The 55918-nt window shown below is 68.0% G+C and carries 57 protein-coding genes and 1 tRNA gene (2 of these 58 cut by a window edge); 38 read left to right on the plus strand and 20 right to left on the minus strand.

The features are described from left to right. Positions 1 to 51, minus strand: the 5' end (the start) of a protein-coding gene (locus ACWDOP_RS22790; RefSeq protein WP_456346684.1) for a CoA transferase subunit A. It extends 825 nt beyond the left edge of the window; only the first 51 of its 876 coding nucleotides appear in the window; its start codon is at positions 49 to 51; its stop codon lies off the left edge, out of view. A 5-nt stretch (positions 52 to 56) separates the two neighbouring features. After that, complete coding sequence (locus ACWDOP_RS22795; RefSeq protein WP_354989506.1) at positions 57 to 821, minus strand: enoyl-CoA hydratase family protein; 765 nt, start codon at positions 819 to 821, stop codon at positions 57 to 59. Positions 822 to 888: 67 nt separating this feature from the next. Between ACWDOP_RS22795 and ACWDOP_RS22800 the strand changes: the two genes are divergently transcribed. From ACWDOP_RS22800 to ACWDOP_RS22820, 5 genes are all read left to right on the plus strand, one after another. Next, on the plus strand, positions 889 to 1683 hold the full coding sequence (locus ACWDOP_RS22800; RefSeq protein WP_456346685.1) for an SDR family oxidoreductase: 795 nt from the start codon (positions 889 to 891) through the stop codon (positions 1681 to 1683). A gap of 42 nt (positions 1684 to 1725) precedes the next feature. Next, positions 1726 to 2637 (plus strand): SDR family oxidoreductase, encoded by a 912-nt coding sequence (locus ACWDOP_RS22805; RefSeq protein WP_456346686.1) that lies wholly within the window; start codon positions 1726 to 1728, stop codon positions 2635 to 2637. A gap of 597 nt (positions 2638 to 3234) precedes the next feature. Beyond that, positions 3235 to 4539, plus strand: coding sequence for a hypothetical protein (locus tag ACWDOP_RS22810; protein ID WP_456346687.1), 1305 nt, complete (start codon positions 3235 to 3237; stop codon positions 4537 to 4539). A 10-nt stretch (positions 4540 to 4549) separates the two neighbouring features. Further along, positions 4550 to 5062, plus strand: a complete 513-nt coding sequence (locus ACWDOP_RS22815; RefSeq protein ID WP_454208164.1) for an ImmA/IrrE family metallo-endopeptidase — start codon at positions 4550 to 4552, stop codon at positions 5060 to 5062. 73 nt (positions 5063 to 5135) lie between these two features. Next, a complete protein-coding gene (locus ACWDOP_RS22820) occupies positions 5136 to 6158 on the plus strand; it encodes a hypothetical protein (protein WP_456346688.1) in 1023 nt (340 codons plus the stop codon). A gap of 609 nt (positions 6159 to 6767) precedes the next feature. On the opposite strand, the gene ACWDOP_RS22825 is transcribed toward ACWDOP_RS22820, so the two are convergent. Both ACWDOP_RS22825 and ACWDOP_RS22830 read right to left on the minus strand, forming a co-directional pair. Beyond that, the gene (locus tag ACWDOP_RS22825) at positions 6768 to 7184 is read right to left on the minus strand and encodes a helix-turn-helix domain-containing protein (RefSeq protein ID WP_011207048.1); all 417 of its coding nucleotides are present in this window, start codon (positions 7182 to 7184) and stop codon (positions 6768 to 6770) included. 360 nt (positions 7185 to 7544) lie between these two features. Further along, positions 7545 to 8711: a steroid 3-ketoacyl-CoA thiolase gene (locus ACWDOP_RS22830; protein WP_456346689.1), complete on the minus strand. Its 1167-nt coding sequence runs from the start codon at positions 8709 to 8711 to the stop codon at positions 7545 to 7547. A 136-nt stretch (positions 8712 to 8847) separates the two neighbouring features. On the opposite strand from ACWDOP_RS22830, the gene ACWDOP_RS22835 reads away from it, so the two are divergent. Beyond that, positions 8848 to 10119, plus strand: coding sequence for a cytochrome P450 (locus tag ACWDOP_RS22835; RefSeq protein WP_456346690.1), 1272 nt, complete (start codon positions 8848 to 8850; stop codon positions 10117 to 10119). A 141-nt stretch (positions 10120 to 10260) separates the two neighbouring features. On the opposite strand, the gene ACWDOP_RS22840 is transcribed toward ACWDOP_RS22835, so the two are convergent. Genes ACWDOP_RS22840 through ACWDOP_RS22855 form a run of 4 tightly spaced genes read right to left on the minus strand, consistent with a single transcriptional unit; the run spans position 10261 to position 13888 of the window. After that, positions 10261 to 10677, minus strand: coding sequence for a nuclear transport factor 2 family protein (locus ACWDOP_RS22840; RefSeq protein ID WP_454208168.1), 417 nt, complete (start codon positions 10675 to 10677; stop codon positions 10261 to 10263). Beyond that, complete coding sequence (locus ACWDOP_RS22845; RefSeq protein ID WP_454208169.1) at positions 10674 to 11840, minus strand: thiolase domain-containing protein; 1167 nt, start codon at positions 11838 to 11840, stop codon at positions 10674 to 10676. Before ACWDOP_RS22845 ends, ACWDOP_RS22840 begins: the two co-directional genes overlap by 4 nt. Continuing rightward, entirely contained in the window at positions 11837 to 12910 is a 1074-nt protein-coding gene (locus tag ACWDOP_RS22850) for a thiolase domain-containing protein (RefSeq protein ID WP_456346691.1), read from the minus strand. The genes ACWDOP_RS22845 and ACWDOP_RS22850 overlap by 4 nt, the downstream gene beginning before the upstream one ends. Positions 12911 to 12922: 12 nt before the next feature. Beyond that, positions 12923 to 13888 carry a Zn-ribbon domain-containing OB-fold protein gene (locus tag ACWDOP_RS22855; RefSeq protein WP_456346692.1) on the minus strand — a complete coding sequence of 322 codons (966 nt, stop codon included), beginning with the start codon at positions 13886 to 13888 and terminating at the stop codon, positions 12923 to 12925. A 62-nt stretch (positions 13889 to 13950) separates the two neighbouring features. On the opposite strand from ACWDOP_RS22855, the gene ACWDOP_RS22860 reads away from it, so the two are divergent. The 3 genes from ACWDOP_RS22860 to ACWDOP_RS22870 all read left to right on the plus strand — a co-directional run bounded on the left by ACWDOP_RS22860 (position 13951) and on the right by ACWDOP_RS22870 (position 18020). Then, a complete protein-coding gene (locus ACWDOP_RS22860; RefSeq protein WP_454208172.1) occupies positions 13951 to 14988 on the plus strand; it encodes an LLM class F420-dependent oxidoreductase in 1038 nt (345 codons plus the stop codon). 196 nt (positions 14989 to 15184) lie between these two features. Beyond that, positions 15185 to 16831 (plus strand): acyl-CoA synthetase, encoded by a 1647-nt coding sequence (locus ACWDOP_RS22865; RefSeq protein WP_456346693.1) that lies wholly within the window; start codon positions 15185 to 15187, stop codon positions 16829 to 16831. Positions 16832 to 17018: 187 nt separating this feature from the next. After that, the gene (locus ACWDOP_RS22870; protein ID WP_456346694.1) at positions 17019 to 18020 is read left to right on the plus strand and encodes a sigma-70 family RNA polymerase sigma factor; all 1002 of its coding nucleotides are present in this window, start codon (positions 17019 to 17021) and stop codon (positions 18018 to 18020) included. A gap of 112 nt (positions 18021 to 18132) precedes the next feature. Here the strand turns inward: ACWDOP_RS22870 and ACWDOP_RS22875 are convergent, their stop codons facing one another. Beyond that, positions 18133 to 18552 carry a VOC family protein gene (locus ACWDOP_RS22875; protein WP_454208176.1) on the minus strand — a complete coding sequence of 140 codons (420 nt, stop codon included), beginning with the start codon at positions 18550 to 18552 and terminating at the stop codon, positions 18133 to 18135. Between the two features lie 173 nt (positions 18553 to 18725). On the opposite strand from ACWDOP_RS22875, the gene ACWDOP_RS22880 reads away from it, so the two are divergent. Next, on the plus strand, positions 18726 to 19922 hold the full coding sequence (locus tag ACWDOP_RS22880; protein ID WP_456346695.1) for a glycosyltransferase: 1197 nt from the start codon (positions 18726 to 18728) through the stop codon (positions 19920 to 19922). Positions 19923 to 19973: 51 nt separating this feature from the next. Further along, positions 19974 to 20669: a maleylpyruvate isomerase family mycothiol-dependent enzyme gene (locus tag ACWDOP_RS22885; RefSeq protein ID WP_456346696.1), complete on the plus strand. Its 696-nt coding sequence runs from the start codon at positions 19974 to 19976 to the stop codon at positions 20667 to 20669. Between the two features lie 164 nt (positions 20670 to 20833). Here ACWDOP_RS22885 and ACWDOP_RS22890 read toward each other — a convergent pair whose 3' ends face one another. Both ACWDOP_RS22890 and ACWDOP_RS22895 read right to left on the minus strand, forming a co-directional pair. Continuing rightward, on the minus strand, positions 20834 to 21961 hold the full coding sequence (locus ACWDOP_RS22890; protein WP_454208179.1) for an acyl-CoA dehydrogenase family protein: 1128 nt from the start codon (positions 21959 to 21961) through the stop codon (positions 20834 to 20836). Between the two features lie 21 nt (positions 21962 to 21982). Continuing rightward, positions 21983 to 23170 (minus strand): acyl-CoA dehydrogenase family protein, encoded by a 1188-nt coding sequence (locus ACWDOP_RS22895; protein ID WP_456346697.1) that lies wholly within the window; start codon positions 23168 to 23170, stop codon positions 21983 to 21985. A gap of 153 nt (positions 23171 to 23323) precedes the next feature. Between ACWDOP_RS22895 and ACWDOP_RS22900 the strand changes: the two genes are divergently transcribed. From ACWDOP_RS22900 to ACWDOP_RS22955, 12 genes are all read left to right on the plus strand, one after another. Beyond that, the gene (locus ACWDOP_RS22900) at positions 23324 to 23512 is read left to right on the plus strand and encodes a ferredoxin (RefSeq protein WP_456346698.1); all 189 of its coding nucleotides are present in this window, start codon (positions 23324 to 23326) and stop codon (positions 23510 to 23512) included. 44 nt (positions 23513 to 23556) lie between these two features. Then, positions 23557 to 24459: a 3-oxoacyl-ACP reductase gene (locus ACWDOP_RS22905; protein WP_454208181.1), complete on the plus strand. Its 903-nt coding sequence runs from the start codon at positions 23557 to 23559 to the stop codon at positions 24457 to 24459. Between the two features lie 311 nt (positions 24460 to 24770). Further along, positions 24771 to 25535, plus strand: coding sequence for an MlaE family ABC transporter permease (locus ACWDOP_RS22910; protein ID WP_454208182.1), 765 nt, complete (start codon positions 24771 to 24773; stop codon positions 25533 to 25535). A 4-nt stretch (positions 25536 to 25539) separates the two neighbouring features. Next, complete coding sequence (locus tag ACWDOP_RS22915; RefSeq protein ID WP_454208184.1) at positions 25540 to 26391, plus strand: MlaE family ABC transporter permease; 852 nt, start codon at positions 25540 to 25542, stop codon at positions 26389 to 26391. Positions 26392 to 26517: 126 nt separating this feature from the next. Then, positions 26518 to 27642: an MCE family protein gene (locus tag ACWDOP_RS22920; protein ID WP_456346699.1), complete on the plus strand. Its 1125-nt coding sequence runs from the start codon at positions 26518 to 26520 to the stop codon at positions 27640 to 27642. After that, on the plus strand, positions 27639 to 28670 hold the full coding sequence (locus tag ACWDOP_RS22925; protein ID WP_456346700.1) for an MCE family protein: 1032 nt from the start codon (positions 27639 to 27641) through the stop codon (positions 28668 to 28670). Before ACWDOP_RS22920 ends, ACWDOP_RS22925 begins: the two co-directional genes overlap by 4 nt. 2 nt (positions 28671 to 28672) lie before the next feature. After that, the gene (locus tag ACWDOP_RS22930; RefSeq protein WP_456346701.1) at positions 28673 to 29731 is read left to right on the plus strand and encodes an MCE family protein; all 1059 of its coding nucleotides are present in this window, start codon (positions 28673 to 28675) and stop codon (positions 29729 to 29731) included. Beyond that, positions 29728 to 30987, plus strand: a complete 1260-nt coding sequence (locus ACWDOP_RS22935) for an MCE family protein (protein WP_454208191.1) — start codon at positions 29728 to 29730, stop codon at positions 30985 to 30987. Before ACWDOP_RS22930 ends, ACWDOP_RS22935 begins: the two co-directional genes overlap by 4 nt. After that, positions 30987 to 32201, plus strand: a complete 1215-nt coding sequence (locus ACWDOP_RS22940) for an MCE family protein (RefSeq protein ID WP_456346702.1) — start codon at positions 30987 to 30989, stop codon at positions 32199 to 32201. The genes ACWDOP_RS22935 and ACWDOP_RS22940 overlap by 1 nt, the downstream gene beginning before the upstream one ends. Beyond that, entirely contained in the window at positions 32198 to 33637 is a 1440-nt protein-coding gene (locus tag ACWDOP_RS22945; RefSeq protein WP_456346703.1) for an MCE family protein, read from the plus strand. The genes ACWDOP_RS22940 and ACWDOP_RS22945 overlap by 4 nt, the downstream gene beginning before the upstream one ends. A 41-nt stretch (positions 33638 to 33678) precedes the next feature. Then, the gene (locus tag ACWDOP_RS22950; protein ID WP_456346704.1) at positions 33679 to 34497 is read left to right on the plus strand and encodes a hypothetical protein; all 819 of its coding nucleotides are present in this window, start codon (positions 33679 to 33681) and stop codon (positions 34495 to 34497) included. Continuing rightward, positions 34494 to 34985 carry a h domain protein gene (locus ACWDOP_RS22955; RefSeq protein ID WP_456346705.1) on the plus strand — a complete coding sequence of 164 codons (492 nt, stop codon included), beginning with the start codon at positions 34494 to 34496 and terminating at the stop codon, positions 34983 to 34985. Before ACWDOP_RS22950 ends, ACWDOP_RS22955 begins: the two co-directional genes overlap by 4 nt. Positions 34986 to 35100: 115 nt before the next feature. On the opposite strand, the gene ACWDOP_RS22960 is transcribed toward ACWDOP_RS22955, so the two are convergent. Next, positions 35101 to 36588: an alpha,alpha-trehalose-phosphate synthase (UDP-forming) gene (locus tag ACWDOP_RS22960; RefSeq protein ID WP_456346706.1), complete on the minus strand. Its 1488-nt coding sequence runs from the start codon at positions 36586 to 36588 to the stop codon at positions 35101 to 35103. A gap of 4 nt (positions 36589 to 36592) precedes the next feature. Next, positions 36593 to 36763, minus strand: a complete 171-nt coding sequence (locus ACWDOP_RS22965; protein WP_454205908.1) for a hypothetical protein — start codon at positions 36761 to 36763, stop codon at positions 36593 to 36595. A gap of 230 nt (positions 36764 to 36993) precedes the next feature. Between ACWDOP_RS22965 and ACWDOP_RS22970 the strand changes: the two genes are divergently transcribed. From ACWDOP_RS22970 to ACWDOP_RS22980, 3 genes are all read left to right on the plus strand, one after another. Next, positions 36994 to 37827 (plus strand): alpha/beta fold hydrolase, encoded by an 834-nt coding sequence (locus ACWDOP_RS22970; protein ID WP_454205906.1) that lies wholly within the window; start codon positions 36994 to 36996, stop codon positions 37825 to 37827. 142 nt (positions 37828 to 37969) lie between these two features. After that, positions 37970 to 38212 (plus strand): MbtH family protein, encoded by a 243-nt coding sequence (locus ACWDOP_RS22975; RefSeq protein WP_019931522.1) that lies wholly within the window; start codon positions 37970 to 37972, stop codon positions 38210 to 38212. A gap of 172 nt (positions 38213 to 38384) precedes the next feature. Then, a tRNA-Thr gene (locus ACWDOP_RS22980) sits at positions 38385 to 38456 on the plus strand. 123 nt (positions 38457 to 38579) lie between these two features. On the opposite strand, the gene ACWDOP_RS22985 is transcribed toward ACWDOP_RS22980, so the two are convergent. Continuing rightward, positions 38580 to 39374 (minus strand): alpha/beta fold hydrolase, encoded by a 795-nt coding sequence (locus ACWDOP_RS22985; protein ID WP_456346707.1) that lies wholly within the window; start codon positions 39372 to 39374, stop codon positions 38580 to 38582. Between the two features lie 96 nt (positions 39375 to 39470). On the opposite strand from ACWDOP_RS22985, the gene ACWDOP_RS22990 reads away from it, so the two are divergent. After that, a complete protein-coding gene (locus ACWDOP_RS22990; protein WP_456346708.1) occupies positions 39471 to 40205 on the plus strand; it encodes a response regulator transcription factor in 735 nt (244 codons plus the stop codon). Next, positions 40202 to 41692 carry an ATP-binding protein gene (locus ACWDOP_RS22995; protein WP_456346709.1) on the plus strand — a complete coding sequence of 497 codons (1491 nt, stop codon included), beginning with the start codon at positions 40202 to 40204 and terminating at the stop codon, positions 41690 to 41692. Before ACWDOP_RS22990 ends, ACWDOP_RS22995 begins: the two co-directional genes overlap by 4 nt. A gap of 3 nt (positions 41693 to 41695) precedes the next feature. Here the strand turns inward: ACWDOP_RS22995 and ACWDOP_RS23000 are convergent, their stop codons facing one another. Both ACWDOP_RS23000 and ACWDOP_RS23005 read right to left on the minus strand, forming a co-directional pair. After that, the gene (locus tag ACWDOP_RS23000; protein ID WP_354985884.1) at positions 41696 to 42121 is read right to left on the minus strand and encodes an HIT family protein; all 426 of its coding nucleotides are present in this window, start codon (positions 42119 to 42121) and stop codon (positions 41696 to 41698) included. A 67-nt stretch (positions 42122 to 42188) separates the two neighbouring features. Next, positions 42189 to 42536 carry a YbaB/EbfC family nucleoid-associated protein gene (locus tag ACWDOP_RS23005; RefSeq protein WP_456346710.1) on the minus strand — a complete coding sequence of 116 codons (348 nt, stop codon included), beginning with the start codon at positions 42534 to 42536 and terminating at the stop codon, positions 42189 to 42191. Between the two features lie 172 nt (positions 42537 to 42708). On the opposite strand from ACWDOP_RS23005, the gene ACWDOP_RS23010 reads away from it, so the two are divergent. Genes ACWDOP_RS23010 through ACWDOP_RS23020 form a run of 3 tightly spaced genes read left to right on the plus strand, consistent with a single transcriptional unit; the run spans position 42709 to position 44740 of the window. Then, positions 42709 to 43002, plus strand: coding sequence for a hypothetical protein (locus tag ACWDOP_RS23010; protein WP_456346711.1), 294 nt, complete (start codon positions 42709 to 42711; stop codon positions 43000 to 43002). Continuing rightward, a complete protein-coding gene (locus ACWDOP_RS23015) occupies positions 42999 to 44225 on the plus strand; it encodes a DUF6973 domain-containing protein (RefSeq protein ID WP_456346712.1) in 1227 nt (408 codons plus the stop codon). Before ACWDOP_RS23010 ends, ACWDOP_RS23015 begins: the two co-directional genes overlap by 4 nt. Positions 44226 to 44236: 11 nt before the next feature. Further along, entirely contained in the window at positions 44237 to 44740 is a 504-nt protein-coding gene (locus ACWDOP_RS23020) for a hypothetical protein (RefSeq protein ID WP_456346713.1), read from the plus strand. A gap of 84 nt (positions 44741 to 44824) precedes the next feature. Here ACWDOP_RS23020 and ACWDOP_RS23025 read toward each other — a convergent pair whose 3' ends face one another. Continuing rightward, entirely contained in the window at positions 44825 to 45202 is a 378-nt protein-coding gene (locus ACWDOP_RS23025) for a PH domain-containing protein (RefSeq protein WP_454205892.1), read from the minus strand. 138 nt (positions 45203 to 45340) lie between these two features. Between ACWDOP_RS23025 and purD the strand changes: the two genes are divergently transcribed. Continuing rightward, positions 45341 to 46627 carry a phosphoribosylamine--glycine ligase gene (gene purD / locus ACWDOP_RS23030; protein ID WP_454205890.1) on the plus strand — a complete coding sequence of 429 codons (1287 nt, stop codon included), beginning with the start codon at positions 45341 to 45343 and terminating at the stop codon, positions 46625 to 46627. 69 nt (positions 46628 to 46696) lie between these two features. Here the strand turns inward: purD and ACWDOP_RS23035 are convergent, their stop codons facing one another. Then, positions 46697 to 47683 (minus strand): M23 family metallopeptidase, encoded by a 987-nt coding sequence (locus tag ACWDOP_RS23035; protein WP_456346714.1) that lies wholly within the window; start codon positions 47681 to 47683, stop codon positions 46697 to 46699. A 677-nt stretch (positions 47684 to 48360) separates the two neighbouring features. On the opposite strand from ACWDOP_RS23035, the gene ACWDOP_RS23040 reads away from it, so the two are divergent. From ACWDOP_RS23040 to ACWDOP_RS23060, 5 genes are all read left to right on the plus strand, one after another. Continuing rightward, on the plus strand, positions 48361 to 49530 hold the full coding sequence (locus ACWDOP_RS23040) for a pyridoxal phosphate-dependent aminotransferase (protein ID WP_456346715.1): 1170 nt from the start codon (positions 48361 to 48363) through the stop codon (positions 49528 to 49530). Positions 49531 to 49621: 91 nt separating this feature from the next. Continuing rightward, positions 49622 to 50227, plus strand: a complete 606-nt coding sequence (locus ACWDOP_RS23045) for a TetR/AcrR family transcriptional regulator (RefSeq protein ID WP_454205885.1) — start codon at positions 49622 to 49624, stop codon at positions 50225 to 50227. Positions 50228 to 50263: 36 nt separating this feature from the next. Further along, entirely contained in the window at positions 50264 to 51682 is a 1419-nt protein-coding gene (gene purB / locus ACWDOP_RS23050) for an adenylosuccinate lyase (protein ID WP_456346716.1), read from the plus strand. Positions 51683 to 51811: 129 nt separating this feature from the next. Further along, positions 51812 to 52246 carry an HIT family protein gene (locus tag ACWDOP_RS23055; RefSeq protein ID WP_454205881.1) on the plus strand — a complete coding sequence of 145 codons (435 nt, stop codon included), beginning with the start codon at positions 51812 to 51814 and terminating at the stop codon, positions 52244 to 52246. 132 nt (positions 52247 to 52378) lie between these two features. Then, positions 52379 to 53338 carry an alpha/beta hydrolase gene (locus ACWDOP_RS23060; RefSeq protein WP_456346717.1) on the plus strand — a complete coding sequence of 320 codons (960 nt, stop codon included), beginning with the start codon at positions 52379 to 52381 and terminating at the stop codon, positions 53336 to 53338. Positions 53339 to 53434: 96 nt separating this feature from the next. Here the strand turns inward: ACWDOP_RS23060 and ACWDOP_RS23065 are convergent, their stop codons facing one another. Both ACWDOP_RS23065 and ACWDOP_RS23070 read right to left on the minus strand, forming a co-directional pair. Further along, entirely contained in the window at positions 53435 to 53650 is a 216-nt protein-coding gene (locus ACWDOP_RS23065) for a DUF397 domain-containing protein (protein ID WP_379008694.1), read from the minus strand. 327 nt (positions 53651 to 53977) lie between these two features. Continuing rightward, positions 53978 to 55015 (minus strand): DUF2330 domain-containing protein, encoded by a 1038-nt coding sequence (locus ACWDOP_RS23070; protein ID WP_456346718.1) that lies wholly within the window; start codon positions 55013 to 55015, stop codon positions 53978 to 53980. Positions 55016 to 55123: 108 nt separating this feature from the next. Between ACWDOP_RS23070 and ACWDOP_RS23075 the strand changes: the two genes are divergently transcribed. Beyond that, on the plus strand, positions 55124 to 55918 hold the 5' end (the start) of the coding sequence (locus tag ACWDOP_RS23075) for a S9 family peptidase (RefSeq protein WP_456346719.1). It continues 1401 nt past the right edge of the window; the window shows 795 of its 2196 coding nt (coding positions 1-795); its start codon is at positions 55124 to 55126; the stop codon falls past the right edge of the window.

A 55918-nucleotide genomic window follows, 5' to 3' on the forward strand; every position in this document is an offset into this window, starting at 1 on the left:
GCTGCGCAGTTCGCCGACGATCTCGTCGAGCGTCATCCGCTTGTCGCGCATGGCTTCTACTTCCCCTTCTTCTGGGCCGCGATGTCGTCGTCGAACCGGGCGCGGATCTCGTCCGCCACGCCGGCGAGGTTGAGCTCCATGGTGAAGCCCTGCTCGAACCGGTAGGAGCGGTGCACGTCCTGCACGTCGATGCCGTTGAGCGCCTTCTTGGCGGCGCGGATGACGCGGCCGTCCTTGTTGGCGATGTTCTTGGCCACCTCCATGGCGGCGGCGTCGAGTTCGGCGCGCGGCACGACCTTGAAGACCGAGCCGTAGTGGTGCAGCTGCTGCGCGGTGAGGGTGCCCGCGGTGTAGAACATGGTCCGCATGAGGTGCTGGGGGACCAGTCGCGAGAGGTGGGTGGCCGCACCGAGCGCGCCGCGGTCGACCTCGGGGAGGCCGAAGGTCGCGTCGTCGGAGGCGACGATGACATCGGAGTTGCCGACCAGGCCGATGCCGCCGCCGAGGCAGAAGCCGTTCACGGCGGTGACGACCGGGACCTCGCAGTCGTAGATGGCGGCGAAGGCGGCGAAGCAGCCGTGGTTCGCGCGGATCAGGGCGGTGTGCCCGGTGTCCGCGTTCATCTCCTTGATATCGACGCCCGCGTTGAACCCGCGGCCCTCGGCGCGCAGCACGACGACCCGGGTCTCGGGGTTGCGCCCGGCCTCGCGGACGGCGTCGGCGAGCGCGAACCAGCCGTCGGAGGGCAGGGCGTTGACCGGCGCGTAGTCAACGGTGACTACTTCCACGCCCTCGGTTTCGGTGTGACGGATGATCCCCATCGCGCTCCCTTTGGAAAGTGCCAGCCCATCGTTGGCAAAACAAGCAAGTGCTTGGTAGGTTAGCACGGTGGCAATCGAAGTGAACCTCTCCGGATCGGTCGTCTTGGTCACCGGCGGCGTCCGGGGAGTCGGGGCCGGTATCAGCCGGGTATTCCTGGACGCCGGCGCGACCGTCGTGGCCTGCGCGCGCAGGCCCGCCGACGTGCCCGTGGAAAGCAACGGGCGGGCGATCGAGTTCCTGCCGTGCGATGTGCGCGACCCGGATTCGGTGCGCGCGCTGATCGACGCCATCGTCGATCGGCACGGGCGGCTCGACACCGTGGTCAACAACGCCGGCGGTGCGCCGTTCGCCCTGGCCGCCGACGCCAGCCCGAACTTCCACTCCAAGATCATTCAGCTGAATCTGCTCGCGCCCCTGCTGGTTTCGCAGGTCGCGAACGACGTCATGCAGCGCCAGGACACCGGCGGGTCGATCGTGATGATCTCCAGCGTGAGCGGGCATCGCCCCTCGCCCGGCACCGCGGCCTACGGCGCCGCCAAAGCCGGTGTGGACAGCCTGGTTTCCTCGCTCGCCGTGGAATGGGCGCCCAGGGTTCGGATGAACTCGGTGGTGTGCGGGCTGGTCAACACCGAGTCCTCGCACCTGCACTACGGCGACGAGGACGGCATCGCAGCGGTCAGCGGGACCGTGCCCATGCAGCGCATGGCGAGCCCGGAGGACATCGGCCGCACCGCCGCCTTCCTGGCCTCCCCCCTGGCCGGATACGTCACCGGTTCGTCGCTGCTCGTGCACGGCGGCGGCGAGAAGCCCGCGTTCCTCGGCGCCTCCACCGCGGACGTTCCCGCGGTGACGGGCAACTAGACCGGCACAATTCCCACTCCACTCATCAGCGAGGTATTTCGAATGACCGAGAAGATCTGCGACGGCCGCGTCGTCATCGTCACCGGTGCGGGCCAGGGCATCGGCCGGGCGCACGCGCTGGCTTTCGCCGCCGAGGGCGCGAAGGTCGTGGTGAACGATCTGGGCGCCGAGCTCGACGGCACCCCGAAGCCGGACTCCGGTGCCGCCAAGGTCGTCGAGGAGATCCGCGCCGCCGGCGGCGAAGCCGTCGTGAACGGCGACGACGTCTCGGACTGGGAGGGCGCGCGCCGCCTGGTCGCGACCGCCGTCGACACCTTCGGCCGGCTGGACGTGCTGGTCAACAACGCGGGCATCGTGCGCGACCGGATGCTGGTCAACCTCGGCGAGGACGAGTGGGACGCGGTCATCAAGGTGCACCTCAAGGGCCACTTCGCGCCGATGCGGCACGCCGCCGATTACTGGCGCAACGAATCCAAGGCCGGCCGGCAGCCCGAGGCCCGGATCATCAACACCAGCTCCGGCGCGGGCCTGCTCGGCTCGATCGGCCAGGGCAACTACTCCGCCGCCAAGGCGGGCATCGCGGGCCTGACCATCACCGCCGCAGCCGAATTCGCGCGCTACGGCATCACCGTGAACGCCATCGCCCCGGCCGCGCGCACCCGCATGACCGAGACCGTGTTCGCCGAGACCATGGCGGCCCCGGAGGACGGCAGCTTCGACGCCATGGCCCCGGAAAACGTGTCCCCCCTGGTGGTCTGGCTCGGCAGCGCCGATTCGGCGGGCGTCACCGGCCGCATGTTCGAGGTCGAGGCCGGCAAGGTCACCGTTATGGACGGGCACCGCCACAGCGAGTCCGTCGACCGCGGCGCCCGCTGGAACCCGGCCGAGCTCGGCCCCGCCGTGCGCGACCTGCTCGCCAAGGCCCCGACCCCCGAGCCCGTATACGGCGCCTAGGGCCCCGGTTCCCTCGCCCCCCGGATATTTTGGGTTGTCGGCGGGCGGCGGGAAGCTTGTTGTCGCAACTTGATCGCCGGTACTCGTATGAGTGCCGGCGATTTCTCGTTTCGCGGGGGGCTTGGGCGGTGTCGGAAGAGTGTTACCCGTCACGTTCGTGTGCCTAGTTGGGCATTCGACCATGTTGGGGAATGTGGCTCGGATCACCTAATCGGGGGAGTGGTCGCGGGCCGGGTGTTTGCTGTCGTGTTAGTCGTGAATGTCCGTGTTGGGGGCGGATTTCGCGGGGAATCGCGGGGCCGGTGGGGCGGGAGGGGAGCGGGGTGTCTGGCGGGAAAGGCCAATTGCGCTGGGCCGCTTGGCCATATTCGGTACGGCGGGGGACGTTCGGGCGTACGGTTTGGGGGGCTCCCTAATGCGATGAAGACTTGTGCGGGGTGGCGTGGTCGCCGTTAGGATGGCCGCGTTCCGCAAAGGTTCGGCAATCGGGGCTGCCGGACGTCTTGTGAATCGCTCCACGAAGCTGGAGCAAGCCGACTGCGCAGTACCAGATGAGGGGATGGCTGTCGCATGATCTTTGGTCGTGCAATGCGCTTGGTGGCAGTGACCACAGCTGTCGCCGGGTCCGCGCTGCTCGGGCCGGTGACCGCCGCGGGCCAGCCGGGCATCGACCTCGAGCCCGCGCCCGGCGAGGGCGCCGGGGCCGGCGCGGCCCAGCCGCGAGACGGCGCGACCGTCGATTCGGTGAACGCCGTGCCCGTGAATCCCGTTGCCGGGCCGCAGGATCTGCTCGCCGTCATCCTGGGCATCGGCCCCGGGTCAGCCGCCGTGGGTTCGGCGGGCGCCGGTTCCGCTGGAGCCGGCTCGGCCGGTGTCGGTTCGGCGGGGACCGGCAGCGTACTGGGCACCGGTTCCGCCGCCGTGGGTTCGGCCGGCGCGGTGACCGGCTCGGCCGCCCTGGGCGCGGGCGCCACGGTACTGGGCACCGGCTCGGCCGCGCTCGGAACAGGTTCGGCCGCAATCGGTTCCGCGGGCGCGGGCACCGGCTCCGCCCTGGGCTCGGCGGGCGTCGGCTCCGCCCTGGCGCTCGGCACAGGCTCGGCGGCCGTGGGTTCGGCCGGTCTCGGCACCGGATCCGCGCTGCTGGGGGTACTGCTCGGCGTCGGCTCGGCCGGAACCGGCTCTGCCGCACTGGGTTCGGCGGCGGTCGGTTCGGCGGGCCTCGGCGCGCTGTGCACCGGGTCCGCCGCGGTGGGCTCGGCGGCCGTGGGTTCGGCCGGGCTCGGTTCGGTCGTCGGCGGCAGCGCCGCCGCGGGTTCGGCCGGCGTCGGTTCCGCCGCCACCGGCTCGGTCGGCGTGAGTTCCGCGGGTGTCGGTTCCGCGGCGGCCGGTTCGGCCGGCGCGGGTTCGACGGGTGCGGGCAGCGCCGGGGCCGGTTCTGCCGCAGCGGGTTCCGCCGCGGCGGGTTCGGCGGGCGTCGGCTCGGCGGGCGTCGGTTCCGCCGCGGTCTGTGCCTCACCGCTGCTCCTGCTGCTGATACCGCTGCCGAGTCCGGAGGCGGTCGACCCGCCGGTCCCCCTGGAGATCCCCGCCCCGCCGGTCGTGCAACCACCCGCCGTCGCTCCCGCCGTGGCGCCCGCGCCCCCGGCGCCGGAACCCGCGCCCGCCCCGCCGCCACCGCCGCCCGCCCCGGCACCGGTTCTGGCGCAACCGAATCCGGACTTCGTTCCGACCTCGAGCAACAGCCCGTTGCCGCCGGTCAAGGTGCTTTCGGTGATCGGCGGCCTGATCGCGATGGCGCTGCTCGGCACCGGCTCGGGCGCGGTGAGTTTCCAGAGCGCCGCCGCGGCGCAGGGGCGCATCGACGCCGCCCGGGCCGCGTTCTTCGGACCGAGGGTGTGAGGCGAGCACGATGACAGAGAGCAAGGCCCATAGCATCGGGTCCTACCGCCGGGTGGCCGCCGCCGTGGACGCGGTGTGCGCCGTGGCCGCCGACTTCGACGCCACCACCCTGGACGAGGTGGTGCTCGCCATCTCCGCCGAGCGCCGCCGCCCCATCGAGATCGCCAGTGCCCAACTGGGTCCGGGCGTCTGCGGCCAGCGCCGCAGCTATCCGGAGAAGGACGTGATCGTGCTGGCCTCGGCGCTGCCGAGCCGTGATCACACCCTCGCCCACGAGCTGGGGCACATCGTGTTCGACCATCCGGGCGAGGCCGCGTCCGAGGTGGTGCTCGAGGCCAGCGATGACCTCATCGCGTACATGCTCAGCCAGCGCGCGCATCAGCAGGCGGTCGACCTCGGCGAGGACGAGCAGTGCGAATGGGAGGCCGAGACCTTCGCGAGCATGCTCATGACCCGACTGCGCGTATTCAACAGCCGGGGCGCAGGCGTCTCGGTCCTTCGATTCGACGAGGCACTCGGATGACCAGGTCGCCCGCGGGCGCGAACCCCCGTAACCACGAAGGCCCCCTTGGTCGTTCGCGGGAAGAGGGCACGGCATGACTTTTTGGCTGCTTGCCATGCTGGTCTGGATGGCCGCGGGCGGCCGGGTGGGCCGGGTGCTGGTGAAACCGGCGACCACCGCCCGGGTGGCGATCGTGATCGCGGTCGCGGCGGTCGCCGCGGCGGCCACCGTCGCGGTGCCGGAAATCGGTGTGGCGGTGGATCATCTGCTGCCGGACGGGGTGCGCGGGGTCTGGCTGTCCGATCGGCTGGTCACCGCCTCCTGGATTTTGTTCGGCAATGCCACCTCGGTGGTCGCCGCGGCCGCGTGGCCGGTGGTCTCGCGCCGGAATCTGCGCCAGATCGCCTGGGTCATCTACGCCGGCGGCGTGCTCGCGATGACGCTGACCCTGCTGTGGTCGGTGACCTTCGGCTGGGTGATCGTCGCGCTGGAATGCCTGTTCATCGTGATCACCGGTGTGCGCAACCTGGATTGGACCGCCCTGGGCCGGGGTATCGCGCTGTACACCTCGGGCACCGCGGTGGTCGGCGTGCTCGCCCTGCTCTCGGTCCGCCGCGAGATTCAAGGGCAGTCGCCGGCGGCGGCGGGTCAGGGCGACTGGTACTGGCCGATGTGGCAGGTCGCGAGTCTGCTCATCGCGGTGGGCGCGGTCTGGATCGTCATCGAACTCTGGGCGCGAGCGCGCTTGCTGCTGAAGCAGATTCGCACGCTGCACCGGGTGCTCGTCGCGCGCTTCCCGGAGGTGGTCGCCAAGGAACAGACGGGTTCGGCGACCCAGCTGAAGGCCTCGGATCAGATCGCCCAGATCATGGACGCGCTCTACCTGCAGTCCGGCGGCGGAATCGAGTTCGCGGCGGCGGGCACGCCGCCGGACGCGGTGGCCGAACGCGCGGCGAAGGTCGCGGAGTGGGCGCGCAATCCCTTCGGTGATGTCCTGGTCGACGGCCGCTGGATCGCGCCGCCGCCGGGTGTGGGCCCGCGCGGCTGGGTGCAGGCCATCGCCCGCGCGTACGACGCGAGCGCGGACGCGACGGCCGGTGCGACCGCACGTCGCTGAGAGCCGGGATCGGTCACCCAGGGGGTGACCGATTACCTCACCGATTCGATCGCTTCCAATTGAAACTCCACCGAACGGAAGATCATCTCGCGGGGCGGCGCGCGCAGATCACCGTACGATCTCGGCGGGCAGGGATGCTCAACGGTATCCGTGCCGTCCGGTCGGTATATAAATCCGGGTGATTTCAAACGAATCGGCACCGGTAGTTGAACACCGGTGCCGATAAGAAGCGCCCAATTGGTAGTACCGCGGTAACGCAGCACTGAGGCGCGATTGTCGCAGTTCGTGCAATGCGGACGAAACGCTCATGGCACGAACAACGACATAGTGCACAAAGCAGTCGGATCAATCATCCCGAGTGACTCGGGACGGGTAATGCCAGGTTTGTGCATAATGCACGGGCGCAGAGGTCTACGCCACACGGCCTCAGCACCCTGAGGCCGGTGCAACACCCTTCGGCCGAACCACATGACTCCGCGGGAGCACGGCGCCGCCCTGCAAGCAACGCCGTGCGCCCACACCTGTCTGGTCGAGCATGGTGCAGTCCTGCGACAACCCAACGCGGTGCGGCCTCCGAGCCAGCCCCACCGTGTTGCCTTGAAGCAGGGCCTATTCCGTGCCGTCCGGAGGAATTTCGGGCAAACCTTCACTTGCCCGCAACTTCTCCGCCATCGAGGTGAGGAGGTTCTGAGATTCTTCGGAGAGGTCGAACGCCCTACTCGACAGTCGACGGAGTCCGTAGCCCTGCAGCTGGGACAGCAGCTCGAGATCATGATCGATCTTGGCCGCGTAGATGTCGTTGAAGAAGTAGTCCGGTTTTACCTTGAAGAACTTCGCCAGCGCCGCGACCGTCTCGTCTGACGGGTTTGTGCGCTGTCCCGACCGCAACTGCGAGAGATACGGTTTCGAGATCGGATGGCCGGAGGCCGTGAGTGCAGCCGCCACCTCTGCGTTGGTGTGCGGCTTGCGCCCCGGGGGATGCACGGTTTCGAACAGCTTGTTCAGCCGCGCCGCGAAATCAGCCATTGTGAGCCGCCCAATTCCCTTCGCTGTACTAACAGTCGTTATCTCGGATACGTATCATTGATATTAGCGGCTCAGTAACTGAAAACCTACGCCTGATCCACGATTTCCTTGAAGCTTCTAGACGGTGATCCGGTGAAGCCGTCGTGGCTTGGGTGTTTGCGGGCCAGCGCCACCGTTCTTGCGGAGGGCTTAAGAGTCCCGGTTCTGGCCCGTCGCGGAGGTCTTCCCCGACGGGCCGTCGGTAACCCTAAGATAGCTGACGTCTCATCTTCTTGTCTGTATCGCAGATTGTGTGGCGTACGCCACGTTTCACGACAAGTGGGATGAACGTTCAACCTAGGCCGAAAATGATTGAAGCGACTACAACCTCTCGATGATCGTGCCGGTCGCGAGCGCGCCGCCACAGCACATGAGGATCATGGCGAACTGCTTGTCGCTGCGCTCGAGCTCGTGCAAAGCCGTTGTGATGAGCCGGGATCCGGTGCTGCCCACCGGATGCCCGAGCGCGATGGCGCCGCCGTTGACGTTGACGCGGTCGAAGTCGGGCTTGTGCACCGACGCCCACGAGAGCGCCACGGCCGCGAAAGCCTCGTTGATCTCGAACAAGTCGATGTCCGACATGCTCATGCCCGAACGCTCGAGCAGGCGCTCGCACGCCTGGACCGGTCCGTCCAAATGGAATTCAGGTTCGCTGCCGACCAGGCACTGCGACACGATGCGGGCGCGGGCACGCAAACCCGCACGCTCAGCGGCCTTTTCGTCCATCATCAGCACCGCGGCGGCGCCGTCGGAGATCTGCGAGGAGGTGCCGGCGGTGTGGATTCCGCCCTCCAGCACCGGCTTCAGCTTCGTCAGGCTCTCCAGGCTGGTCTCGCGCAGGCCCTGATCGCGCGTGACATCGAGGAATTCGCCGGTGAGGTTGCCCTCCTTGTCGATCTGCGGCGCGTTCGCGATGGTCAGCACCTCGCGATCGAAGCGGCCCTCGGCCCACGCCTGCGCGGCCAGCTTCTGCGAGCGCACGCCGAGCGCGTCGATGTCGTCACGAGTGATGCCGCGCCGCTTGGCAATCCGCTCCGCGGCCTCGAACTGGTTGGGCATGTCGATGTCCCAGGTGGCGGGCCGGCGCGGGCCCGCGTGCGTTCCGACGTTGGCGCCCAACGGAACATGGCTCATGGACTCGATGCCGCACGCCAGGCCGACCTCGATGGCGCCGGTGGAGATGAGACCGGCGACCAGGCCCGCGGCCTGCTGTGCGGAGCCGCACTGGTTGTCGATGGTCACCGCGCCGGTCTGCCACGGCAATCCGGCGTGCAGCCACGCGGTGCGGGTGACATTGTTGGACTGTTCGCCGACCTGCATGACGCAGCCGCCGACGACCTGCTCGACCGCGAGCGGATCCAGCTGGGCCCGCTCGAGGACGCCCTTCTGGGCCGCGCCCAGGATCTCCGCGGCGTGCAGGCCGCCGAGCCAGCCGTTGCGCTTGCCGATCGGCGTACGCGCGGCCTCGACGATGACAGGTGTACCCACGGTGTCTTCCTTCCGGTCAGAACTGAAACAAGTTCTTTATGTGTAACGTAAGCCGGTTCGAGGCTCCTTCCCTAGTCTTACCGCTTGTGCTTCAATAACGGTAGAACGTGTTTCAGTTAGTCAAAGGAGACAACTGGTGGTGGATACACAGAGCCGTCCGAACGTGCCGGAGGGTTTCGACGTCACGGACCCGGATCTCTGGGCCCATCGAGTCCCCGTGGAGGAACTGGCCGAACTTCGCGCATCCGCGCCCATCTGGTGGAACCCGAAGTCGCCGAAGACCGGCGGATTCCAGGACGACGGCTTCTGGGTCGTCTCCAAGCATGCCGACGTCAAGACCGTCTCGCGTCGTGACGACGTCTTCTCGACCTTCGAGAACACCGCGATCCCTCGTTTCAACGACGACATCACTCGCGAGCAGATCGAACTGCAGCGCTTCGTGCTCCTGAACAAGGATGCGCCCGAGCACACCAAGCTGCGCAAGACCATCGCCAAGGGCTTCACCCCGCGTGTGATCAACGGCCTGCGCGCCGAGCTGACCGCCCGCGCGGAGTCGATCGTGCAGGCCGCGGCCGCCGGGTGCACCGGCGACTTCGTCGAGCAGGTCGCGGCCGAACTGCCGCTGCAGGCCATCGCCGAGCTGATCGGAGTGCCGCAGGACGACCGCATGAAGCTGTTCAAGTGGTCGAACGACATGACCAGCTACGACGATCCGGATAGCGACGCCGATCCGCTGGTGGCCTCCACCGAGCTGCTCGGCTACGCGTACCAGATGGCCGAGGCGCGCCGGAACGAGCCCGCCGACGACATCGTGACCCAGCTGATCCAGCCCGACGCGGACGGCAACGTGCTGCTCCCCGAGGAATTCGGCTTCTTCGTCATGGTGCTGGCCGTGGCGGGCAACGAGACCACGCGCAACGCGACCACGCACGGCATGATCGCCTTCCTGGAGAACCCGGACCAGTGGGAGCTCTTCAAGAAGGAGCGCCCCAAGACCGCGGCGGACGAGATCATCCGCTGGGCCACCCCGGTCAGCAGCTTCCAGCGCACCGCGCTCGAGGATGTCGAGATCGAGGGCGTGCAGATCAAGAAGGGCCAGCGCGTGGTGCTCTCGTACCGCTCGGCCAACTTCGACGACGAGGTGTTCGAGGATCCGCACACCTTCAACATCATGCGTAATCCCAACCCGCACCTGTCCTTCGGCGGCACCGGCGCGCACTACTGCGTCGGCGCGAATCTGGCCCGGCTCGAGGTCGAGATCATTTTCAACGCCATCGCCGATTACATGCCCGATATCACCGCGCTCGGCGATCCCAAGCGCCTGCGCTCGGGCTGGCTGAACGGCGTCAAGGAATTCCAGGTGGATTACCAGCCCAAGGCCGGCGGCGGCTGCCCGGTCGCGCACTGAGCTGAGACCGATGGGCGCTCGGTGAAAATGCCGGGCGCCCATACCAACCGAATCTCGGACTGCCCTGCCTCTCACAACTCAGGGCATACGAAAAGGAGCGGGGCGACCGGAATTCCGGTCGCCCCGCTCCTTTTCGTCCGTCTACTGTGCTTGCTTCAGCGTCTTCATCGCGCGGTCGGTCTCCCAGAAGGCGCGCAGGGCAGCGATTTTGCCGTCCTGATCCACCCGGTAGGTGAACACGCCCTCGGCGTCGACGGTCGTCCCGCCGCCCATGGTGGTGCGGATGCGGCCGGTGAAGGCCACCTCGCTGCCACAGGCGAAGGAGTCCTCGAACAGGAACTCGATGTCGTCGGTGGGCGCGATCGCCTTGTCCCAGAACGCCGCTATGGCTTCCGGGCCGCGATGTCCCTTACCGTCCGGATCGAAGAAGGACGGCCCGATGGGGTCCTCCACGATGCCGTCGGCGGCGAACAGAGCCACCCACGCGGCCTTGTCCCGGGCGCGCACCGCGGCCTGGGACGTCAGGCCCGCCACGCGCGCCGGATGGTCGGCGCTCACGGCTGCTCGCTTCCGACGACCCACATCGAGAAGTACTGCGAGCCACCGCCGTACGCGTGACCGAACGCCTTCTTGGCGTTCTCCACCTGGTAGTCGCCGGCGCGGCCCATGACCTGCTTGGCGGCTTCGGCGAAGCGGATCATGCCCGAGGCGCCGATGGGGTTGGAGGAGAGCACGCCACCCGACGGATTGACGGGAAGCTTTCCGCCGATGGCGGTTTCGCCCGCCTCGGTGAGCTTCCAGCCCTCGCCCTCGGGCATGAAGCCGAGGTTCTCCAGCCACATGGGCTCGAACCAGGAGAAGGGGACGTAGATTTCGGCCGCGTCGATCTCTTCCAGCGGGTTGGTGATCCCGGCCTGCTTCCACAGTGCGGCGGCAGCGACCTGACCGGCCTGGGGGTTCACCTGATCACGACCGGTGTAGGCCAGCGGCTCGGTGCGCATGGCGGTGCCGTGAATCCACGCCACCTTCTTGCCGGTGGCCTCCACGGCCTTGGCCGCGGCCTCGTCGCCGATCACGATGGCGCACGCGCCGTCCGAGGACGGGCAGGTCTCATCGAAACGAATGGGGTCCCACAGCATTTGGGACGCCATGACCGAATCCATGGTGATGTCGGACTGCTGCAGGTGCGCGAAGGGATTACGCGCGCCGTTCTTGCGATCCTTCACCGCGACCATCGCGCCGACGTGCAGCGGCGCACCGGAGCGGTGGATGTAGGCGCGCACGTGCGGGGCGAAGTAGCCGCCCGCGCCCGCGCCGACCGGCTTGGTGAAGGGCACCGGATTCGACAGCGCCCACATGGCATTGGACTCGGACTGCTTCTCCCAGGAGAGCGCGAGCACCTTGCCGTGCACACCGGCCTGCACATGCGAGGCGGCCACGACGGCGGTGGAGCCGCCGACCGAACCCGCGGTGTGCACGCGCAGCATGGGCTTACCGGTCGCACCGATGGCGTCGGCCAGGAAGAGCTCCGGCATCATCGAGCCCTCGAAGAAGTCGGGGGCCTTGCCGATGATCACGGCGTCGATATCGGCCATGGTCAGACCGGAATCCACGAGCGCGCGATCGATGGCCTCGCGGAGCATGCCCGCCATGGACACATCCGAGCGCTTGGCCACGTGATGGGTCTGGCCGGTGCCGAGAACGGCAGCGGGGTTCGTCATGAGCGTGCCTCCAGGGTGGCGACCAGGTTCTGCTGCAGCGCGGGACCCGAGCTGGCATGTGCCAGTGCGCGATTCGCGGTGCCGTTGAAGATTTCGGTGGCGGCGAAGCCGATGCGCTCCAAGCCGGCCGAGAACATGGGGTTGCCGGACAGCGGGCCGCCCGACACATTGATCTTGGTCGAGCCGTTCAGCCCCAGCGCCTGCGCGAGGATCAGTTCCTCGTGGCTGTACTGGGTGTGCAGCTCGGCGATATCGAAATCGCTCGCGCCGCCGTTGATCGCGGCCTTGGCCGCGCGGGTCGTGGACTGCGAGACGGTGAGATCGCGCGCGCCGAGGACCGGGGTGTCGATGTAGTGCGCGATACCGCTGATCCACGCCGGGCGCTCGGCCAGCTCGCGGGCCTTGTCGCCCACTGCCAGCACGATCGCCGCCGCGCCGTCGGTGATGGGCGCGATGTCGTGCGAGCGGAAAGGATTGGCCACATAGTCGGCGGCCAAGAGCTTTTCGACATCGGATTCGGTGCGCGCGGTCGCGCTGCCACCCTTGGCGGCGGCATGGACCGCGGCCCGGGCGGCGACCTCGGCCATATCGCGCTCGGTCCAGCGACCGGCGTCGATACCGGCGCGGGCCTGCAAACCGGCCATGGACACCGCGTCCGGGCCCAGCGGCGCGACCAGGTACGGGTCGGTCTGCAGGGTCAGGACCTGGCGCAGCGTACCGGCCGAAGCCTTGCCGAAGCCGTACACCAGCGCGGTCTCGGCCTGTCCGGTGCGCAGCTTGAGCCACGCCTCGTACAGCGCCCAGGCCGCGTCCATCTCCACGTGCGACTCGTTGATCGGCGGCACCGCGCCGATGGCGTCGATCGCGGAGATGAACGAGAAGGCGCGCCCGGCAAGGTAATCCGAGGAGCCCGAGCACCAGAAGTCGATATCGGTCTGCTTGATGCCGAGCTTGCCGTACAACTCGTGGAAGCACGGCGCGAGCATCTCCACGCCGTTGGTCGTGCCGAAGGTCTCGGGCACATGCGGTGCGTGGGCGAACCCGACCACCGCGATTTCGTTGTTCGTCAACGTATTCAGCCTTTACAGGTGGTGCGAGAAGGACTCGTACGCGGCATCGGGCTCGCCGGAGGGCTCGAAGTGGTCGACATTGCCCATACTCAGGCTCCACTCCTCGCGAGGCTTCCACACGGCCTTGACCCGCATGCCCATGCGAACCTCGCTGGCGTCGCAGCCGAGCACCAGGTGCAGGAACGGAATATCGGTGCCGTCCAGCAGCACGTAGGCCGCCACGTACGGCGGCTTGATGCTCTGCCCCATGAAGGGCACGTTCACGATGCAGAAGGTGGTCACGGTGCCGGTGTCGGCGACCTCGACGTAATCATCGGTGGGGGAGCCGTCACGCGGGTCGGCGCCACGCGGCGGGAAGTACACCTTGCCGTCGCTGGAGGCCTTCGCGCCCAGCAGCCTGCCCTCCATGATCGCCTTCAGGAATTCGGCTTCCTGGGGTGCGGCGGTGTGCTTGAAGGACAGGTCGATCGGGGTGATGATGCCGGTTACGGGCTCGGCGTCGGCCGCGGAATCCGCGGGCGCGTTGGAGGATTCGCCCGGTTCGAAGCAGGCGATGTCATGGATGTCGCCGCGGCGCTCGCCGGCCCAGCGCGCCCGCACCCGCAGGCCGGTGGAGATGTCGGCCGGCGAGGCCACATCCACCGCGTGCAGGAGCGCGGTGTCCGCGCCGTCCAGCTTGACGAGCGCGTAGGCGAAGGGCCGGTCGAAGGGCTGCCCGGGCAGCGGTTCGGCCACCCAGCTCCACGACTGGACGGTGCCCACATCGGCTACGTCGACGAATTCGGTCAGCGGTTCCGCGGTGATCGGATCGAATTCCGCGGGCGGCACGATGACGCGCCCATCGGAACCACGCACTCCGACGACCCGGCCCGAACGCAACCCGGTGAGGAAGCGTCCGATGGTCGGACCGGTGGAGCGGGTGTAATCGAACTGCATCCGCAGCGGCGCGGCGAGTACTTCGGTGTTCCCCAGAGTCACGCGATCGAGTAGAACAGGTTCTAAAGAAGGGTGCAAGAGCCCACTTGGGAAGGGAACCGAACATGCGCTTTGGGTTGCAACTCGGATACTGGGGCGCGCAGCCGCCCGCCAACACCGCGGAGTTGGTCGCGGCCGCCGAAGAGGTCGGATTCGACGCGGTCTTCACCGCCGAATCGTGGGGTTCGGACGCCTACACCCCGCTCGCGTGGCTGGGGTCGAGCACCAGCCGGGTGCGCCTGGGCACCTCGGTCGTGCAGATGTCCGCGCGCACGCCGACCGCCACCGCCATGGCCGCGCTGACCCTGGATCACCTCAGCGGCGGGCGGCACATCCTCGGGCTCGGCGTCTCGGGACCCCAGGTGGTCGAGGGCTGGTACGGGCAGTCGTTTGCCAAACCGTTGCAGCGCACCCGCGAGTACGTGTCGATCATTCGGCAGGTGCTCGAGCGCGAGGGCAAGGTCGTCAACGACGGGCCGAACTTCCCGCTGCCCTACAACGGCGCGAACGCCACCGGATTCGGCAAGCCGCTCAAGTCGATCACCCATCCGCTGCGCAAGGATCTGCCGATCTGGCTGGGCGCCGAGGGCCCGAAGAACGTCGCGCTGACCGCCGAGATCGCCGACGGCTGGCTGGCGATCTACTACACCCCGCGCCTGGCCGACATGTACAACGAGTGGCTGGACGAGGGATTCGCGCGCGCGGGTGCCAGGCGTTCGCGGGAGGACTTCGAGATCGCCGCGACCGCGCAGGTCATCCTCACCGACGACGTCAAGGGCGAGCTCGATCGGCTGCGCCCGTTCATGGCCCTGTACATCGGCGGCATGGGCGCGGAGGACATGAACTTCCACGCCGAGGTGTACCGGCGCATGGGCTACGGCGACGCGGTCGAGGAGATCACCAAGCTCTTCCGCACCGGCCGCAAGGACGAGGCCGCGGCCGCGGTCCCGGATCAGCTGATCCTGGACACCACGATCATCGGCGACGAGGCCCACGTGCGCGAACAGCTGAAGGTCTGGGAGCAGGCCGGGGTGACGATGCTGCTCGTCGGCGTCCGCGACGTCGCACAGTTCGAGCGGCTCCGGCCGCTGATCGAGGCATAGAACGCGTTTCAATCACGGATCGGGGAGGTCTCGGCGTCGCGGCGCCGGACCTCCCCGTTCCCGCTCAGTGGACAGTCCGTTCCGGGTGGCAAACGGACATTTGACCCGCTAGTCTGTGACCGGGGCCACAAGCTTTGCTGGTGGGGCGGACAAATCACACCTTGCAACTCGCGAGAACACGTTCTATTTTCATCGTGTGAGCCACAACATAGCGGACCTTGTAGAGCACGCAATCGACCTCATGCCGGACAACGTCGCTCTGGTCGACGACACTCGCTCGGTCACCTATGCCGAGCTGGAGACGCGAGCCAACCAACTCGCCCACTACCTGCGGGAACAGGGTGTTCAGCCCGGTGACAAGGTGGGTATCTACTCGCGCAACACGATCGAGGCCGTCGAAGCCATGGTCGCGGTGTTCAAGGCCAGGGCGGTCATGATCAACGTGAACTACCGGTACGTCGAGAACGAGTTGCAGTACATCTTCGAAAACTCGGACATGGTCGCGCTCGTCGTCGAGCGCCGGTACGTGGACAAGGTCGCCAACATCTGGCCGAACCTGCCGCTGCTGAAGTCCATCGTCGTCGTCGAGGACGGCACCGATCTGCCGCTGCCCGAGGGCGCCACCGAGTACGAGGCCACCCTGGCCGCCCAGTCCGGCGAGCGTGACTTCGAAGAGCGTTCCCCCGACGACCTGTACATGCTCTACACCGGCGGCACCACCGGCATGCCCAAGGGCGTCATGTGGCGTCAGGAGGACGTCTGGCGCGTGCTGGGCGGCGGCATCAACTTCCTCACCGGCGAGTACGTCACCGACGAGTGGGAGCACGCCAAGCTCGGCGCCGCCAACCCGCAGATGGTGCGCTACCCGGTCGCGCCGATGATCCACGGCGGCTCGCAGTGGGCCACCTTCATGGCGCTGTTCAGCGGCGGCAAGACCCTCATGCTGCCCGAGTTCAGCGGCCACGGCCTGTGGCAGGCCGTCGACAAGCACAAGGTCAACCTGATCTTCATCACCGGCGACGCCATGGCCCGCCCGATGTGCGACGCCATCGACCAGGTGAACCCGGAAACCGGTGCGGCGTACGACCTCTCGAGCCTCTTCATGATCGCCTCCAGCGCCGCGCTGTTCTCGCCGACGCTCAAGGACAAGCTCCTGGACGCGCTGCCGAACCGCATGATCACCGACTCGATCGGCTCCTCGGAGACCGGCTTCGGCGGGCTGTCCATGGTCACCAAGGGCCAGACCCACACCGGCGGCCCGCGCGTGAAGATCGACGCCTCCACCCAGGTGCTCGGCGACGACGGCCATCCCATCGAACCCGGTTCGGGCAAGACCGGTTTCATCGCCCGCAGCGGCCACATCCCGCAGGGCTACTACAAGGACGAAGAGAAGACCAAGGCCACCTTCAAGGAGTTCCACGGCGTGCGCTACTCGATCCCGGGCGACTTCGCCCGCGTCGAGGAGGACGGCACCGTGACCATGCTCGGCCGCGGGTCGGTCAGCATCAACTCCGGCGGCGAGAAGATCTACCCCGAGGAGGTCGAGGGCGCGCTCAAGTGCCACCCCGAGATCTTCGACGCCCTCGTGGTCGGCGTGCCCGACGAGCGCTGGGGCCAGCGCGTGGTCGCGGTCGTGCAGTGCCGCGGTGAGCAGCGGCCGACGCTCGAGGATCTGCGTCCCGTTCTGACACAGGAGATCTCGTCCTACAAGCTGCCGCGCAGCCTGTGGTTCGTCGACCAGATCAAGCGCAACCCGGCCGGCAAGCCGGACTACCGCTGGGCCAAGGAACAGACCGAACTGCGCCCCGCCGACGAGGACGCGCCCGCGCCCGTCAGCAAGTAGTCACCGCCGGCGGATTCGCCGCGCGCCGCACCTGAGCGGCGCGCGGATCCCGTCGCGCACTCGCGCCCGTCCGCACCCGCGGGCGGGCGCGAGTGCTTTTCGTCCCTGGCGCCACATCCGGGCACACACTCCACAGTGTGAATTCGTTTCCCTCTGCTTGTCGGTGCCCTGTGCAAGAGTGTTGGACATGACCGAGAAGGCCGGAGGTTCGGCCACCATCACCGACGACGTGCTGCGCTCCTTCGAGGGGCATCGGCGCGAGCTCTGCGCATACGCGTATCGAATGCTCGGCTCCTCCTTCGAGGCCGAGGACGCGGTACAGGAGACCTTCACCCGGGCCTGGAAGTCCTACGACTCGTTCGAGGGCCGTTCCAGCCTGCGGTCCTGGTTGTACAAGATCACCACCAACGTCTGCCTCGACATGCTCGACGGCCCGCAGCGCCGGGCCCGGCCCATGGATCTGACCGGGGCCAGCACCCCCGACACCCCGCTGCCCCCGCCGGAGCCCGATTACGTGTGGGTGGAACCGATTCCGAACGCGCTGGCCTTCGGCGCGGATCCGGCCGAGGCCGCCAGCGCCAAGGACACCCTGCGGCTGGCCTTCGTGTCCGCCGTCCAGCATCTGCCCGCCACCCAGCGCGCGATCCTGATCATGCGCGAGGTGCTGCGGTTCTCCGCCAGCGAGACCGCCGACATGCTCAACGTGTCCCCGGCCTCGGTGAACAGCGCGCTGCAGCGGGCGCGCGCCACCATGTCCAAGGCGCAGGAGACCGCGACCCCGTCCGATGTGCTCGACGAATCGAACGAGCAGCAGCGCAAACTCATCGACGATTTCGTCACCGCCTTCGAGTCCTACGACATGACCGCGCTGACCGAATTGCTGAAAGCCGATGTGGCGCTGTCGATGCCGCCCTTCTCGCTGTGGATCTCCGGTCCCGAGAACGTGGCCGCGTTCATGCTCTCCACCGGGTCGGCCTGCCGCGATTCGCGGCTGGTGCGGCTCGAGGGCGCGAACGGGCTGCCCGCGTTCGGTCACTACAAGCCCAGCGGCGAGCCCGGGGTGTGGACGCCGTGGTCCATCACCGTGCTCGAGCTCGACGGCGATCGGGTCGCGGGGCTCAACTTCTTCCTCGACACCGATAAGCTCTTCCCGCTCTTCGGCCTCGCGAAGGAATACCGCGAGGATTAGGCCTCGTCGCCGCACAGGCGGGACGCGCCGGGGTGGTACCGGCGCACCGCGGCGACATGCGTGAACGGCCCGCCGGGTGAAAACCCGGCGGGCCGTTCGCATTTCACGCCGCTCAGTTCGTGCCGGGGTAATCCATGAAGAAGGGCTCCCACTGATGGCCGTCCGGATCGATGAAGGTGCGCCCGTGCATACCCGCCTGCGCCTCCTGGGCGCGCTTGTCGTCGTTGACCTCCTCGGTCGCGCCGGCGGCGACCGCCGCGTCGACCAGGGTGTCCACTTCCGCGGCACTGCCCAGCGCCAGCGCGTAGGCGGCGTGGATACTGGAACGGGTGTCGGCCAGGGGACGCTTGCTGAAGGTCGGGAAGAATTCCTTGGTCAGCAGCATGAGGCAGATATTGTCGTCGATCACGATGCAGGCGGCGTTGCTGTCGGTGAAGTCCTGGTTCACCTTCCAGCCCAGCGCCTCGTAGAAGTCCTTGGACTTGTCGAGGTCGGCGACGGGGAGATTGATGAAAATCATCTTGCTGGCCATGGTGGTGTTCCTTTCCTCCGCAATCCGGTTGCGTGTGCGCGTTTCGTAGGTAGTGACGAACCGGGCACGGGAAACTCATCGGCCGCTCGCGAGGTGGTCTGTGACACACGATTTGGTCATCGGTCGGTCGCGTACGGCTCGACCGTGACAGAGTGACCAACAGGAGGTGCCTGATGAAATACAGCTACCTGGTCGCGCTCACCGGCAGCGGCGGTACGGTGCCGCCGGAACTGGGGGTGGTGCGCCGCCTCGTGGCTCGCGGGCATCGCGTGACCGTTCTGGCCGAGGAGTCGCTGACCGAGGCGATCACCGCCACCGGCGCCCGGCTGCGGCCGCGCGCGGGCGCGGGTTTCGCGCGCGACATCGCCGACGAGATCGACGGTGACCGGCCCGACATGGTGCTGGCCTCGTATTTCGCCTTCGGGGCCATGGTCGCGGCGCAGGCCTGCGAGGTGCCGTTCGTGGTCCTGATTCCGGGGATCTATCCGCTGCCGATGGAGGGCGCGCCGCCGCCCGGGTCGGGTTTCGGGCTCTCGCACGGGCCGGTGACCCGCTGGCGTGATCGCGTGGTGGGCGGTCTGGTGCAGCGGCGCTGGGACGAGGAGTTGCTACCCCAGCTCAACGCGCTACGCGCGGGGTTCGGGCTGGAACGGCTGGCGCACTATCAGGATCAGGCGCGGCTGGCGTATCGGCAGCTCGTATTGTCCAGTGAGGCTTTCGATTTCCCCGCGCAGCGGCCCGACGGGGTGCGCTGGGCCGGTCCGATCCTGGACGATCCGCACTGGAGTCTGGAGACGGACTGGGAGGTTCCGGACGGAGGGGACCCGCTCGTGCTGGCGTCGCTGTCCACCACGTTCGCGGGGCAGACCGAGTGCCTGCAGCGCATCGCCGACGGTCTGGGCAGGCTGCCGGTGCGCGGGGTGATCACCACCGGGCCCGCGGTCTCCCCGCTGGACATCGTCGCGCCGGCCAACGTGCGGGTGCTGGCGGCGGCGCCGCATCACGAGGTCATGCGGCACGCCAGCCTGGTCATCACGCACGGCGGGCACGGCACCCTGCTCAAGGCGCTGGCCGCCGATCTGCCCGCGGTGGTACTGCCGCACGGGCGGGACGACGCCGACATCGCGGCTCGCGCGCGGGCGCACGGCGCGGCGATCCTGTTGCACCGCACCGCGACTCCGCAGCGCATCGCCGCCGCGGTCCGCCGCGCGCTGCGCACCCCGGCGCTCTATCGATCCGCCGCCGAACTGGGGCGGGTGATCCGGCGCGACGCCATGGGCGATCTGCTCATGCGCGAGCTCGAGCCCTCGCCCGATCACCCTGGCCCGGTGGCCGAGCGCATCGCGCACATCCGCGAGTTCGAGTCCTGATCATCGCGACAACCCGCGCGGGCGCGGCCCCGCGCGATTAGCGTGAGGCGCATGGACTTCTTGCCGGTACTGCGCGACAAGCTCACCGCCTACGGCGCGCTCCTGACCCCCGACGCCGATCTCACCGCGCCGGTGCCCTCGTGCGGCGAGTGGACCCTCTACGACCTCACCGACCACCTGGTGCAGGGCAATCGGTGGGTCGTGACCGCTGTGGCGGAAGGCCGCGGCGATCACCGCGGCGAGCCCGCGCCCCGCGATGCCGAGGGCCTGCGCGCGGCCTTCGACGCCAGCGCCGCCGCGATAGTCGAGTCCCTGTCCGCGGACCCGGAGACCCCCGCCTGGACCTTCACCAGCGCGATGCCCCGCAATGTCGGTTTCTGGCGCCGCCGTCGCGCTCAGGAAACCCTGATGCACCTGTGGGACGCCCAGGCCGCCCTCGGCAAACCCGAGCCCTTCGACCTCGCCCTCGCGACCGACGGCATCACCGAGGTCTTCGAACTCTTCGCCCCCCGCATGGTCTCCCGCGGCCTGGCCCCCGAACCCGCAGCGGCCCTGACGGTCCGCGCCACCGACGCCGACCGCACCTGGACCTACGGCCCCGGCGCATCCGCCGTCGAATTGTCCGGCCCCGCATCGGATCTGCTGCTGGCCCTGTGGGGCCGCAAGCCCGCCGCCGGCCCCGAGTTCACCTGGACCGGCGACCGCGCCGCGGGGGAGCGGGTACTCGCGGGACCGTTGGTGCCCTAGCGCAAGCGATGTGCCGATCCCGCGCCCGCGACCTGAGCGGCGGCCGTTCCGGTCTTCGGAAGTCGGCGCCGTTCGCCCTCGATCGTTTCGCCCCGGCGGCACACGACAGAGCGGCGGCACCCGGAAGTGCCGCCGCTCTTTATCTTTCGGTTCTCAGGCGAAAGTCAGTTCGCGGGCTCCGCGAGGATCGCGCCGAGGGCGCGGAGGTGATCGTTCGCGCCGCCGAGGACGAACTCGTTGTGCTTGGCGGCGGTGAAGTACTGGTTCACGATGTGGTCGCGGTCGATGCCGACGCCGCCGTGGACGTGGACCACGGTGTGGGCCACGCGGTGGCCGGCCTCGGCGGCCCAGAACTTCGCGGTGTGGACCTCGGCGGCGGCGGGGAGGTCCTCGGCCAGGCGCCAGGCGGCCTGCTGGACGGCCAGGCGCACGCCCTGGACGTCGATGTAGGCGTCGGCCAGCCGCTGGGCCACGGCCTGGAAGCTGCCGATCTTGCGGGTGAACTGCTCGCGCTCGCGGGCGTAGTCCGCGACCAGTTCCAGGCCCTTCTCCACGGTGCCGAGCTGGGTGGCGGCCAGGCCGAGCCAGCCGCGCTCGAGCAGCCAGTTCAGGATCTCGGCGCCCTGCTCCACGGTGCCGACCAATTCGGCCGGGGTACCGGCGAATTCCACCTCGGCGGCGGGGGAGCGGTCGGTGATGATCTGATCCTCGATGCGCACCGAGGCGTCGGCGGCATCGACCAGGAACACCGCGGGCGCGCCGTCGACACTGGCGGAGACCAGGATGCGGGCGGCCTGGCGGGCGAACGGCACACCGGTCTTGAGGCCGGTGAGCTGCCAGCCGCCGTTGTCGGCCGCGGTGGTGGCCGGGGCGGCCGGCTCCCAGTTACGCTCCTCGGACAGCGCGGCGGTGAGGATGACCTCGCCGCTCGCGGCCTGCGCGGCCACGGCCCGCTGGGCCTCGTCGCCGAACTTCGCCAGCGCGCCCGCGCCGAGCACGATCGACCACAGATACGGCACCGGCGCGACGGACTTGCCGAGCTCACGCAGGATCGCGGTCTGCTCCAGCACGCCGAAATCGCTGCCGCCCACCGCTTCCGGCAGCGCCGCTGCCAGCACGCCGGTCTCGGCGAGCGAGCCCCACAGGCCGTCGTCGAAGCGCACGGTGCGCGCACCGGCGGCGTCGGTGTTCTTGTCCAGTTCGCGCAGCCGGTCGGCGGTGACCAGCTTGCCGGTGACCTCGGCGGTCAGTCGGGCCAGGTCCTGCTGCGCCTCGGTAAGAGTGAAATCCATGATGGGTACCTAGGTTTCGTGTCAGCGCGCGGCGGCGGGCTGCTTGAGGGCGGTCATGGCGATGATGTCGCGCTGCACCTCGTTGGTGCCGCCGCCGAAGGTCAGAATGAGGCAGGCGCGGTGCATGCGCTCGAGCCGGCCGCGCAGCTGCGCGCCCGCGGAATCCTGGCGCAGGTAGCCCTGCGGCCCGAGCACCTCCATGAGCGCGCGGTAGGCCTCGGTGGCCAGTTCGGTGCCGTACACCTTGCAGGTGGAGGCGTTCCAGGGGCGCGGGGCGGCGCCGGCGTCGGCGCCCGAGGCCAGCTCCCAGTTCAGCAGCTTGAGGAACTCGACCTTGGCGTGCACGCGGGCCAGGGCGACCTGCACCCATTCCTGGTCGATCACGCGGGAACCATTGGCGGCCTTGGTGTTGCGCGCCCACTCGGTGGTCTGCGCGACGGCCAGCTGCAGCGGCGCGGCCGAGGTCAGCGCGACGCGCTCGTGGTTCAGCTGGTTGGTGATCAGCGCCCAGCCGCCGTTCTCCGGGCCGACCATGTCCGAGTTCGGGATCCGCACGTCCTGGTAGTAGGTGGCGCTGGTGTCCGGGCCCGCCATGGTGTGCACCGGCGTCCAGGAGAAGCCCTCGGCGTCGGTGGGCATGATGAACATCGAGATGCCCTTGTGCTTCTTGGCACTCGGGTCCGTGCGCACGGCCAGCCAGACGTAGTCGGCGTAGGCGATGAGCGAGGTCCACATCTTCTGCCCGTTGACGACCCAGTCGTCACCGTCGCGGACCGCGCCGGTGCGCAGCGAGGCCAGGTCGGTGCCCGCGCCCGGCTCGGAATAGCCGATGGCGAAATGCAACTGGCCGGCGGCGATCTTGGGCAGGAAGAACTTCTTCTGCTCCTCGGTGCCGTAGTGCATGATGGTCGGCGCGACCGAGTTGATGGTCAGGAACGGCACCGGCGCGCCCGCGATGGCCGCCTCGTCGGTGAAAATCAGCTGATCCATCGTGGGCCGATCCTGGCCGCCGTACTCCTTCGGCCAGCCCAGGGCGAGCCAGCCGTCGCGGCCCATCTCCTCGACGACCTCGCGGTAGACATTGCCTTCGCCGTACTCACCGGTCTGTGCCGAGAGTGCTTCCCGCCGCTCCGGAGTGATCAGACGGGCGAAATACTCACGCAGCTCAGCGCGCAGCTGTTCCTGTTGCGGCGTGTATGCGATCCGCATATGGGCACCTCTAGCCTTCGTGTCAGGGTTCTGCCGATCATGGCACAGCAGGTGGAACTTGTTCCAGTATCGGCGCTTGTAAGGCCGCACTTGCTACCCCTCGCACCGGTGGTGTTGTTACGCTCGCCCCACTGTTGTGCAAAGGAGTTGGCTATGAAGGTCACTGTTGATCTCGACCAGTGCGAGGCGAACGGAATCTGCGTCGGAATCGCACCTGACGTGTTCGATCTCGATGACGACGATGTCCTCCACATCGTCGGCGCGGAGGTACCGGCCGGTAGCGAGTCCGATGTCGAGACCGCCGTGGCGCAGTGCCCGAAAGCGGCGCTCAAGATCGTCTGAAACCGGCCTTGCTCGTCGGGTGTAACACGTTCTAGAGTCGGCCGGTGAGCGAATCTGATGTGAGTCTTGCCGGCCGGGTGGCCATCGTCACCGGCGCGGGCGCCGGCCTGGGCCGGGCCGAAGCCCTGGAGCTGGCCCGCGCCGGCGCTTCGATCATTGTCAACGACCTGGCCGAGAACGACGCGGTGAGCGCGACCCTCGCCGATATCCGCGCCCTCGGCGCCAAGGCCGAGTTCGTCGCGGGCAGCATCGCCGAGCGGTCCACCGCCGACGCGCTGATCAGCACCGCCGAACAGACCTTCGGCGGGCTGGACATCATCGTCAACAACGCCGGCATCACCCGCGACAAGATGCTTTTCAACATGTCCGACGAGGACTTCGACGCGGTGATCGCGGTGCATCTGCGCGGCCACTTCCTGCTGACCCGCAACGCGGGCGCGTTCTGGCGGGCCAAGTCCAAGGAAGCCGGCGCGCCCGTCTACGGCCGGATCGTGAACACCTCGTCCGAGGCCGGGCTGCTCGGGCCCGCGGGACAGGCGAACTACGGCGCGGCCAAGGCGGGCATCACCGCCCTGACACTGTCGGCCTCGCGGTCGCTGTCGGCCTTCGGTGTCCGTGCCAACGCCATCTGCCCGCGCGCGCGGACCTCCATGACGGAGAAGGTCTTCTCCGCGGCTCCGGAAGAGGGCCCGGATCCGCTCTCTCCCGACCATGTGGCGCGCCTGGTGACCTTCCTGGCCTCCCCGGCCGCCGACGCCGTCAACGGACAGTTGTTCGTCGTCTACGGGCCGATGGTAGCGCTCATGGCCGCCCCTGTCGTGGAACGTCGTTTCGACGCCGACGGTGAATGGAGCACCGCGAATCTCGCGGACACACTGGGCGGGTACTTCGCCGAACGCGGTTCGGACGCTACGTTTTCCGCATCGGCCCTGATGGATCTCGGTTAGTACACCCTTATTCGGCGGTAGCCGGGCCGTAGCGCCCGGCTGCTTGGTTGATTGCTTGGTTGATCATGTGACCAAGAGTTGGTAGGAATGGGTTCTGTGTGTGTGACGTCTCACAAAGGCGTCACACATCTGGGTCGGAACTGCAGATGAACGTGTTTCCAAAACTGGACACGAGTTCAGAAAGATCCCCAGTTCAAAACCCTTGAAACCTTCCCAGACGGTGCGAGAACGTGTTCTAATCTCTGGGCGGGACCGAGATCACATTCAGATCTCGGGAGCTATAGCTAGGCAGGGCAGGAGGAATCGCGGGAATGAATGATGTCCTCGCTGTACCGTTGCGGGCGGTCGGGGGGTTCTTCGAACTCGCCGGCGACGTCGCTCGCGCCGCGGTGCGGCCACCATTCCAGCGACGCGAATTCGTCGATCAGGCCTGGTTTATCGCCAGCGTCTCCATCACACCCACGTTGCTCGTGGCCATTCCCTTCACGGTGCTGGTTCAGTTCACGCTGAACATCCTGCTCCGCGAGATCGGCGCCGGCGACCTGGCGGGAGCGGGCGCCGCCTTCGGCGCCGTCACCCAGGTCGGGCCGATGGTCACCGTGCTCATCGTGGCGGGCGCGGGCGCGACCGCCATCTGCGCCGACCTCGGCGCACGCACCATCCGCGAGGAAATCGACGCCATGCGCGTACTGGGCATCGACCCGGTGCAGCGCCTGGTGGTTCCGCGCGTGCTCGCGTCCATGTTCGTGGCCATGCTGCTGAACGGGCTCGTCTGCACCATCGGCATCCTCGGCGGCTTCCTGTTCTCGGTGTTCCTGCAGGGTGTCAACCCCGGCGCGTTCGTCAACGGCATCACGCTGCTGACGCATCTGCCCGAGCTGGTCATCTCCGAGGTCAAGGCGACGCTGTTCGGGCTCGTGGCGGGCCTGGTGGCGTGTTACCTGGGACTGACCGTCAAGGGCGGTCCCAAGAGCGTGGGCGACGCGGTGAACCAGACCGTCGTCTTCGCCTTCATGGCGCTGTTCGTCATCAACGTGGTGGTCACGGCCGTCGGCATCAAGTTCACGGCTCGGTGACCGGATGGCCTTCGTAATCACCTCCCGCTTCCCCCGGGTGACGCGCCGGGTGAAGCGCACGACCGACAGCCTCGATTCGGTCGGTAAACACGCTGTCTTCTACGGCCAGTCGATCGCCTCGGTGCCCAAGGCCCTGGTGCACTACCGCACCGAGACGATCCGGCTCATCGCCGAGATCTCCATGGGCACAGGCGCTCTGGCCGTCATCGGCGGCACCGTCGTCATCGTCGGCTTCCTGACCCTCGCGGCGGGCGGCACCATCGCCGTGCAGGGCTACAGCTCGCTCGGCAACATCGGCGTGGAGGCTCTGACCGGCTTCTTCGCCGCCTTCATCAACGTGCGCATCGCGGCGCCCGTCATCTCGGGAATCGGCCTGGCGGCGACCCTCGGGGCCGGAACCACCGCGCAGCTGGGCGCGATGCGCGTGTCCGAGGAGATCGACGCCCTGGAGGTCATGGCCATCCGCCCGGTGCCGTTCCTCATCGGAACGCGCATTCTGGCGGGCATTCTGGCCATCATTCCGCTGTACTCCCTGGCCGTCATCGCCTCCTTCCTCGCGAGTCGTTTCGCCACCGTCGTCATCTACGGACAGTCGGCGGGTGTCTACGACCATTACTTCGACACCTTCCTGATCCCCAGCGACATCCTCTGGTCGTTCGCACAGGCGATCTTCATGGCCATCGCGGTCATGCTGATCCACACCTACTACGGCTACCACGCCTCCGGCGGTCCGGTCGGCGTCGGCGTCGCGGTGGGTAATGCCGTGCGTTCCTCCTTGGTCGCGGTCGTGATGGTGACGCTGCTGATCTCACTTGCCATCTATGGCACCTCCGGCAATTTCCACCTCTCCGGGTAGGGCGACGACGACATGGTGACAGAACACGACAGAGTGGCGAGCCCGATCGGCGCGCCCTTCGTTGAAAAACCAAGGCCCAAACGGCCTCTCGAACAAGGCTGGTTCATTCGTCTCGCCGGCCTGGGCATGGTTGTGCTCCTCGCCGGAGTGGTCACGATCTGCATGGTGATGTTCTCCGGCGGTTTCGAGAACACCGCCAAGGTGACCGTTGCCGCGCCGCGCGCGGGTCTGGTCCTGGACCCCGACGCCAAAGTCAAGATTCGCGGCGTCGAGATCGGCCGGGTTACCGGAATTACCAATACTTCCGACGGCGCCGACATCGAATTGGCCGTCGATCCGGAAAAATTGAAGATGGTCCCGGCCAACGCGCTCGTGGATATTCGATCCACCACCGTTTTCGGCGCCAAGTACATCAATTTCGTTGCGCCGCAGAATGCCTCGGGCTCGCTCGCGCCGGGCGCCACGGTGCGCGCCGACGTGGTCACCGTGGAGTTCAACACGATCTTCCAGCACCTCAACGATGTGCTGGCCATGGTGCAGCCCGAGAAGCTGAACGCGACGCTGACCGCGCTGGGCTCGGCGCTGCAGGGCCGCGGTGACCAGCTGGGCCAGACCCTGGTGGACGCCGAGGCGATGCTGCGCGAGATCAACCCGAGCCTGCCGACGCTGCAGGAGGATCTGCGCAAGACGACCGCGGTGACCGGGATCTACGCCGACACCGTGCCGGATCTGCTGCGGACCACCGACAACATGCAGGTCACCGCGGCGACGCTGGTCGACAAGCAGCGTCAGCTGGACGCCATGCTGCTCGGCCTCACCGGGCTCGCGGATACCGCGACACCGGTTCTCGAGGAGAGCACGGCACCGCTGGCGCAGGCCCTGAACCTGCTGAAGCAGCCCATCTCGACACTCCACGAGTACCGTTCGGCGATCTTCTGCACCCTCGTCGGGGTGGGCAGCAACATGGAGATCGTCAACGACATCTTCGGCGGCCGGTACGCGGCGGTCACGATGAACGCCGGCGCCATGCCGGGCGGTGAGCCGTACAAGTACCCGCAGGATCTGCCCAAGGTGAACGCCACCGGCGGTCCGCACTGCGAGGGCGTGCTCGACAACGTGCCCGGTGTCCATCCCAAGTACCTGGTGACCGATACCGCCGAGGGGAATGTGTTCCAGCCGGTGACCGAGCCGTACTTCAACAGCAATGTCTTCGAGTGGTTGTTCGGCGGGATTCCGGGGGTGCGCAAATGAGCTTCAAACCCCGTGCCGTGACCGTGAAACTCGGTCTGTTCACCGTCGTCATGCTGCTCGTGCTCGCCATGCTGGGCGTGATCTTCAGCCAGATGCGCTTCTCCCGGGAGCACAGCTACAACGCCATCTTCACCAGCTCCTCGGGCATTCTGCCCGGGTCCAAGGTGCGGATCGCCGGCGTTCCGGTCGGCACCGTGACCGACGTGTACGTCGGCAAGGACAAGCTGGCGCACGTCGAGTTCGACGTGGATCGCAAGTACAAGCTGTACACCTCCACCGAGGCCGCGATCCGCTACGAGAACCTCGTCGGCGACCGCTACATGGAGCTGCTCGAGGGTGACGGCGGGGCGCAGACCCTGGCGTCCGGCGGCACCCTCGGCACCGATCGCACCAAGCCGGCGCTGGATCTGGACATGCTGCTCGGCGGGTTCAAGCCGCTGCTGCGCGGTCTGGACCCGGCGCAGGTGAACGACCTCACCGAGGCGCTGGTCCAGGTCTTCCAGGGCCAGGGCGGCACGCTGGTGTCGCTGCTGAACAGCGGCGGCTCCTTCGGCAAGACGCTCGGCGAGCGGGACGCGCTGATCGGCAGCGTGATCGAGAATCTGAAGACGGTGCTCAGCACCATCGACGAGCGCGACGAGGCCTTCGGCAACACCCTCGACGAGTTGCAGCGACTGGTCAGCGGCCTGGCCGCGGACAAGGACCCGATCGGTGACGCGCTGCCGCGATTGGCCGGCGCCACCGGTGATCTCACCGATCTGCTGCAGCAGGCCCGGCCCGATCTCAAGGCCACCGTGCAGCAGCTCGGCCGCGCGGCGACGGTGCTGGACGACCAGGGCGGTGAGCTCGAGTGGATCATCCAGAACCTGCCCGAGACCTACAAGAAGCTGGTCCGCATCGGTTCCTACGGTTCGTTCCTGAACATCTACGTGTGTGGAACGGACATCCTGCTCGACGGGCCCGACGGTAAGCCGATGCTGGTGGCCACGCCCGGCGGCCAGACCGGCTATGGAAGGTGCGCCAAGTAGCCATGAATACGAATCGCCTGTCCACGGTCAATATCGGTGTCGTCGGCATCGTGCTGGCCGTGACTGTCTCGCTGAGCTCCCTGCAGTTCGACCGGTTGCCCCTGATCAAGTCCGGGGCCGAGTACGTGGCCTACTTCGCCGACGCGGGCGGTCTCGTCGACGGTGACCAGGTGCAGGTGGCCGGTGTGAAATCCGGCCGCGTGGACGAGGTCTCGCTGGACGGGGCCAAGGTGCGCGTGCGCTTCACCCTCGACGAGTCGATCCCGCTGGGCAACAAGACGACCGCGGCCATCAAGACCAATACGGTGCTGGGCCGCAAGTCGATGGAGGTCACCCCGAGCGGCGGCGGATCCATCAATAAGAACGATCCGATTCCGCTGGAGCGCACCACCTCTCCCTATTCCCTCAACGACGCGCTCGGCGATCTGTCCACGACCGTCAAGGATCTGGACATGGACCAGGTCAACAAGACCCTGGACACCCTGTCGGTCACGTTCGCCGATACGCCGGCCCCGCTGCGCAGCGCGCTCGACGGCATCACCGCCCTGTCGCGCAGCATCAACTCGCGCGATCAGGCGCTGACCGATCTGCTCGGTCGCGCCCAGGGCGTGACCAAGGTGCTCTCGGACCGCGCCCAGAAGATCAATTCGCTGCTCGTCGACGGCAATTCGCTGCTGGGTGAGCTGGAGGCGCGCCGGAGTGCGATCAGCCAGCTCGTCGTGTACGTGAACGGACTGGCCCAGCAGCTGACCGGTTTCGTGAACGACAACGAGGCCGAACTCGGTCCGACGCTGGAGAAGCTGAACTCGGTCCTGGACATCCTGACCAGGAACGAACAGGACCTGAAGGACGCGCTGGACGCGGTCGGCCCCTACGCGGGCGCACTGGGTGAGCAGGTCGGCTCCGGCCCCTACTTCCAGGCCTATATCTCGAACTTCTCCAGCTCGTCGCTGGAGGTGCTGGTGGACGCCATGGTGTGGCCGGAGAACGTGCCGCAGGCGCTGCAGGAGATGTTGAGCACCCTCGGCGTCGGTCCAGGAAAGGTCGGTCCGGATAAATGAACGCAGTGCGAACCACTCTCGGCAAACTGCCGCGCGCGGGACTCATCGCGATAGTCGTGGTGGCGGTGGCCGCCCTGGCCTTCGCCGGATACACGACGGTCACCAAGGTCGGCACCAAGCAGATCACCGCGTACTTCCCCTCCACCAGCGGCCTGTACGCGGGCGACTCGGTGCGGGTGCTCGGCGTGAAGGTCGGCACCATCGATTCGGTCGAGCCCGGCAAGGACCGGGTCGCGGTCAAGATGACCGTGGACCGCGGCGTGGAGCTGCCGGCCGACGCCAAAGCCGTGCTGATCTCCCCGTCCCTGGTTTCGGCCCGATTCGTCCAGCTCGCTCCCGCCTACACGGGTGGCCCCGAGCTGAAGGACGGCGGGACCATCCCGATCGAACGCACCGCCATCCCGGTCGAGTGGGATGACATCAAGGCCGAATTGTCCAAGCTGGCAACCACTCTCGGTCCGGTCGGTGAAGACGAGCAGGGCTCGTTCGGTCGTTTCGTCGACACCGCCGCGAACAACCTCGACGGCAACGGTGAAGCCTTCCGTAACACGCTGCGGGAGCTGTCCGGGGCGTTGACGACGCTGTCCGACGGTCGTACCGACCTGTTCGCGACGATTCGCAACCTGCAGCAGTTCGTCGACGTCATCTCCAAGAGCAACGATCAGATCGTGCAGTTCGGTGGCCGGCTGGCCTCGGTGTCGCAGGTCCTGGCCAACGTGTCCACCGATCTCGGTGTGGGACTGGACAACCTGGACAGCGCGGTCAGCGACGTGAAGCGATTCATCGACAGCCACGGCGACGGGCTCACCGAGGATCTGCAGCGGCTCGCCGACGTCACCGGCATCCTGGTCGAGAAGCAGCCGCAGGTCGAGCGCCTGCTGCACTCCGGGCCCACCGCGCTGGTGAACTTCTACCAGCTGTACAAGCCCAATACCGGCAGCCTCACCGGCTACCCGGTCATCACCAACTTCGCCGATCCACTCAGCTTCCTCTGCGGATCGGTGCGCGCCGCGGCTCGCGAGAGCTCGGACAAGTCGGCGGACCTGTGCGCCCAGACCCTGGGCCCCGCGCTGTCGAACATGACGATGAACTACCTGCCGTTCATGCTCAGCCCGGCGACCGCCGCGGGCGCGACGCCCGACCAGATCGCCTACACCACACCGGAACTCGAAGAGCGGGCGCGGAATCAGCCCAAGGCCGGTCAGGTCAGCGTTCCGAATTCCCTCGCCGAGTTGGCCGTTCCGGGAGGTAACTGATGAGGACCACTCCGATGCGCAAGTGCGCGGGCGGTCTGGCGATCGGTATCGCCATCACGCTGGGGACGACGGGCTGTCAGTTCGACGGACTCAACTCCCTGCCGATGCCCGGCGCGGCCGGCGGCGGCGAGGGTGCGTGGGAGGTCAAGGTGCAGATGCCCAATGTCACCACCCTGACCCGTAATTCCCCGGTTCGAGTCAACGACGTCACCGTCGGCGCCGTCACCGGCGTCGAGGTGGAGGGCTGGCACGCGCTGGTCACCCTGAGCCTGGACAAGGGCGTCAAGCTGCCCGCCAACGCGACCGCGAAGATCGGGCAGACCAGTCTGCTCGGCTCCAATCACCTGGAGCTGGCGCCGCCGACCGACACCGCGGCCAGCGGTGAGTTGCGGGCCGGCGACGTCATTCCCATGGAACGCGCCGGCGCCTACCCGACCACGGAGCAGACGCTGTCCTCGCTGTCGGTCGTGCTCAACGGCGGCGGCATCAGCCAGCTGGAGAACATCACCGGGGAACTGAACAAGGCCTTCACCGGGCGCACCGACGAGATCCGGGAACTGCTGCCGCAGTTGAACACTCTCGTCACGACGCTCGACGCCCAGACCGCGGACATCATCGCCGCGATGGGCGGGCTCGACCGCTTCTCCGGCATCCTCGCGCAGCAGCAGGACAGGCTGGCCTCGGCCATCGACAACATCCACCCCGCGCTCACCGTGCTCGCGGATCGGCGCGAGAACATCACCTCGACGCTGACCGCGCTGGCGAATCTGGGTGACGTGGTGTCCAAGTTCGTCGCCGAGGGCGGCGACTCGCTGAAGGCCGATCTGGCGAATCTGTGGCCGGTGGTCCAGCAGATCGCCGACACCGGAGGCAATCTCACGAAGGCCCTCGGCATGCTGCTGACCTTCCCGTTCCCCATGCACGCGCTGGACGGTGCGGTCCGCGGCGACTACCTGAACGTCAAGATGGTCTTCGACCTCACCACCGCCCGCCTGCAGAAGAACCTGTTCACCGGAACCGCTCTCGGGCCGCGTGCTTCGGGCATCGAGGGCGCGCTCGGATCGATCGGCGGCACCGACGGTCCGCCCATCGATCCGAAAACTGCTCCCTTCCAGCAGAATCCGGCCGAGGTGCAGACGATTCCCGGCCTGGGCGCGATTCCCGGCCTGCCCCCCATTCCGGGGCTCACCGTTCCGCAAGGGGATGGACAGTGAAACTCACTCGATTCGTCAAGATCCAGCTCGCGATCTTCTCCGTCTTGACGGTGATCGGCCTGGCCGTCATGTCGGGCGTCTATGTGAAGCTGCCCGCCGCGTTCGGCATCGGCGTCTACGGCGTCACGGTCCAGCTGAGCGCCACCGGCGGGCTCTACGAGCACGCCAACGTCTCCTACCGCGGCATGAATGTCGGCAAGGTGAAGGAGGTCCGGCTGACTCCCGAGGGAGTCGACGCCGAGCTCACCGTCGACAGCGACCAGAAGATTCCGTCCGACGTGACCGCCGTGGTCCGCAGCGTGTCGGCCATCGGCGAGCAGTACGTCGACCTGGTGCCGGTACCGGATCCCCAGGGCGGCAACCTCTCCGACGGTTCGGTCATCCCGGTGGAGCGCACCAAGCTGCCGCAGGACGTCGGCACGCTCCTCGATCAGACCGACCGGCTGCTCAACAGCGTCGCGGACACCAAGCTGCGCCAGGTCATCGACGACGCCTTCGTGGCCTTCGACGGCGCCGGCCCGGACCTGCAGCGCTTCCTCGACTCCGCGTCACTGCTGGTGCAGGAGGCCAAGAACAACACCCAGGCCACCAAGGATCTGATCGAGAAGATCGGGCCGCTGCTCGACACCCAGGTCGAGTCCGATGCCGCCATCCGGAGCTGGACCAAGGATCTGGCGACGCTCACCGATCAACTCCGCGAACATGATCCGGCCCTGCGCAGCGTCATCGACAAGGTGCCCGGCGCGGCGGCCAGCGCCACCGACCTGTTCAACCAGTTGCAGCCGACGCTGCCGCTGCTGGCCCGGAACCTGGTCAGCATCGGACAGGTCAGCTACATCTACGACGCGAGTGTCGAGCAGTTGCTGGTGGTCTTCCCGCCGCTGATCGCGGCGCTGCTCACGGCAGCCACCAGTGGCCCCCTCGAATACGGCGCCATGGTCGACTTCATGATCAGCGTCGGTGATCCGGCGGGTTGCACCGTCGGCTTCCTCTCGCCCAACGACCGCCGCGACGCCTCGCTGGTCGACGCGCCGCCGACCCCGGACAATCTCTACTGCAAGGTGCCGCAGGACGCGCCCTACGCGGTCCGCGGTATTCGGAATACCCCGTGTATGGAATTCCCCGGCAAGCGTGCGCCGACCCCGGAACTCTGCCGCGACCCGGAGGGCTACGTGCCCGAGGGCAACATGCCGCTGCCCTTCGAAAAGGACGCGCCGGGCGCGCCCAGCACCGAGCCGAGCGGTGACGCCGGCGCAGGTCAGCAGCCCGCAGGGGGTACCCAACCAGCCTCGTTCGAGTCGCGCTCGTACGATCCCAACAGCGGGACCTTCTTGGGACCGGACAATCGCACGTATCGTCTGGGCAACATCGGCCCGGACGGATCCGGGATAGTTCCGCCGACCTTGACAGCAATGGTGCAGGAGCAGTTGAAATGAGTGAAACCAGCGGGGTGAGAAACCGCTCTCGGCGGCGCGCGGTGCGTTCGGAAGGCCCACCGCCCGAAGAGGGGGAGATCGCCTCGCGGGCGCTCGATTCCGAGACACCCGACACCGATCCCGTGGCGGCCGCGCCGGCCGCCGCGGGGGCGGGGTCGGCCGCGGAGGCCGCTGCCGTGGAGGCGGAGCCCGCCGCCACGGCTGTGGAGCCCGCGGCCGCGCCGGAGCCTGCCGCCGCGGCCGCGATCCCGGATGCCGAGCACACCTCCGACAGCACGGTGCGGCTCGACAAGGCCCCCGCACCCGCCGACTCCGCCGATTCCGAGGAGTCCGAAGAATCCGAAGCGCCCGCAGTCGCTTCGGCCGCTTCCGGACCCACCTGGATGAAGATCGTCGCGGCGGTGTGCGTCGTGCTGTCCCTCACCGCGCTCGGCGCGACGGGTTTCTTTCTCTTCGAACGCAATTCGGCGTCCGACCTGGAAGCGCAGCGGACCGAGTACACCCAGTTCGCCAAGCAGGCCATGACCACCATCGTGAACATCAACGGTGAGTCGGCGCCCGAGGATTTCGCCAAGGCGCTCGAGGTCACCTCGGGTGACTTCGCCGCCGACCTGGCCAGCCGCAAGGACGAGTTCTCGCAACTCATCCAGAAGGCCCAGGTCAAGGTGAAGGGCGAGGTCGTCGCGACCGCGCTGGAGAGCTCCGACGACCACGCCGCGATCGTGCTGGTCGCGGTGAAGCAGGTGCTCACCAACGCCGGCGTCGACGGCGAGCAGCAGCGCCAGTACCGCTTCCGGGTGACCATCGGCAAGGACGATGGCGGCAAGCTGTCGGTGACCGGGATGGAGATGGTGTTTTGATCCGCACATCGCGCAGTCTGCAGGTCCTCATCGGAGCCGCGGCCCTGCTGATCGTCAGTCTCGTCCTGGCCGGTTTCAGCGGCTACTCCTCGTGGCAGGAGAGCCAGTCCGAGGATGCCCGCGAAGAGTCGATGGTGGTGGCGCGCCGGGCCGCCGAGGGCATGTTCGGCTACAGCTTCCAGTCCGTCGACGCCCAGATGGCGAAGGTCGTCGACGACATGACCCCGGACTTCCAGAAGGACTGGGAGATGGTCGTGCGGGAGAACATCGCGCCCTCGGCGAAGAGCAAGGAACTCATCGTCACCGCGACCATCCAGGCGACCGGCGTCATGAGCACGACCGCCGATCACTCCGAGGTGATGGTGTTCCTGAACCAGAAGAGCGTCGGCAAGGATCCCGCCACCGGTACGTACATCCAGAGCCGGATCAAGGTGACCCTGGACAAGCAGGACGGGCGCTGGCTGGTCGCCAACGTCGATCCGATCTGACCCGAGGGCTGTGCGCGGCCGTAGCGCGTCGTCATCGGCCCACAGCGCTCCCGAACGAGATGGTCCCTACCCGGATGCCGGGTAGGGACCATCGTCGCTCTGCGGGGTGCGAGGGTCAGCCGCTGATGTCCGGATCGACGTCGTCGTCGGTCAGCAGGGCGCTGCCCGCCACCCGATCGTGCGCCAGGGCGTCCAGGAACGCGCGGGCCCAGCGGTCGACGTCGTGGGTCAGGACCTGGCGGCGCAGCGAGCGCATCCGCCGGCGACGGGTGTCGCGGTCGTCCTCGATGGCGCCCGCTATCGCGTCCTTGACGCTGTCCAGGTCGTGCGGGTTGCACAGGTATGCCTGACGCAATTCCGCTGCCGCACCGGTGAACTCGGACAGCACCAGGGCGCCGCTGAGACCGCCCTGGCAGGCCACGTACTCCTTGGCGACCAGGTTCATGCCGTCCCGCAGCGGGGTCACCAGCATGACGTCGGCGGCCACGAAGAACGAGACCAGCTCTTCCTTGGGGATGGGGCGGTGCAGGTAGTGCACCACCGGATAGCCCACCCGGGCGAACTCGCCGTTGATCCGGCCCACCTGGCGCTCGATGTCGCCGCGCATCTGCTTGTAGGACTCGACGCGTTCGCGGCTCGGCGTGGCCAGCTGCACCATCACCGTGTCGGCGGGGTCGATCCGGTTCTCGTGCAACAGCTCTTCGAGCGCGGCGAGCCGGATGTCGATGCCCTTGGTGTAGTCCAGGCGGTCGACGCCCAGCAGGATCGTCTTCGGATTGCCCAGTTCCGCACGGATTTTCGCGGCCCGTTCCCGCACGCCGCGACGGCGGGAGTACTCGTCGAGCTCGGTCGAGGCGATGGAGATCGGGAACGCGCCGACGCGCACGGTGCGGAAACCCACCTGTACCACACCGAGTTTCGAGCGCACGCCCACGTTACCGCGCGAAGTCGGCTGTCCGGCAAGCCTTCTGGCGAGGTAGAGGAAGTTCTGCGCGCCGCCGGGCAGATGGAAGCCGATCAGATCCGCGCCGAGCAGACCCTCGACGATCTCGGTGCGCCACGGCATCTGCATGAACAGCTCGACCGGCGGGAACGGGATGTGCAGGAAGAAGCCGATGGTGAGATCGGGGCGGAGCATGCGCAGCATCTTGGGGACCAGCTGCAACTGGTAGTCCTGCACCCAGACGGTGGCGCCCTCGGCGGCCACCTTGGCGGTGTACTCGGCGAAGCGGCGGTTCACCTGCACGTACGCCTGCCACCACTTGCGGTCGTAGACCGGGCGCACGATCACATCGTGATAGAGCGGCCACAGCGTGGCGTTGGAGAAACCTTCGTAGTAGTCGGCGACCTCTTCCGAGGACAGCGGCACCGGATGCAGATCCAGCCCGTCCTCGGTGATCGGGTCCATATCGACATCGGGGACGCCGGCCCAGCCGACCCAGGCGCCCTTGTTGTTGCGCAGCACCGGCTCCAGGGCGGTCACCAGGCCGCCGGGACTGCGCTTCCATCGTGTGGTGCCGTCGGGCAGGCGTTCCAGGTCGACCGGTAGCCGATTGGCTACGACGACGAAGCCGGAACCGGCGCCCGAACTGTCCGGGTTCACGATCTCATTCGCCTCGCGTAAGGGGAGCGATGCCCAGCATCGAGAGCAGCATCCGGCATTCGTCCGCATCGGTGGCGTAGGCGGCCACGACGCGCTGTGCCTGGCGCGCGGTCTCGTCGGCCAGTGGTTCCAGATCGTCGTCCGCGATGTCGTTTGCGCTGCTCTTCGCGGCCATCATGCCGTCCTCTCGGGGAATTCTGCTCGAGTATCGAGGAGTCCATCGTATCTGGCCGCGTATCGCCGACCGCACCCCTGCGCTCACAGCGAGCCGGAAACGCAACGGACCGGGGATCTGAAACATCGCGGTACGTGAGGTCGACAAGCGGTGCGGAAGCCGGCCGCGATCGCGACCGCTACGGTGAGCAGAGGCAACAGCCGCTCGAATCGGATGAAGGGGTAGCCGCAATGCCGTTGGCCACGGTGAACGGAATCTCGCTGAACTACCAGGTCAAGGGGGACCGCGCCCGGGGAACGGACGTCAAGGGCGGCGGTCCGCTGGTCGTCATGATCATGGGCACCGGGAGCCCGGGCCGGGTGTGGGAACTGCATCAGGTGCCCGCGCTGGTGGCCGCCGGGTATCGGGTCTGTACCTTCGACAACCGCGGCATCGCACCGTCGTACGAGGCGGCCGACGGGATGACGATCGACGACCTGGTGCGCGACACCGCCGCGCTCATCGAATTCCTGGACGAGGGCCCGGCGCTGGTCGTGGGCCAGTCCATGGGGTCGCGGGTCACCCAGGAACTCGCGCTGGCCCGGCCCGACCTGGTGCGCAAGGCCGTCTTCCTGGCCGGGCACGCCCGCCTGGACCAGTTCCAGCGCACCCTCTCGCTCGGTGAGCACGCGCTCGACGACTCCGGTGTGCAGCTGCCCGCCAAGTACGAGGCCGCGCTGACCGCGCTCATGAACCTGTCGCCGGCGACCATGGCCGACGTCAACGCCGCCCGCGACTGGCTGGACCTGTTCGAATTCACCGGCGGCCCGGTCAAACCGGGCGTGCGCGCCCAGCGCCGCATGGACCACGACTTCGATCGACTCGCCGCCTACCGGGCGATCAACGTGCCCTGTCTGTCGGTCGGATTCGCCGATGACCGCATGATCCCGCCCTACTTGTCCCGCGAGGTGGCGGATGCCATCCCCGGCGCCCGCTACCATGAGATCCCCGATGCCGGGCACTTCGGCTACCTGGAACGACCCGAAGCGGTGAACAAGATCCTGCTGGAATTCTTCGCCGCGTGAAGGTAACCGCCCGGGCGTAACACCACCCTTGCTAGGGTCGAATCAACGTCGGGGGCTAGTCCCGTCGCCGCGGTGCCCTACCGTGGTCGACGGACGAACCGTCAGCGTTCCCGTACACAGCGCCAGTATCCAGTGAGGTGAAATGAGCACCAATCCCTTCGACGACGAAGACGGCCGGTTCTTCGTCCTGGTCAACGACGAGGAGCAGCATTCGCTGTGGCCCGCCTTCGCCGAGGTCCCGGCGGGTTGGCGAGTCGTCTTCGGCGAGGACTCGCGCGCCGCGTGTGTCGAGTACGTCGAGAAGAACTGGACGGATATGCGTCCCAAGAGCTTGCGTGATGCCATGGCCGCCGATGACGCGGCCCGTCAGGCGGCGCAGTCCTGACAAGAGCGGTTGACCCGATACTGCGTGGGAACGATTCCGAACGCGGCCGGAGGCGGGGCCACAAGCCCCGTCCGGCCGCCGCTCGGCCCTGACCCGACAGTGTCGAAATCACCTGGGGACCCGGCTTTTCCGCGCAGCCGGCCTACCCGGTTATGATGGGCACCGCTTTCCCGCCTCCTTAGCTCAGTGGTAGAGCACCGCTCTTGTAAAGCGAAGGTCGTCAGTTCAATCCTGACAGGGGGCTCTGGACCGCCTCTCCGCGACTTTTACGGTCGCTGGGGAGGCGGTTGCGTTTCATCCCCGGACTCGCCTCCGCGCGTGGCCGGGTTCTGGGGGTACCCGGGGAGTTACCCCGAAGGTCGCGAGATCAGGCGTTGCTATTTCCTTTCGGCTCGCCTTCGGCATTGCGCTCGGGGGTTTTCGAGGTGGGGGCGCATTCGGTGAGGAAGCTGTGGAGGGTTTCTGCGAAACCTGGTGCGGCGGGGACGAAGTGGCCTGCGCCGGGGGACTGCAGGCGGCGGGCGGCGAGGGTTTCGGCCAGGTTGTCGCAGATCGTTTCCAGGGCGGGGGAGTGGGCGCCGGAGGCGACCAGAGCTGGGACCCGGGCTTCTCGTAGGGGTGTCAGGTCGGGGTGGGCCTCGGAGGGGAGGCGGGCCCCGGCGGCTCGGTGCAGGGCGGGTTCGGAGGCTTCCAGGGTTTCGGCGGGTGGGGCGCCGGCGAGGGTGAGGAACTCGCGGAGCATCGCGGGGTCGGCGTCGCGGCCGCGGGTCAGGACCTCGGTGCCCAGGGCTTCTATGTGGGCGACCGCGGGGTCGGTGGGCGCCAAGTAGTAGAGAGGCGGCTCGATGAGGGTCAGGGAGCGAAGGGATTCGGGGGTGCGGGCGGCGGCTATGAGGGTGCCCAGGACCCCATAGGAGTGGGCCAGCACGTGCGGGCGGTGCGTGCGGAAGAGAGGTTCGAGGTCGTCGGCGTCCACGGCGAAATCTTGGCGCCCGTTCGGTGGGGGCGGGCTGTCGCCGAAGCCGCGGCGGTGGACGTAGTGCAGGGTCCAGTGGGTGGTGAGGGGTTCCAGGCCGCGCCAGGTCGTTCTCGGACTCGCGCCGCCGTGCACGAGGATCACGGGCGGGCCGCTGCCTCGGGTGGTGATCGAGAGCGGTTGCATGGTTCGAGTGTGCGCTCTCGGGCCGGAACGGGGGCTCGCAGGAAACTCACAGGGAAGGTCCAGGGAGATCACCGGGGGTGGACGCAGGATGGGGGTATGAGCGGTGTGGGGTCTGTGCGGGACGTCGAGGCCAAGGTGTTGGTCGTCGACGACGAGCCGATGATCGTGGAGCTGTTGTCGGTCAGTCTGCGGTTCCAGGGGTTCGAGGTCGCCACGGCGGGGAGCGGGACCGAGGGGCTGGACCGGGCGCGGAGTTTCCGGCCGGACGCGCTGATCGTGGACGTCATGATGCCGGGGATGGACGGGTTCGGGTTGTTGCGGCGGCTGCGGGCGGACGGGATCGACGCGCCGGTGTTGTTCCTGACCGCGCGGGACGAGGTGGAGGACAAGGTCACCGGGCTCACGCTGGGGGCCGACGACTACGTGACCAAGCCGTTCAGCCTCGAGGAGGTCGTGGCGCGGTTGCGGGTGATCCTGCGGCGGGCGGGGCGGACCGCGGTGGAGGAGAAGAGCTCGCGGCTGCGCTTCGCCGACATCGAGCTGGACGACGACACCCACGAGGTGTGGAAGGCGGGTGAGGCGGTGCCGCTCTCGCCGACCGAGTTCACGCTGCTGCGCTACTTCATGGTCAACGCGGGCACCGTGCTCAGCAAGCCGCGCATCCTGGATCACGTGTGGCGCTACGACTTCGGCGGTGAGGTCGGGGTGGTCGAGACCTACGTGTCGTATCTGCGCAAGAAGGTCGACACCGGGCCGGATCGGCTCATCCACACCCTGCGCGGGGTCGGCTACGTCATGCGGGAATCCCAGCGCGCGCCGGGCGCGCGATGACCGAGCAGGCCCCGGGCGATGGCGGAGTTCCTGCGTCGCGCGAAACCGGTGTGCGCGCGGCACTCTCGCGCCGCCTCGCTGCCATTCCGCTGCGTACCACCCTGGCCTTGGCGCTGGTGTCGCTGACGGGCCTGGGGCTGCTGGTCTCGGGCATCGGCGTCACAGCCCTCATGCGTGACGTCCTGGTGGACCGCATGGACCGCCAGCTGGCCGAGGCCAGCCACGGCTGGGCCGCCCCGGGCGCGCGCCGGCCCGAAGTGCTGCCGCAGCCCCCGGAGAACAAGGAACGCCCACCCGATCTGCTGTACGTGCGGGTCGAGGACGCGGCCGGGAAGAGCACCCTGCATCTGGACGTCGGCAATGGTCAGCCGGATGTGCCTGCAGACCTTGGCGACAAACCCATTACGGTCGGCTCGGTCGGTGACGCGTCGGAGCAGTGGCGGGTGCTGCGGGTGCGCACGGACAAGGGCGTGAGCACCGTCGCGCTGCGCATGGACCAGACCCGTTCGATCCTGGATCGGCTCATCATGCTGCAGGCCGGGATCGGCCTGGTGGTTCTGACCGCGCTGGCGTTCGTCGCCCGCTGGGTGATCCGGCGCAGTCTGCGCCCGCTGCGGCAGGTCGAACAGACCGCCGCCGCCATCGCCGGCGGTGATCTGCATCAGCGGGTTCCGGTGCACGGCACCGACACCGAGGTCGATCGGCTGTCGCAGTCGCTGAACACCATGCTGACCCAGATCCAGCAGGCCTTCGCCGCGACCGAGGCGTCGGAGGAGGCGGCGCGGCGCTCGGAGGCCAACATGCGGCGTTTCGTCGCCGACGCCAGCCACGAACTGCGGACTCCGCTGACCAGTATCAAGGGCTTCTCGGAGCTGTATCGCCAAGGGGCGATTCAGGATCCGGCGCTGGTTATGGATCGCATCGAACACGAATCCAAGCGCATGGGCCTGCTGGTGGAGGATCTGCTCATGCTCGCCAGGCTCGACGCGCAGCGCCCGATCGAGCGGCGGCCGGTGGATCTGCTGACCGTGGCCAGCGACGCCGTGCACGGCGCGCGGGCGCTGGACGCGGTGCAGCACCCCGACGGCCCGGCCCGCCGCATCGATATCGAGATCTGTTCGGGGGCGGGCACACTGGAGGTGCTCGGGGACGATCAGCGCCTGCGTCAGGTGCTGGCGAATCTGGTGAACAACGCGCTCGTGCACACCCCGCCCGAGGCGGCGGTGACCGTAAGGCTCACCCCCGAAACGGATCACGTGCTGCTCGCGGTCGCCGATACCGGCCCGGGCCTGGAACCCGAACAGGCCGAGCGGGTTTTCGAGCGTTTCTACCGCGCCGACGATTCCCGCAGCCGAATCAGCGGTGGTACGGGGCTGGGCCTGTCGATCGTGCGCGCGCTGGTGGCCGCGCACGGCGGCACGGTGTCGGTGGCCAGCGTCCCGGGCTCGGGGACCACCTTCACCGTGCGCCTGCCGCGCGAGCGGTAGCGGCTACTCCGGGACGTTCGCGCCGTAGCCGAGGTCGCGCAGCGCCTGCTTGATCTTGGCCTGCGCCTCGTCCAGCGACTCCTTGCTGGGTTCGGGGTCCGCGCCGGTGATGTCGAAGTCACCGAGTTCGAACGCCGGGAACACGTGCAGGTGCAGGTGCGGCACCTCCAGTCCGGCGATGAGCATGCCCGCCCGCGGGGCGTCCCACGCCGCCCGAACGGCCTGCCCGATCTTCTGCGACACCGCCGTCATCCGCGCGAACGTGCCGGGATCGACGTCCTGCCACTGGTCGATCTCCTTGCGCGGCACCACCAGCGTGTGCCCCTGCGTGACCGGGGAGATGGTCAGGAATGCGACGAATTCGTCGTCCTCCCAGACGAATCGGCCCGGCAGCTGACCTTCGATGATCATTGAGAAAACAGAAGCCATGCCGGGCAGACTACGCGGATTCGGTCCGGTCGCCGGATCTCACCTGGGGTGTTGCGAGTTCCCGGATTTATCGGGGGTCCGTCCAGATTCGGACCGGGGGCATGTCGTCCGGGTCGGCCCACGCCGGTTGCGAGGTCGCCTGCGCGGCGGCGCGCTTCTCGTCCCGAAGGAACCGGTCGTACACCTCGTGCGCCTGTGCTTCCGCGTCGGCTCGCGCGGCCCGGTACTGCTCGATGACGGTCTGTTCGAGCTGTGTGGTCCCCTGCGCGACGGCCTGGGGCGACAACTTCAGCTGGGTGATGTGACCGTAGGCGTCGACCTCGATCGCCATGGTGCGGTCCGCGGGGCGCGCCTGCGCCCGTACTTCGCCGATGACCCTGTCGATCCGCTCGGCCCGCTCGCGTCGTTGGTCCACGTACTGTGCCCCCTGCTCCGAATCGCTGTTACCAGGCTGCCTTTCACGACGGCTCGACAGTCTAGCGACGACGGAGCGGGCGCTTACCCGTGCGTGCCGACCAGCTACCATCTGGCGAGCGCCGTGGTCGGCGCGGGGGACTGATGAATCGAAAGCTGGTGGAGGGGTAACCATGGTCAATTTCGTTCCGGACCAGATTCGCGCGCTGGCGACCACGACTCGCACACATCGAGATGCGGTGGGGAAACTGGCTCCGGTCGGTCAGGTGAACCGGAACGCGGCCCTGAAGGCGATGCCGTGCTCCGCGTTCGCGGCCAATATCGGGCTGACACTCGAGGCCATGGACCGGGTGGTGACCCTGCATCAGGGCAGACTCACCCAGTTCGCGGATCTGACCGATGCCGCGGCGGGCGCCGTCGATGCCATGGAAGCGGAGAACGTCGCCAAGTTCCAGGGGATCAAATGAGCGACGAGACAATCTCCATCTCGACCGTGCTGGCCTGGAAGCTCGATTCGGCGCGCTTCGCCGGTGCGGACGCGATGAACGCCGGAATCTCGCTGGAGAACGCGGCCCTCGATGCGGACAAAGCGGTTCAGTCGTCGGATACCTACTTCGGCGAAGCGGCGGGTGCGTCCGCCCGGTCGGTATCGACCAAGCTGAAGAACGAGGCGGTCGCTTCGGGCGACATCCTCGATGCCATCCATCGGCAGATCGACACCACGTCCACCGCGCTGCAGTCGGACATCAAGGCGTTGCAGGCGGTCGTCGACAAGATAGCGGAGTCGGACTACAACCTCTTCTACGACAACGAGACCGGCGACGTCGATTCATACGATTCGAACTGGGAGACGGTCAAGAAGCACTGGGGCAACCCGTCCTCCATCGCCTGGAAGGCCGCCGAGTGCTATCGGCTGGCCGGCGAACTCAAACAGGCGTACTGGGATGTGCAGGAAACCGACAAGATCGGGGCGCGGAACCTGGCCACCCACCTCGAGAATGTGCCGCAGGACGTCAAACTGGTGCTGGCCGGCATCCCGCAGGACGCGGCGCTCCGCGACATTCTCCTGAACTACCAGGTGGATACGACCAAGTCCGAGATCGTCGTCTGGCCGGACGCCGACCTGCTGGAAAAGCTCCGACTGTTCAACCCCGATATGACATCGGTGGAGATGACGGTCGAGGAGAAAGAGGCACTGGATGCCCTCTGCAATCCGCTGCACGGGGGAAATCCGTGGAACTACAAGGTATTCAACGACATCAAGAACGAGGCGGAGGCCTTCGGGAAGACGAACAAGTACACCGAGGTCTATGAGAACTCGTCGGACGACGGTCACGCTGACGCTGCTCGACACGCCTACTGGAATGCGCGCATGACGCAGGAGTTCGGTGCGGACTGGGCCGAGCAGTACTCCAGTGCACACGAGAAGGTCGGTGGCAACGGTCCGCAGCGAGAAGCGATGGACCTCAAGAACAACGAGGTTGGCCGTCAGATCGGTCTGGCCAACGCGAACGCGTCGAAGGAAGAGCTGCAGTCGGCGGTCATCGCGGCGGTCGACAGGGGCGACACCGTAGTCATTCACAGCCCCGACGGGCCTGAGGCTCCGGCTCAGATTGCGTTCAGCAACACTGTGGGCTGGGCGAATATTACGAGTCCGCTGCCGATCGATATCCCCCTACCGGGAAAGTGAGTGCCAGGTACGTGAAATCAGCCATTCTCGCTGGGTTGTTGGTGGTTCCGATGCTGGCCGGCTGCTCTGCTGGGCAGGACAAGCCCGCCACGCAGGCTTGTCAGGCGGAAATCAAACTCGACCGTGGGCCGGAGCCGCTCGGCTCGAGCGAGGCATTGATATCGGCGATTCGCACCGCCGGGCAGGGGCAGCAACCAGTCAGCCTTGGCGAGGTCACGCGCGCAGCGGGCTGGTCGGACGGCTGGGATGCTGTCATCGACGTCTCTTCCAACGCGACGGATGATCGGCTGAACCGGAAGGCGGAAACTCTCTCGGGCACTTGCTGGAGCGGGCTTCCGCGCGGAAACAATTCCGACCCGGCGCCTTTCGGATACTACGTTTTCCTGAAGGACCGTCAGGTGGTGCAGTCCGTGGTGTGGGATACAGGCCGCAAATATCTGGAGTTCCCCGCTGTCGACCGATTGACCAGCGAATCGATGCTGAATCCCAAAGGCGGGGGCCTGCGGACCTACTGATCCGGACACAGGGCGGACGCCGGTTGCGCCCTGTGCTTCTGGGCCGCGTCCGATGAATTGGCTCGGGCGCGTCCCGTCGGCTACTCAGACCGCGACGAAGTGGGACAGGATGCCCTGCACCTCGTAGATGTCCACCTGGCGGTTGAACCGCTTCTGGAGCGGCTCGTCGGCGCCCGATATCCAGATCTTGAGCTCGGCGTCGAGGTCGAAGGTGCCTGCGGTCTCCACCGAGAAATGGGTGATGGCCCGGTACGGCACGCTGTGATAGCTGACCTTGCGGCCGGTCACGCCCTGTTTGTCGACCAGCACCAGGCGCCGGTTGGTGAAGAGCAGGGCGTCCCGCACCAGGAGGTACGCGGCATAGACCTGTTCGCCCTGGCCGAGCAGCTTGCCGTACTCCTGTTGCGCCCCCGCGGGATCGATGCGTCCCGCATTGCCCATGATTCCGTCGATCAAGCCCATCGCAGGCACATCCTCTGAGTGAGTCGCGGTGACCGGCCGTCACCGACCATCATCCCTGTGACCGGCGGGCGGCGCACGGATACCGGGCGGGGCGACCGGCGGCCGGGTGGTGTTCGCGCACGCTTTAAGCTGTCAGCCGTGCGCGTACTCGTCATCGGTTCCGGAGCCCGTGAACATGCCCTCGTCCTGGCCCTGCGCCGGGACCCGTCGGTATCGGCGGTGTACGCGGCGCCCGGCAACGCGGGCATCGCCCAGCACGCCGAGGTCCGGGCGGTGGACGCCTCCTCCGGTGCGGAGGTGGCGGCGCTGGCGCAGGAGCTCGGCGTCGACCTGGTCGTGGTGGGTCCCGAGGTGCCGCTGGTGCTCGGTGTCGCCGACGCGGTGCGGGCCGCGGGCATCGCGACCTTCGGGCCGTCGGCCGCCGCCGCGCAGATCGAGGGGTCCAAGGCGTTCGCCAAGGACGTCATGAACGCGGCCGGGGTGCGGACCGCGCACTCGGAGATCGTCGATCATCCGGGCGAACTCGACGCCGCGCTGGATCGTTTCGGGCCGACCTGGGTCGTGAAGGACGACGGTCTGGCCGCCGGCAAGGGCGTGGTGGTGACCGCCGACCGCTCGGTGGCCCGCGATCACGGCGCTGAGCTGCTCGAGAACGGGCATCCGGTGCTGCTCGAGTCCTTCCTCGACGGCCCCGAGGTCTCGCTGTTCTGCCTGGTCGACGGCGAGAACGTGGTGCCGCTGCTGCCCGCGCAGGATCACAAGCGCGTCGGCGACGGCGACACCGGGCCGAACACCGGCGGCATGGGCGCGTACACGCCGCTGCCGTGGCTGAGCGACGACACGCTGCGGGCCATCGTCGACGACGTGGTCAAACCCGTTGCGGCCGAGATGGTCCGGCGCGGGGTGCCGTTCAGCGGCCTGCTGTACGCGGGTCTCGCGATCGGCTCCGACGGCCCGGCCGTCATCGAATTCAACTGCCGCTTCGGCGATCCCGAGACCCAGGCCGTGCTGGCTATGCTGGACAGCCCGCTCGGCGAACTGCTGAACGCCACCGCCACCGGCACCCTGGATCAGGTCGCCGCCCCGCGCTGGAAGGACGGCGCGGCGGTCACCGTCGTGCTGGCCGCGGAGAACTACCCGGCGCGCCCGCGCAGCGGCGACGTCATCACCGGTGCCGAATCGACCGGCACCGGAACCGAATCCGAGGTGCTGCACGCGGGCACCGCGCTGCGCGAGGACGGCGCGCTGGTCTCGGCCGGCGGCCGCGTGCTCGCCATCGTCGGGCAGGGCGCGGATCTGACCGTGGCCCGCCGGAACGCCTACGACCGCCTCGCGGGAATCAAGCTGCCGGGCGGGCACTTCCGCTCCGATATCGCCCTCGCGGCGGTGGAGGGCCGGATCAGCGTGCCGACCCCGGCGGTCTGAGAACACGTCCGACGACTCGGCCCCTTGCGATCACGCAAGGGGCCGAGCGCTTTCCGGCGGGCGCCCGCCTCAGGTGAGCATGAGCCCGTGCAGGGCCAGCCACGCCTGGGGATCCACGCGCTGCCCGTTCTGGACGATCTCGAAATGCAGGTGCGGGCCGGTGGAGTCGCCGCGGTTGCCGATGCGGGCGATCTGCATGCCGGCGGGGACGCGTTCGCCCGCGGAGACGAAGAAGTCGTACATGTGGCCGTAGATGGAGATGGTGCCGTCGTCGTGCCGGATGCGCACCCACAGGCCGAAGCCCTGCGCCGGACCGGCTTCGATGACCGTGCCCGCGGCGACCGCGTAGATGGGTGAGCCGAGCGGCCCGGCGATGTCGATGCCCGCGTGGAAGGTGCCCCAGCGCGGCCCGAAGCCGGAGGTGAACATGCCCTGGGCGGGGAGGGCGAAGTTGCCGACGCCGGGCAGGACGAAGGTGCCGGGCGCGGTGGTGGTCATCCAGTCCTGGTGTTCGCCCGCCACGGCGGCCGCGGCCTCGGCCTTGGCGCGTTCGAGGGTGGCGCGCGCGGCGGCGGCCACCACCGCCCCTTCGCGCAGTTTCTCGCCGTTGTTGATGGCGTCGAGATAGCGTTTCGCCGATTCCTTGGGTGTCTGCACCTGAATCGGGTGCGCGGTCGGAACCCGCAGTGCCGTACCGGGTTCCAGGGGCGCGTCGACGGGGAAGCGCCCGAGCGTGCTGTCCGCCCCGGTGAACACCACCACCGCGACGACCCCGGCGATCAGCACGCGATGTCTGACCGCCCAGTCCCTGGCGAGCGGCGCCTGCCGCCGCGCCTCGGCCCGCCCCCGCGCGGCCAGCTCCATCGCCTCGGCTCTCGATCGCGGCCGCCGCCCCCAGAATTCGAGCGCTCTGTCCCGCACGACGGGCGCGCGCCCGCGCGCCCACGCCACCGTCGAGGCCCCCGCCCGCGCGGCCCGGGCCACCCGATCCCGCGCCGGGATGTCCGCGTCGCCGTGCAGCGGCAGCCGTAGTCCGGGCGTGTAGCTGTCCGGCATCTTCCGCCGCGTCGTGTCCGCTTCGGACACTTGCGCTTCGGGCTCGGACGGCCGCACCTGGCTGTTCGAGTCGGCCCGCGCCGGGCGTCGCCGTCGGAATCCGCGACCGGTCCCACCTGTGGGCGCCGGCTCGGTGACGTCAGGGGATCTGTCGGCACCTGTTTCCCCGCGGGGTCGCACCTCGCCCTCGGTGGTGGCGGGCGACTCGCCGTCTGCCGCGCCTTCGCCGACGGGTGGTAGCTCCGACTTCGCCTCGCCTGTGCCGGCGGGCGGCGATTCCGATCGGGCCCCGGCGTCGTCGGCGGGCGGCACCTCGGACCGGGTTCGGGTTTCGCCGTCCGGTGTCCGCGCACCCGCGGCCGTTGTGCCCTCGCCCGCGTGGTTGCCGCGCCATCGGCCGAACCCGCGTCTGCGCGCGGTCTCGGTTCTCGATCTTCCGGCGGGCGAGTCCGACTCGTCGCCTCGCTGGGATCTCGTCGTGTGTTCCGGGCCGTCCCCGGGTCTGCCGGGTCTCGACTCGGGCGTCGAGGTGGGGTGCTCGGCCTCGGTGTAGGCGAACGGGTGGGCTGCCGCCGAGTCTTCCTCGGTGGCCGCTCCCCCCGGCACGCGTCCCTCCTCAGCCATTCACACGCCTATTACCGGACAGTGGGGAGAGCGAGTGCTCTACCGTCTGTCGGGTGCGTATCGAATCTCGGCGGTCGGCCATCCCACCTTTTTACGTCATGGATGTCTGGAAGGCAGCAGCTGAACGGGCGCGTACACACGGAGATGTGCTGGTATTGGCCGCCGGGCAGCCGTCGACGCCCGCGCCGCGACCGGTCCTGCGGGCCACGAAAGCGGCCATGGACGCCGAGTTGCTCGGTTACACCGAGACTTTCGGCATCCTGGCGTTGCGCGAGGCGATCGCCGATCACCATCGGCGTGTCTACGGCATCGAGGTGGACGCCGACGACGTCGTGGTGACCACCGGTTCCTCGGGCGCGTTCACCCTGATCTTCCTGGCGGCCTTCGATCTGGGCGACACCGTGGTGGTGGCCCGGCCCGGCTATCCGGCCTACCGCAACACCCTCACCGCGCTGGGTTGCCGGGTGGTGGAGCTCGATTGCGGTCCGGAGACCCGGTTCCAGCCGACCGTCGCCATGCTCGAGGCGCTGCCCGAGCCGCCGGCGGGCCTGATCGTGGCGAGCCCGGCGAATCCGACCGGCACCATGATCGATCCCGATGAACTCGTCGCACTGGCCCGCTGGTGCGACGAGCACGGCACGCTGCTCATCTCCGACGAGATCTATCACGGCATCGTGTACGACACCGAGTCGCCGGGCGCGGAGCCGACGTCCTCGGCGTGGGAGACCTCGCGCGAATCCATTGTCATCGGCTCGGTCTCGAAGTACTTCTCCATGACCGGCTGGCGGCTGGGCTGGATGCTGGTGCCCGCGGGTCTGCGCCCGGCGTTGCAGCGGCTGGCGTCGAACATGACGGTGTGCCCGCCCGCTATCTCCCAGTACGCGGCGGTGCACGCGTTCGGCGCGGAGGCGAAGGCTGAACTGGACGGCCATGTCGCGCGCTACGCGGCGAATCGCCAGTTGCTGCTGTCGGGACTGCCGAAACTCGGCATCACCGATCTCGCCCCGGCCGACGGCGCCTTCTACGCGTACGCCGATATCGCGCACCTGACCGATGATTCGATGCGCTGGTGCACCGAGGTGCTGGACGCGACCGGGGTGGCGCTGGCGCCGGGAATCGACTTCGACACTGTCAATGGGTCTCACACCGTGCGGTTCTCGTTCGCGGGCGCGAGTGCCGATATCGAGGAAGCGCTGGACCGGTTGGAACGGTATCTCGCCTGATTCCCCAGTCGAATCGCCCAGGGAATTGGAATCACCACAGATCGCACAGATTCGGCACAGATGAACCGATGATGACTGGCACGATTGCACCGTGACCACTGCGACGACTCCGAAAGGCGAGAAGCGTCGCCAAGCGTTGGTATGTGCCGCCGCCGAGCTACTACTCGAGGGCGGCTTCGAGGCGGTGCGGCACCGCTCGGTAGCGACGCGGGCGGAGTTGCCGCTGGCTTCGACCACCTACTACTTCGAGTCCCTGGAGGACTTGATCGCGCGCGCGGTCGAATTCTCCGGCAATGCCGAATTGGAGGCCATGCGCCGCCGGGTCGGTGAGGTGACCCATCGCAGGCGCGGCGCGGAAGCCACGGTCGATCTGGTACTGGACCTATTGGTTGGTCCGGAGCACAACGACGACGATGCCCGCGGCCAGCTGATCGCCCGCTACGAACGCACCGTGGCCTCGGCCCGGCACCCCGAGCTACGCGAGGTCCAGTTCCGACTACGCGCCCAGCTCGACGAGCTACTCGCCGATGTCCTGCGCCGCTCCGACCGTCTGGTCCGCCCGGAGCAAACCCGCAGACTCGTGGCGGTGGTGGACGGAGCCGTCGTCACAGCTCTCGGCGAGCCCGACCCCCAGCCCCGCCGCATGGCCCGCGGCGCGCTACTGGAAGTGATCGACATCGTCGCCCCGCCCGCCTAGCAACCGGTCGGCGGCGAGCCCGTAAACTGGCACAACGTGACCGTGCCTAATGTTCTCGCCACCCGATACGCCAGCCCGCAGCTCGTGCAGCTGTGGTCGCCCGAGTACAAGATCGTGCTCGAGCGCAAGCTGTGGCTCGAGGTGCTGCGCGCCCAGGCCGAACTGGGCGTGGACGTTCCGGCCGGGGTAGTCGAGGACTACGAGCGGGTCATCGACCAGGTCGACCTGAAGTCCATCGCCGACCGCGAGCGCGTCACCCGGCACGACGTGAAGGCGCGGATCGAGGAGTTCAACGCCCTCGCCGGGCACGAGCACGTCCACAAGGGCATGACCTCGCGCGACCTCACCGAGAACGTCGAGCAGCTGCAGATCCGGCTCTCGCTCGAGCACGTGTACGCGCACGGCGTCGCGGTCGCCGCCCGGCTGGGTGAGCGGGCCGCGCAGTACCAGTCGCTGGTCATGGCCGGTCGTTCGCACAACGTGGCCGCGCAGGCCACCACCCTGGGCAAGCGGTTCGCCTCGGCGGCCGACGAGGTGCTCATCGCGCTGACCCGGATCCAGGAGCTCATCGACCGGTATCCGCTGCGCGGCATCAAGGGCCCGATGGGCACCGCGCAGGACATGCTGGACCTGTTCGACGGCGATGCCGCCAAGCTGGCACAGCTGGAGCAGAAGGTCGCCACCCACCTCGGTTTCAAGAACGTGCTCACCAGCGTCGGCCAGGTGTACCCGCGCTCGCTGGACCACGACGTGGTCTCGGCGCTGGTCCAGATCGGCGCGGGCCCTTCGTCTTTCGCGCACACCATCCGCCTGATGGCCGGCAACGAGCTCGTCACCGAGGGCTTCCAGAAGGGGCAGGTCGGTTCCTCGGCCATGCCGCACAAGATGAATTCCCGCTCCGCCGAGCGCGTCAACGGCCTGCAGGTGATCCTGCGCGGCTACGGCTCGATGGCCGCCGAGCTCGCGGGCGCGCAGTGGAACGAGGGCGACGTGTTCTGCTCGGTGGTGCGCCGCGTCGCGCTGCCGGATGCCTTCTTCGCCGTCGACGGCATGATGGAGACCTTCCTGACCATCCTGGCCGAGTTCGGCGCCTACCCGGCCGTCATCGACCGCGAGCTCGAGCGCTACCTGCCGTTCCTGGCCACCACCCGCCTGCTCATCGCCGCCGTGCGCGCCGGTGTCGGCCGGGAGACCGCGCACGAGGTCATCAAGGAGCACGCCGTCGCAGTGGCCCTGGACATGCGCGAGCAGGGCCGCGAGCCCGATCTGCTGGATCGCCTGGCCGCCGACGACCGCATGCCGCTGGACCGGGCCGGGCTCGACGCCGCACTGGCCGATCGCTCGGCGTTCATCGGCGCGGCCGAGGCACAGACCGCCGCGGTCATCGCCCAGGTCGAGAAGCTGGTCGCGGACAACCCGGAGGCGGCCCGCTACACCCCGGGCGCGATCCTCTAGGGACGAGACGCGAGCGGCCCGGTTCCCCGGTGGGGGAGCCGGGCCGCTGTCGTATTCGCCGGGGCCGGAAGCGGTCTCGCGCGACCGGTGGGCCGACCGCCGGACCGGCGCGTATGGCACGCTCCCCGCATGGATCCGTACACGATTTTCGCCGATATCGTCGCCGGTCGCGCACCCTCTAGCAAGGTCTACGAGGACTCGGATGTGGTGGCGTTCATGGATATTCGCCCCTTCACCCCCGGGCACCTGCTGGTGATTCCGAAGGTTCCCGCGCGCAGTCTGGCGGAGCTGGACCCGGAGGTCGGCGGCAAGCTGTTCCGGGTCGGGCAGCAGCTGGCCGCGGCGCTGCGCGCGTCCGAGGTGGGCGCGGACGGGGTGAACTTCTTCCTGGCCGACGGTGTGACGGCCGGCCAGGAGGTTTTCCACGTCCACCTGCACGTGATTCCCCGCACTCCGGGGGACGGTTTCGGATTGCGCGGCCGACCCACCTCGCCGCCGCGCGCGGACCTGGATTACCTGGCCGGATCCATTCGGGGAGCATTGCAGCGAAACGCTGACATTTAATAGCGAGACCGCATTACCATATGTGAACCAATCGGTTTGCCAGGGACACGCGGAATCATGAATATTCCTCGCTACGCCCATCGCTCGAGTTACGTTGGATAGCGCTTGTGATGGGCTGATGGAGGTGGGGCCATGCGTCGAAGAGCTGTTGCCGCGGCAATTCTTGCGATTGCCTGCGGTTTGCTGAATCCAGCTGTCATTTCTCCGCCGACGGCGAACGCGGCCCAGGTCGTCCGGGTGGACGAGCTGAATGCCACCCGCTCGGCCCTGTTCATCGATTCGCCCGCCATGGGCCGGGTCATTCAGGTGCAGGTATTGCATCCGGCCGGTGGCGGTTCCCGCGGCAGTTACTACCTGCTCGACGGTCTCGACCCCGGCGCGACCCAGTCCACCTGGACCCAGGCCACCGACGCCGAACCCTTCTTCCGCGGCAAGAACGTCAACGTGGTGCTGCCCATGGGCGGGCAGGCCAGCTACTACACCGACTGGATCAGCGACGACCCGCGTTTCGGCCGGTACCGCTGGGAAACCTTTCTGACACAGGAACTTCCGCCGATCATCGACGGCTACTTCGACGGCAACGGCGTGAACGCCATCGGCGGGCTCTCGATGGGCGGCAACGCGGCCTTCACCCTCGCGGTGCGCCATCCCGAGATGTACACCGCCGTAGCCGGTTACAGCGCCTGCCCGGACACCACGATCGCGCAGGGCGCGACCATGTTCTCCATCGTCAATCGCGGCGGCAATCCGCTCAACATGTGGGGCCCGCCGGGCGATCCGGCCTGGGCCGAGCACAATCCGGCGCTGCTGGCCGAGCGCCTGCGCGGCAAGACGATCTTCCTGTCCACCGGCACCGGGATACCGGGCCCGCACGAGCTGGAGATCAAGCCGCAGCTGCCGGAGAACCTGTTCTTCGGCGGGCCCATCGAGGTCGGGGTGAACGCGTGCGTGAGCGCGTTCGCGTCCCGGCTGGCGCAGCTGAACATTCCCGCGCGGGTGGATTACAGCCCGGTGGGCACGCACTCCTGGTCGTACTGGCAGGACACCCTGCACGCGTCCTGGCCGACGATCGGCGGCGCGCTGGGGGCCTGACGCCCCCGGCGGTCGCGGACCGGGCCGAATCGAGTCCGAGGCCGAACCGGGCCCCGGCCCGGATCGAGCCCCGGACCGAACCGAATCCGCTCCGAATCAGGCTGTGGGACGGTTGAATTCGCCGTCCTTGGCCCCGGCCACGAAGGCTTTCCACTCGCCCGGGGTGAAGATCAGCACCGGCCCGTCCGGATTGCGGGAATCACGCAGGCCGATGTTTCCGCTTGCCAGGAAGGCGATCTCGACGCCCTCGGTGCGATCGTCGCTGCGCCGCCATACGACGTCCGGTTCGATCTCGCGGTTCTTGGCTTCCACCTGCGGGGCCCCCTACCTGGCTGCGGGTAACTGGTCGGTGATGTAGATCGCACTCATGATGCCAGTGTTTGCGAAGCTGCCGGATCGGATATCCCATTCTGTGTCCGCGAAAGGAGGTATGTGGTGCGAACGTCTTGGTCACACCAGCGCGCTGCCCCCATCTCCGACAGCTGTGATGTCGTCCCGGAACGGTTCACGGTGGAGATGGCACAGAGCATATTGGCGATTCACCGAACCTGCCCCACCGATCAGTGCGCCCGCCGCAAAGCGGCGGTCTTCTACCTCTACGAGCACCGCGAACTGCGTCACTGATTCAGCGCCACCGCATCAGCGCCGCGCCACCCGCACCACCACGACCAGCAGCACCCCGACGGTCACCAGCAGCCCGGCCGCCAGCACGGCCGAACCGGCGGGAAAGCCCAGGAATTCGAGCGTTTCGACGCGGTGCACGACCCGCCGGTAGTCCTTGTCCTCGGTGGCGGCGAGCGTGAAGTCCGAGGTGATCTCGGCCGGTTTCGGGATCACGACCGACAACTCGGTCAGGTAGTCGCGTCCGCCCGCGGCGAGCTCCTGCAGCCCGGCGCTGTCGAATTCGGTTATCCGACCGGCGAATTCGACGCTTACCAGCTGCTTTCCGCGATCGGCGTCCGTGCGCTGCACCCGGTGCTCACCGAGTACGTAGAGCCGCACGGTCTGGGTGTTCGCGGCGGCGGCCGACATGCGCATGGGGTAGACGAGCCGATCGGAGGCGAAACTCAGCCGGACCGGGTCCAGGTCGCCGCTCAGCGCCTCGCCGCCGGTGAGGCGCATGGCCACGAACGACCAGCCCTCGGCCAGATACGGGGCCATGGTCGCGACGACCTCCGCCTTCATGACGTAACCGTGTTCGTCCAGCCAGGTCTGGATGCCGGAGACGTCCCCGCCGGTGAGCGTGGTCGCCTCGAGCGGACCCAGCTGCACCCGGTCGAGCACGGTGGGCGCGGCGCTGCCGGGCGCGCCGCCCATGGAACCGTCCGCGGTGTCGGTGAACCAGCGATGCCTCGTCACGACCTCGGGCGCGGTCCGCTCGCGCAGTTCGGTGAACAGCTCCGGGTCCGCCGCGGTCACGGTGGCCGGCGTGGGCGTCGGCACGATGAGCGCGGCGTCGTCCCCGCCGCTGTTCAGCGCCAGCCGCATGATGATGGTCTCGGTGACGCCGTCCCAGCCCAGCAGCGCGACCTCATTGTTCACCGTCGCGTTCTCGCCCACGGGCGCGGCCACCCCGCCGCAGGCACAGGCGGAAGCCGGTGCGGCCACACCGATTCCGCCGGCGGTCACGATCATTGCCGCCACCGCGAACGCGCGCGCGGTCCTACGCAAGAGCATGGCGGGAGCTTAGCCAGGTGACCTTGCGGTTCGCTTGGGCTCGAACGCCGGGGTGCGGGCGATGCGGGTCGGCGGCCGGGGGCGGGGGTGCACCACTAACGTGGACCCATGGCTTTGGACAGCAGCGACAGCGCGACCTCGACTCCCGGCGCGGCGGTGACCGCGCCGATCGCCAAGCGGGTCCCGACCCAGCGCGAACACCACGGCGACGTGTTCATCGACGAGTACGAGTGGCTGCGGGACAAGGAGAATCCCGAGGTCATCGAGTACCTGAAGGCCGAGAACGCCTACACCGACGCGCAGACCGCGCATCTGGCGCCGTTGCGCGAGAAGATCTTCGCCGAGGTGAAGGCGCGGACGCAGGAGACGGATCTGTCGCTGCCCTCGCGCAAGGGCGCGTTCTGGTACTACTCGCGCACCTTCGAGGGCAAGCAGTACGCGGTGTCGTGCCGCTGCCCGATCGCGGGTCCCGATGATTGGACCCCGCCGCAGCTCGAGGTCGGTGTCGAGATCCCGGGTGAGCAGGTGCTGCTGGATCTGAACGAGCTGGCCGAGGGCCACGACTACTTCTCCCTGGGCGCGCACTCGGTCAGTCAGGCCGGTGATCTGCTGGCCTTCAGCACCGACTTCGAGGGCGACGAGCGGTACACGCTGCGGTTCAAGAACCTCGGAACCGGGGAGATCCTGCCCGACGAGATTCCCGGCACCGCGGGCGGCGCGACCTGGTCGGTGGACGGCACGCACGTGTTCTACGTGACCGTCGACGAGTCCTGGCGGCCGGACAGCGTGTGGCGGCACCGGCTGGGCACCGAGAAGGACGCCGACGTCAAGGTGTACTTCGAGCCGGACAAGCGGTTCGGGGTGGGGGTGGGCAGCACCCGTTCCAAGAAGTTCCTGGTGATC

Source organism: Nocardia sp. NPDC003693 (assembly GCF_053981095.1).

Coding starts and splice junctions, on each gene's coding strand:
- ACWDOP_RS22795 (WP_354989506.1), bottom strand. CDS start 821: ATGGGGATCATCCGTCACACCGAAACCGAGGGCGTGGAAGTAGTCACC.
- ACWDOP_RS22805 (WP_456346686.1), top strand. CDS start 1,726: ATGACCGAGAAGATCTGCGACGGCCGCGTCGTCATCGTCACCGGTGCG.
- ACWDOP_RS22815 (WP_454208164.1), top strand. CDS start 4,550: ATGACAGAGAGCAAGGCCCATAGCATCGGGTCCTACCGCCGGGTGGCC.
- ACWDOP_RS22820 (WP_456346688.1), top strand. CDS start 5,136: ATGACTTTTTGGCTGCTTGCCATGCTGGTCTGGATGGCCGCGGGCGGC.
- ACWDOP_RS22825 (WP_011207048.1), bottom strand. CDS start 7,184: ATGGCTGATTTCGCGGCGCGGCTGAACAAGCTGTTCGAAACCGTGCAT.
- ACWDOP_RS22845 (WP_454208169.1), bottom strand. CDS start 11,840: ATGACGAACCCCGCTGCCGTTCTCGGCACCGGCCAGACCCATCACGTG.
- ACWDOP_RS22860 (WP_454208172.1), top strand. CDS start 13,951: ATGCGCTTTGGGTTGCAACTCGGATACTGGGGCGCGCAGCCGCCCGCC.
- ACWDOP_RS22870 (WP_456346694.1), top strand. CDS start 17,019: ATGACCGAGAAGGCCGGAGGTTCGGCCACCATCACCGACGACGTGCTG.
- ACWDOP_RS22875 (WP_454208176.1), bottom strand. CDS start 18,552: ATGGCCAGCAAGATGATTTTCATCAATCTCCCCGTCGCCGACCTCGAC.
- ACWDOP_RS22880 (WP_456346695.1), top strand. CDS start 18,726: ATGAAATACAGCTACCTGGTCGCGCTCACCGGCAGCGGCGGTACGGTG.
- ACWDOP_RS22885 (WP_456346696.1), top strand. CDS start 19,974: ATGGACTTCTTGCCGGTACTGCGCGACAAGCTCACCGCCTACGGCGCG.
- ACWDOP_RS22890 (WP_454208179.1), bottom strand. CDS start 21,961: ATGGATTTCACTCTTACCGAGGCGCAGCAGGACCTGGCCCGACTGACC.
- ACWDOP_RS22895 (WP_456346697.1), bottom strand. CDS start 23,170: ATGCGGATCGCATACACGCCGCAACAGGAACAGCTGCGCGCTGAGCTG.
- ACWDOP_RS22900 (WP_456346698.1), top strand. CDS start 23,324: ATGAAGGTCACTGTTGATCTCGACCAGTGCGAGGCGAACGGAATCTGC.
- ACWDOP_RS22910 (WP_454208182.1), top strand. CDS start 24,771: ATGAATGATGTCCTCGCTGTACCGTTGCGGGCGGTCGGGGGGTTCTTC.
- ACWDOP_RS22915 (WP_454208184.1), top strand. CDS start 25,540: ATGGCCTTCGTAATCACCTCCCGCTTCCCCCGGGTGACGCGCCGGGTG.
- ACWDOP_RS22920 (WP_456346699.1), top strand. CDS start 26,518: ATGGTTGTGCTCCTCGCCGGAGTGGTCACGATCTGCATGGTGATGTTC.
- ACWDOP_RS22925 (WP_456346700.1), top strand. CDS start 27,639: ATGAGCTTCAAACCCCGTGCCGTGACCGTGAAACTCGGTCTGTTCACC.
- ACWDOP_RS22930 (WP_456346701.1), top strand. CDS start 28,673: ATGAATACGAATCGCCTGTCCACGGTCAATATCGGTGTCGTCGGCATC.
- ACWDOP_RS22935 (WP_454208191.1), top strand. CDS start 29,728: ATGAACGCAGTGCGAACCACTCTCGGCAAACTGCCGCGCGCGGGACTC.
- ACWDOP_RS22940 (WP_456346702.1), top strand. CDS start 30,987: ATGAGGACCACTCCGATGCGCAAGTGCGCGGGCGGTCTGGCGATCGGT.
- ACWDOP_RS22965 (WP_454205908.1), bottom strand. CDS start 36,763: ATGGCCGCGAAGAGCAGCGCAAACGACATCGCGGACGACGATCTGGAA.
- ACWDOP_RS22970 (WP_454205906.1), top strand. CDS start 36,994: ATGCCGTTGGCCACGGTGAACGGAATCTCGCTGAACTACCAGGTCAAG.
- ACWDOP_RS22975 (WP_019931522.1), top strand. CDS start 37,970: ATGAGCACCAATCCCTTCGACGACGAAGACGGCCGGTTCTTCGTCCTG.
- ACWDOP_RS22985 (WP_456346707.1), bottom strand. CDS start 39,374: ATGCAACCGCTCTCGATCACCACCCGAGGCAGCGGCCCGCCCGTGATC.
- ACWDOP_RS22990 (WP_456346708.1), top strand. CDS start 39,471: ATGAGCGGTGTGGGGTCTGTGCGGGACGTCGAGGCCAAGGTGTTGGTC.
- ACWDOP_RS22995 (WP_456346709.1), top strand. CDS start 40,202: ATGACCGAGCAGGCCCCGGGCGATGGCGGAGTTCCTGCGTCGCGCGAA.
- ACWDOP_RS23000 (WP_354985884.1), bottom strand. CDS start 42,121: ATGGCTTCTGTTTTCTCAATGATCATCGAAGGTCAGCTGCCGGGCCGA.
- ACWDOP_RS23010 (WP_456346711.1), top strand. CDS start 42,709: ATGGTCAATTTCGTTCCGGACCAGATTCGCGCGCTGGCGACCACGACT.
- ACWDOP_RS23015 (WP_456346712.1), top strand. CDS start 42,999: ATGAGCGACGAGACAATCTCCATCTCGACCGTGCTGGCCTGGAAGCTC.
- ACWDOP_RS23025 (WP_454205892.1), bottom strand. CDS start 45,202: ATGGGCTTGATCGACGGAATCATGGGCAATGCGGGACGCATCGATCCC.
- ACWDOP_RS23035 (WP_456346714.1), bottom strand. CDS start 47,683: ATGCCGGACAGCTACACGCCCGGACTACGGCTGCCGCTGCACGGCGAC.
- ACWDOP_RS23055 (WP_454205881.1), top strand. CDS start 51,812: ATGGATCCGTACACGATTTTCGCCGATATCGTCGCCGGTCGCGCACCC.
- ACWDOP_RS23060 (WP_456346717.1), top strand. CDS start 52,379: ATGCGTCGAAGAGCTGTTGCCGCGGCAATTCTTGCGATTGCCTGCGGT.
- ACWDOP_RS23070 (WP_456346718.1), bottom strand. CDS start 55,015: ATGCTCTTGCGTAGGACCGCGCGCGCGTTCGCGGTGGCGGCAATGATC.